General features: G+C 67.4%; 54 protein-coding genes, 1 other RNA gene and 1 pseudogene (2 of these 56 only partly in view). 26 read left to right on the top strand and 30 right to left on the bottom strand.

Going from position 1 to position 56,357, the window contains the following annotated elements; translation table 11 throughout:
• The 3 genes in view from ERC79_RS02450 to ERC79_RS02440 are tightly spaced (at most 29 nt apart) and all read right to left on the bottom strand, a layout consistent with a single transcriptional unit that may run on beyond the window.
• Nucleotides 1–920, bottom strand: partial view of an SURF1 family protein gene (locus ERC79_RS02450; RefSeq protein WP_131575428.1) — the 5' portion only. The gene continues 28 nt to the left of window position 1, outside the view; only the first 920 of its 948 coding nucleotides appear in the window; its start codon is at nt 918–920; its stop codon lies off the left edge, out of view.
• A gap of 29 nt (nt 921–949) precedes the next feature.
• Nucleotides 950–1,405 (bottom strand): low molecular weight protein-tyrosine-phosphatase, encoded by a 456-nt coding sequence (locus ERC79_RS02445; RefSeq protein WP_131580658.1) that lies wholly within the window; start codon nt 1,403–1,405, stop codon nt 950–952.
• Nucleotides 1,406–1,412: 7 nt separating this feature from the next.
• Entirely contained in the window at nt 1,413–2,057 is a 645-nt protein-coding gene (locus tag ERC79_RS02440; RefSeq protein WP_131580657.1) for an HAD hydrolase-like protein, read from the bottom strand.
• A 161-nt stretch (nt 2,058–2,218) separates the two neighbouring features.
• On the opposite strand from ERC79_RS02440, the gene cobC reads away from it, so the two are divergent.
• The 4 genes from cobC to ERC79_RS02420 all read left to right on the top strand — a co-directional run bounded on the left by cobC (nt 2,219) and on the right by ERC79_RS02420 (nt 6,435).
• Nucleotides 2,219–3,286 carry an Rv2231c family pyridoxal phosphate-dependent protein CobC gene (cobC, locus tag ERC79_RS02435; RefSeq protein WP_131575426.1) on the top strand — a complete coding sequence of 356 codons (1,068 nt, stop codon included), beginning with the start codon at nt 2,219–2,221 and terminating at the stop codon, nt 3,284–3,286.
• 8 nt (nt 3,287–3,294) lie between these two features.
• Nucleotides 3,295–4,428: a Nif3-like dinuclear metal center hexameric protein gene (locus ERC79_RS02430; protein ID WP_165497201.1), complete on the top strand. Its 1,134-nt coding sequence runs from the start codon at nt 3,295–3,297 to the stop codon at nt 4,426–4,428.
• Nucleotides 4,429–4,576: 148 nt separating this feature from the next.
• Nucleotides 4,577–5,314: a C4-type zinc ribbon domain-containing protein gene (locus tag ERC79_RS02425; protein WP_131575422.1), complete on the top strand. Its 738-nt coding sequence runs from the start codon at nt 4,577–4,579 to the stop codon at nt 5,312–5,314.
• A complete protein-coding gene (locus tag ERC79_RS02420) occupies nt 5,311–6,435 on the top strand; it encodes a bifunctional RNase H/acid phosphatase (RefSeq protein WP_131575420.1) in 1,125 nt (374 codons plus the stop codon). Before ERC79_RS02425 ends, ERC79_RS02420 begins: the two co-directional genes overlap by 4 nt.
• Here ERC79_RS02420 and ERC79_RS02415 read toward each other — a convergent pair.
• Entirely contained in the window at nt 6,413–6,868 is a 456-nt protein-coding gene (locus ERC79_RS02415) for a DUF4383 domain-containing protein (RefSeq protein WP_131575418.1), read from the bottom strand. The genes ERC79_RS02420 and ERC79_RS02415 overlap by 23 nt on opposite strands.
• A gap of 320 nt (nt 6,869–7,188) precedes the next feature.
• On the opposite strand from ERC79_RS02415, the gene ERC79_RS02410 reads away from it, so the two are divergent.
• Nucleotides 7,189–8,574: a dicarboxylate/amino acid:cation symporter gene (locus tag ERC79_RS02410; protein ID WP_131575416.1), complete on the top strand. Its 1,386-nt coding sequence runs from the start codon at nt 7,189–7,191 to the stop codon at nt 8,572–8,574.
• Between the two features lie 6 nt (nt 8,575–8,580).
• On the opposite strand, the gene ERC79_RS02405 is transcribed toward ERC79_RS02410, so the two are convergent.
• Complete coding sequence (locus tag ERC79_RS02405) at nt 8,581–9,108, bottom strand: DUF1697 domain-containing protein (protein ID WP_131575414.1); 528 nt, start codon at nt 9,106–9,108, stop codon at nt 8,581–8,583.
• A gap of 76 nt (nt 9,109–9,184) precedes the next feature.
• On the opposite strand from ERC79_RS02405, the gene rnpB reads away from it, so the two are divergent.
• Both rnpB and ERC79_RS02395 read left to right on the top strand, forming a co-directional pair.
• Nucleotides 9,185–9,628: RNase P RNA component class A (gene rnpB, locus ERC79_RS02400), an RNA gene on the top strand.
• 340 nt (nt 9,629–9,968) lie between these two features.
• Entirely contained in the window at nt 9,969–10,154 is a 186-nt protein-coding gene (locus ERC79_RS02395; RefSeq protein WP_131575412.1) for a hypothetical protein, read from the top strand.
• Nucleotides 10,155–10,187: 33 nt separating this feature from the next.
• Here the strand turns inward: ERC79_RS02395 and ERC79_RS02390 are convergent, their stop codons facing one another.
• The 4 genes from ERC79_RS02390 to panB all read right to left on the bottom strand — a co-directional run bounded on the left by ERC79_RS02390 (nt 10,188) and on the right by panB (nt 13,504).
• Complete coding sequence (locus ERC79_RS02390; protein ID WP_131575410.1) at nt 10,188–11,075, bottom strand: CHAD domain-containing protein; 888 nt, start codon at nt 11,073–11,075, stop codon at nt 10,188–10,190.
• A 48-nt stretch (nt 11,076–11,123) separates the two neighbouring features.
• Nucleotides 11,124–12,080: a prolyl aminopeptidase gene (gene pip / locus ERC79_RS02385; RefSeq protein ID WP_131575408.1), complete on the bottom strand. Its 957-nt coding sequence runs from the start codon at nt 12,078–12,080 to the stop codon at nt 11,124–11,126.
• 4 nt (nt 12,081–12,084) lie between these two features.
• Nucleotides 12,085–12,516, bottom strand: a complete 432-nt coding sequence (locus ERC79_RS02380) for a hypothetical protein (protein ID WP_131575406.1) — start codon at nt 12,514–12,516, stop codon at nt 12,085–12,087.
• A 139-nt stretch (nt 12,517–12,655) separates the two neighbouring features.
• Nucleotides 12,656–13,504: a 3-methyl-2-oxobutanoate hydroxymethyltransferase gene (gene panB / locus ERC79_RS02375; RefSeq protein WP_131575405.1), complete on the bottom strand. Its 849-nt coding sequence runs from the start codon at nt 13,502–13,504 to the stop codon at nt 12,656–12,658.
• Between the two features lie 203 nt (nt 13,505–13,707).
• On the opposite strand from panB, the gene ERC79_RS02370 reads away from it, so the two are divergent.
• The 4 genes from ERC79_RS02370 to ERC79_RS02355 all read left to right on the top strand — a co-directional run bounded on the left by ERC79_RS02370 (nt 13,708) and on the right by ERC79_RS02355 (nt 20,306).
• Nucleotides 13,708–15,273 carry an alpha/beta hydrolase gene (locus ERC79_RS02370; RefSeq protein ID WP_131575403.1) on the top strand — a complete coding sequence of 522 codons (1,566 nt, stop codon included), beginning with the start codon at nt 13,708–13,710 and terminating at the stop codon, nt 15,271–15,273.
• A gap of 68 nt (nt 15,274–15,341) precedes the next feature.
• Complete coding sequence (gene glnA, locus ERC79_RS02365) at nt 15,342–16,682, top strand: type I glutamate--ammonia ligase (protein ID WP_131575401.1); 1,341 nt, start codon at nt 15,342–15,344, stop codon at nt 16,680–16,682.
• A gap of 97 nt (nt 16,683–16,779) precedes the next feature.
• The gene (locus ERC79_RS02360; RefSeq protein WP_131575399.1) at nt 16,780–19,800 is read left to right on the top strand and encodes a bifunctional [glutamine synthetase] adenylyltransferase/[glutamine synthetase]-adenylyl-L-tyrosine phosphorylase; all 3,021 of its coding nucleotides are present in this window, start codon (nt 16,780–16,782) and stop codon (nt 19,798–19,800) included.
• 2 nt (nt 19,801–19,802) lie between these two features.
• Nucleotides 19,803–20,306: a hypothetical protein gene (locus ERC79_RS02355; RefSeq protein WP_131580656.1), complete on the top strand. Its 504-nt coding sequence runs from the start codon at nt 19,803–19,805 to the stop codon at nt 20,304–20,306.
• A 157-nt stretch (nt 20,307–20,463) separates the two neighbouring features.
• Here the strand turns inward: ERC79_RS02355 and ERC79_RS02350 are convergent, their stop codons facing one another.
• Complete coding sequence (locus ERC79_RS02350; RefSeq protein WP_131575397.1) at nt 20,464–21,765, bottom strand: HNH endonuclease signature motif containing protein; 1,302 nt, start codon at nt 21,763–21,765, stop codon at nt 20,464–20,466.
• Between the two features lie 112 nt (nt 21,766–21,877).
• On the opposite strand from ERC79_RS02350, the gene ERC79_RS02345 reads away from it, so the two are divergent.
• Together ERC79_RS02345 and ERC79_RS22905 are read left to right on the top strand one after the other, a co-directional pair.
• The gene (locus tag ERC79_RS02345) at nt 21,878–22,273 is read left to right on the top strand and encodes a hypothetical protein (protein ID WP_131575395.1); all 396 of its coding nucleotides are present in this window, start codon (nt 21,878–21,880) and stop codon (nt 22,271–22,273) included.
• Nucleotides 22,274–22,291: 18 nt separating this feature from the next.
• Nucleotides 22,292–22,528, top strand: a complete 237-nt coding sequence (locus ERC79_RS22905; RefSeq protein WP_165497033.1) for a hypothetical protein — start codon at nt 22,292–22,294, stop codon at nt 22,526–22,528.
• A 574-nt stretch (nt 22,529–23,102) separates the two neighbouring features.
• Here the strand turns inward: ERC79_RS22905 and ERC79_RS02335 are convergent.
• From ERC79_RS02335 to ERC79_RS02315, 5 genes are read right to left on the bottom strand one after another with little or no spacing between them, the layout of a single operon-like run.
• Nucleotides 23,103–23,783 (bottom strand): hypothetical protein, encoded by a 681-nt coding sequence (locus ERC79_RS02335; RefSeq protein WP_131575391.1) that lies wholly within the window; start codon nt 23,781–23,783, stop codon nt 23,103–23,105.
• Nucleotides 23,780–24,415 (bottom strand): hypothetical protein, encoded by a 636-nt coding sequence (locus tag ERC79_RS02330; RefSeq protein WP_131575389.1) that lies wholly within the window; start codon nt 24,413–24,415, stop codon nt 23,780–23,782. Before ERC79_RS02330 ends, ERC79_RS02335 begins: the two co-directional genes overlap by 4 nt.
• Nucleotides 24,412–25,197, bottom strand: coding sequence for an ABC transporter ATP-binding protein (locus tag ERC79_RS02325; protein ID WP_131575387.1), 786 nt, complete (start codon nt 25,195–25,197; stop codon nt 24,412–24,414). Before ERC79_RS02325 ends, ERC79_RS02330 begins: the two co-directional genes overlap by 4 nt.
• Nucleotides 25,190–26,251: an iron ABC transporter permease gene (locus ERC79_RS02320; RefSeq protein ID WP_131575385.1), complete on the bottom strand. Its 1,062-nt coding sequence runs from the start codon at nt 26,249–26,251 to the stop codon at nt 25,190–25,192. Before ERC79_RS02320 ends, ERC79_RS02325 begins: the two co-directional genes overlap by 8 nt.
• Nucleotides 26,232–27,389, bottom strand: coding sequence for an ABC transporter substrate-binding protein (locus tag ERC79_RS02315; protein WP_131575383.1), 1,158 nt, complete (start codon nt 27,387–27,389; stop codon nt 26,232–26,234). The genes ERC79_RS02320 and ERC79_RS02315 overlap by 20 nt, the downstream gene beginning before the upstream one ends.
• Before the next feature lie 454 nt (nt 27,390–27,843).
• Here ERC79_RS02315 and ERC79_RS02310 point away from each other — a divergent pair, with 454 nt between their 5' ends.
• A complete protein-coding gene (locus ERC79_RS02310) occupies nt 27,844–28,362 on the top strand; it encodes a C40 family peptidase (protein WP_165497032.1) in 519 nt (172 codons plus the stop codon).
• A gap of 127 nt (nt 28,363–28,489) precedes the next feature.
• Here ERC79_RS02310 and glnA (ERC79_RS02305) read toward each other — a convergent pair whose 3' ends face one another.
• Nucleotides 28,490–29,926 carry a type I glutamate--ammonia ligase gene (gene glnA, locus ERC79_RS02305; RefSeq protein WP_131575381.1) on the bottom strand — a complete coding sequence of 479 codons (1,437 nt, stop codon included), beginning with the start codon at nt 29,924–29,926 and terminating at the stop codon, nt 28,490–28,492.
• Between the two features lie 239 nt (nt 29,927–30,165).
• Here glnA (ERC79_RS02305) and ERC79_RS02300 point away from each other — a divergent pair, with 239 nt between their 5' ends.
• A complete protein-coding gene (locus tag ERC79_RS02300; protein WP_131575379.1) occupies nt 30,166–30,642 on the top strand; it encodes an RDD family protein in 477 nt (158 codons plus the stop codon).
• Nucleotides 30,643–30,743: 101 nt separating this feature from the next.
• On the opposite strand, the gene ERC79_RS02295 is transcribed toward ERC79_RS02300, so the two are convergent.
• The 5 genes from ERC79_RS02295 to sucB form a co-directional block, all read right to left on the bottom strand.
• The gene (locus ERC79_RS02295) at nt 30,744–31,499 is read right to left on the bottom strand and encodes a DUF4191 domain-containing protein (protein WP_131575377.1); all 756 of its coding nucleotides are present in this window, start codon (nt 31,497–31,499) and stop codon (nt 30,744–30,746) included.
• A 62-nt stretch (nt 31,500–31,561) separates the two neighbouring features.
• Nucleotides 31,562–32,575, bottom strand: coding sequence for a lipoyl synthase (lipA, locus tag ERC79_RS02290; RefSeq protein ID WP_131575375.1), 1,014 nt, complete (start codon nt 32,573–32,575; stop codon nt 31,562–31,564).
• A gap of 52 nt (nt 32,576–32,627) precedes the next feature.
• Nucleotides 32,628–33,392 (bottom strand): lipoyl(octanoyl) transferase LipB, encoded by a 765-nt coding sequence (lipB, locus tag ERC79_RS02285; protein WP_131575373.1) that lies wholly within the window; start codon nt 33,390–33,392, stop codon nt 32,628–32,630.
• Nucleotides 33,393–33,437: 45 nt separating this feature from the next.
• Nucleotides 33,438–34,328 carry a TIGR01777 family oxidoreductase gene (locus tag ERC79_RS02280; RefSeq protein ID WP_131575371.1) on the bottom strand — a complete coding sequence of 297 codons (891 nt, stop codon included), beginning with the start codon at nt 34,326–34,328 and terminating at the stop codon, nt 33,438–33,440.
• 105 nt (nt 34,329–34,433) lie between these two features.
• Nucleotides 34,434–36,191 carry a 2-oxoglutarate dehydrogenase, E2 component, dihydrolipoamide succinyltransferase gene (gene sucB, locus ERC79_RS02275; protein ID WP_131575369.1) on the bottom strand — a complete coding sequence of 586 codons (1,758 nt, stop codon included), beginning with the start codon at nt 36,189–36,191 and terminating at the stop codon, nt 34,434–34,436.
• 307 nt (nt 36,192–36,498) lie between these two features.
• On the opposite strand from sucB, the gene ERC79_RS02270 reads away from it, so the two are divergent.
• Nucleotides 36,499–36,861: an oxidoreductase gene (locus tag ERC79_RS02270; RefSeq protein ID WP_131575367.1), complete on the top strand. Its 363-nt coding sequence runs from the start codon at nt 36,499–36,501 to the stop codon at nt 36,859–36,861.
• A gap of 83 nt (nt 36,862–36,944) precedes the next feature.
• On the opposite strand, the gene ERC79_RS02265 is transcribed toward ERC79_RS02270, so the two are convergent.
• Nucleotides 36,945–38,468: a leucyl aminopeptidase gene (locus ERC79_RS02265; RefSeq protein ID WP_131575365.1), complete on the bottom strand. Its 1,524-nt coding sequence runs from the start codon at nt 38,466–38,468 to the stop codon at nt 36,945–36,947.
• Between the two features lie 86 nt (nt 38,469–38,554).
• Between ERC79_RS02265 and gcvT the strand changes: the two genes are divergently transcribed.
• Nucleotides 38,555–39,670, top strand: coding sequence for a glycine cleavage system aminomethyltransferase GcvT (gene gcvT, locus ERC79_RS02260; RefSeq protein WP_131575363.1), 1,116 nt, complete (start codon nt 38,555–38,557; stop codon nt 39,668–39,670).
• A 50-nt stretch (nt 39,671–39,720) separates the two neighbouring features.
• Nucleotides 39,721–40,824, top strand: a complete 1,104-nt coding sequence (locus ERC79_RS02255) for a branched-chain amino acid aminotransferase (protein ID WP_131575361.1) — start codon at nt 39,721–39,723, stop codon at nt 40,822–40,824.
• 66 nt (nt 40,825–40,890) lie between these two features.
• Here the strand turns inward: ERC79_RS02255 and ERC79_RS02250 are convergent, their stop codons facing one another.
• From ERC79_RS02250 to ERC79_RS02235, 4 genes are read right to left on the bottom strand one after another with little or no spacing between them, the layout of a single operon-like run.
• Nucleotides 40,891–41,640, bottom strand: coding sequence for an adenosylcobinamide-GDP ribazoletransferase (locus ERC79_RS02250; protein ID WP_131580654.1), 750 nt, complete (start codon nt 41,638–41,640; stop codon nt 40,891–40,893).
• A 14-nt stretch (nt 41,641–41,654) separates the two neighbouring features.
• Nucleotides 41,655–42,752: a nicotinate-nucleotide--dimethylbenzimidazole phosphoribosyltransferase gene (gene cobT, locus ERC79_RS02245; protein ID WP_131575359.1), complete on the bottom strand. Its 1,098-nt coding sequence runs from the start codon at nt 42,750–42,752 to the stop codon at nt 41,655–41,657.
• A 25-nt stretch (nt 42,753–42,777) separates the two neighbouring features.
• Nucleotides 42,778–43,368, bottom strand: coding sequence for a bifunctional adenosylcobinamide kinase/adenosylcobinamide-phosphate guanylyltransferase (locus ERC79_RS02240; RefSeq protein ID WP_131575357.1), 591 nt, complete (start codon nt 43,366–43,368; stop codon nt 42,778–42,780).
• Between the two features lie 48 nt (nt 43,369–43,416).
• A complete protein-coding gene (locus tag ERC79_RS02235) occupies nt 43,417–44,073 on the bottom strand; it encodes a DUF3043 domain-containing protein (RefSeq protein ID WP_131575355.1) in 657 nt (218 codons plus the stop codon).
• A gap of 108 nt (nt 44,074–44,181) precedes the next feature.
• Between ERC79_RS02235 and ERC79_RS02230 the strand changes: the two genes are divergently transcribed.
• The 3 genes from ERC79_RS02230 to ERC79_RS02220 all read left to right on the top strand — a co-directional run bounded on the left by ERC79_RS02230 (nt 44,182) and on the right by ERC79_RS02220 (nt 46,751).
• Nucleotides 44,182–45,255, top strand: coding sequence for a glycerate kinase (locus tag ERC79_RS02230; protein ID WP_131575353.1), 1,074 nt, complete (start codon nt 44,182–44,184; stop codon nt 45,253–45,255).
• 66 nt (nt 45,256–45,321) lie between these two features.
• Entirely contained in the window at nt 45,322–45,672 is a 351-nt protein-coding gene (locus ERC79_RS02225; RefSeq protein ID WP_131575351.1) for an iron-sulfur cluster assembly accessory protein, read from the top strand.
• A 104-nt stretch (nt 45,673–45,776) separates the two neighbouring features.
• Nucleotides 45,777–46,751 (top strand): carbohydrate kinase family protein, encoded by a 975-nt coding sequence (locus ERC79_RS02220; protein WP_131575350.1) that lies wholly within the window; start codon nt 45,777–45,779, stop codon nt 46,749–46,751.
• A 78-nt stretch (nt 46,752–46,829) separates the two neighbouring features.
• Here the strand turns inward: ERC79_RS02220 and asnB are convergent, their stop codons facing one another.
• Entirely contained in the window at nt 46,830–48,755 is a 1,926-nt protein-coding gene (gene asnB, locus ERC79_RS02215) for an asparagine synthase (glutamine-hydrolyzing) (RefSeq protein WP_131580653.1), read from the bottom strand.
• Between the two features lie 287 nt (nt 48,756–49,042).
• On the opposite strand from asnB, the gene ERC79_RS02210 reads away from it, so the two are divergent.
• From ERC79_RS02210 to ERC79_RS02195, 5 genes and pseudogenes are all read left to right on the top strand, one after another.
• On the top strand, nt 49,043–50,107 hold the full coding sequence (locus ERC79_RS02210) for a cytochrome c oxidase subunit II (protein ID WP_131575348.1): 1,065 nt from the start codon (nt 49,043–49,045) through the stop codon (nt 50,105–50,107).
• Between the two features lie 47 nt (nt 50,108–50,154).
• Entirely contained in the window at nt 50,155–50,571 is a 417-nt protein-coding gene (locus tag ERC79_RS02205; protein WP_131575346.1) for a cytochrome c oxidase subunit 4, read from the top strand.
• 115 nt (nt 50,572–50,686) lie between these two features.
• The gene (locus ERC79_RS23680) at nt 50,687–50,812 is read left to right on the top strand and encodes a hypothetical protein (RefSeq protein WP_278249719.1); all 126 of its coding nucleotides are present in this window, start codon (nt 50,687–50,689) and stop codon (nt 50,810–50,812) included.
• A 616-nt stretch (nt 50,813–51,428) separates the two neighbouring features.
• On the top strand, nt 51,429–52,094 hold the full coding sequence (locus tag ERC79_RS02200) for a maleylpyruvate isomerase family mycothiol-dependent enzyme (protein ID WP_131575344.1): 666 nt from the start codon (nt 51,429–51,431) through the stop codon (nt 52,092–52,094).
• Nucleotides 52,091–52,707 (top strand): annotated as a pseudogene (locus ERC79_RS02195) (HAD-IA family hydrolase). Before ERC79_RS02200 ends, ERC79_RS02195 begins: the two are co-directional and overlap by 4 nt.
• A gap of 75 nt (nt 52,708–52,782) precedes the next feature.
• Here the strand turns inward: ERC79_RS02195 and ERC79_RS02190 are convergent.
• The 3 genes in view from ERC79_RS02190 to ERC79_RS02180 are tightly spaced (each overlapping or abutting the next) and all read right to left on the bottom strand, a layout consistent with a single transcriptional unit that may run on beyond the window.
• Complete coding sequence (locus tag ERC79_RS02190) at nt 52,783–54,429, bottom strand: cytochrome bc complex cytochrome b subunit (protein WP_131575342.1); 1,647 nt, start codon at nt 54,427–54,429, stop codon at nt 52,783–52,785.
• Nucleotides 54,426–55,562 carry a ubiquinol-cytochrome c reductase iron-sulfur subunit gene (locus ERC79_RS02185; RefSeq protein WP_131575340.1) on the bottom strand — a complete coding sequence of 379 codons (1,137 nt, stop codon included), beginning with the start codon at nt 55,560–55,562 and terminating at the stop codon, nt 54,426–54,428. The genes ERC79_RS02190 and ERC79_RS02185 overlap by 4 nt, the downstream gene beginning before the upstream one ends.
• Nucleotides 55,559–56,357: the 3' portion of a c-type cytochrome gene (locus tag ERC79_RS02180; RefSeq protein WP_207390412.1), read on the bottom strand. 65 nt of this gene lie beyond the right edge of the window; 799 of the gene's 864 nt are visible here — the last part of the coding sequence; its start codon lies beyond the right edge, outside the window — the gene reads right to left on this strand; its stop codon occupies nt 55,559–55,561. Before ERC79_RS02180 ends, ERC79_RS02185 begins: the two co-directional genes overlap by 4 nt.

Below are 56,357 nucleotides of genomic sequence, written 5' to 3'. Positions count from 1 at the left end.
ATCTTGGCCTCCGACGCCGTCAGCGGCGCCGCGGGAGCAGGATCCTTCTTGCGCAGTCCGCGGCGGCGAGCCGGCAACTCGAACTCGTCGACGGGACTGTCGGTGGTGACCGTCGGCTCCGGCGCTACAGGGACAATCGTCGCGGTGGCCGGTTCCGGGGCGGGAAGTTCGGATGCGGACTGCTTCGCCTTGCGCCGCTCGCGCAGCTCTGCGCGGACGAAATACGCCAAGCCGAGCGGTGCCATGATGCCGAACGCCAGCCACTGCAGCCCGTAGGACAGATAGGGCCCGGCGTCGAGTTGCGGCAGCGGGATGGTGCCGAGGCCGCCCGGCTGGGCGTCGTCGAGCTGTAGGTAGCCGTTGATCAGGTCGGTGCCGATGAACTGCCCGATCTGGCCCGAGTCGATGAAGTAGACCTGTCTGGTTCCGGATTCGCTGATCGGCTCCTTGCCGGGAACCGTGACCTCCGACATCCGGATGCGGCCCTCCACCGTGACCTCTCCGGCTGGGGGCGCCGGAATCGGTGGTGGCCGGGTGCCCTCGAGCGGGCGCACGAAACCGCGATTGACGAGCAGGGTTTCGCCGCCGGTGAGGCGCATCGGCGTGAGCACCTCGTATGCCGGGGCCTCCTGTACCGACCGGAGCCTGACCAGCAGATCGCTGTCGGGTACGTAGGTGCCGGTCGCGAGGACCTTGCGCCACTCGTCGTCCTCGGCCGGACCGGTACCACCGATCAGTGTGTCGATCGACACCGCGTCGGCATTGATGGACTGCTCGAGCAGGCCGTTGCGCTCCTCGGTCTTGGTGTTCTTGCCGAGCTGCCACGGCGCCAGGACGGTGAAACACATGAAGGCGAAACCGGCCACCACGGCTGCCAATGCCAGCCAGCCGGGTCGCAGCAGAAACTTGAGCCTTCGCACGTCTCCCACGGTACTGGCTCGCGCAGCCGTCAGTTCTGCCGCACCCAGTCCAACAGCCCGGGTACGGCGGCCTCGATCTGGTCCCGGACCAGTTCGAAGTCGGCGATATCGCCGTAATAGGGGTCGGGGACCGAGTCGCCGTCCGCGTCGGGGTCGAAGCTGCGCAGCAGCCGGCGCCGGTCGGTCGGGACACCACGGTGTGCCAGGAGCCGGTCGTGCCCGCGATCCAGCGCGACGACGAGGTCGGCGGACAGATGGTCGTCGCCGACGTGCTGAGCTCGATGCCCGGTGGGGTAGCCGGCTGCTTCGAGGACCACGTCGGTGCGCCGATCGGCACCGTCACCGACGTGGTAGTCGTGGGTGCCCGCACTGCTGACCCGGACCCGGCCGTCCAATCCCGCGCGGCGCACGTGTTCGGCGAAGATCCGCTCCGCCATCGGCGAGCGACAGATGTTGCCGGTGCACACGAACGTGACGTGAATCATGGTCATCTCACGCACCCCCGACCAGGATCTGCTCGAGATGCGAGACGGTGGGCGCCGACCACTGCGCGCCCCGCGCCTCCTCGGGGGTGCCGTAGCCCCACTCGACGAACACGGTGGGGATTCCCCAGTGCGCGGCCCCGTGGACGTCGTGTTCCCGGTCGCCGATCATGACGACGCCGGACGTCCCGCCCGGCGCGGCGGGCAGGCCCAACCCGCCGAGGACATGCTCGATGACGTCGGCCTTCGCCCGTCGACGGCCGTCGCTGCTCGCGCCGCCGATCACCTCGAAGTACCCGGCGAGGCCGAAGTGCTCGAGGATCCGGACCGCGAACTTCTCGGTCTTCGAGGTCGCCACCGCCAGCCGTGCTCCGGTGCCACGGGCGGAAGTGAGCATCGACTCGATGCCCTCGTAGACCGCGTTCTCGGACCAGCCGATCGCGTCGTAGCGCTCGAAGTAGGCCGTCAGCGCGGCCGCGGTAGCCTCGTCGCCGAGTCCCATCCCGCGCATCGAATCCATCAGCGGCGGGCCGATCACCGTCGCCAGCATCTCCGGGGTGGGTTCGGGGCCGCGGACCGCAGCGAGGGCGTGTCGGAAACCGTTGTGAATGCCGGGTGCGGAGTCGGTGAGGGTGCCGTCGAGGTCGAACAGCATGACCGGCGCGACGGGGGCCGATGTGTGGCCGGGAGAGGAGAGTGTCACGGCACCATTGTGCTGTCACGGCCGTTGTGCTGTCACCGCGGACAGACGGTGCTGTCACCGCGGACAGACGCCCGGGCAGGTGCGCCATCTGACGCGCCGTAGGCTCGGCGGCTATGGAATTCGGTTCGGGATCGGCAGGGTCGTCGGAGGAGACCCTCGCTCGTCTGCGGCACCACGGCGACGCCGAGGCCGGTCCGGGACTGCTCGACTTCGCGGTCAACGTACAGGGTGACGGACCGCCGGAGTGGTTGCGGCGCAGGCTTGCCGGTGTGCTCGAACGTCTCGGCACCTATCCGGCCGTCGCCGCGGACGTGCGGGCACGCGAACAGGTTGCGGCCCGGCACGGGCGCGCACCCGAGGAGGTGCTGCCGCTGGCCGGTGGTGCCGAGGGATTTGCGATGCTCCCGCGTCTCGACATCCGAGAGGCCGCGCTGATCCACCCGTCGTTCACGGAGCCGGAACTGGCGTTGCGCGAGGCGGGTGTCCCGGTGAGGCACGTGATCCTCGATGAGCCGTACCGGCTGGATCCGGCGTCGGTGCCGGACTCCGCGGACCTCGTGGTGCTCGGCAATCCGACCAATCCCACCTCGGTGCTGCATCCGGCGTCGGACGTTCTCGCGCTGCGGCGTCCGGGCCGGATCCTGGTGGTCGACGAGGCGTTCATGGATGCGGTGCCGGGGGAGACGCAGTCGGTGGCCGCGCATTCTCTGCCGGATGTCCTGGTCCTGCGGAGCCTGACGAAGACGTGGGCACTGGCCGGGCTGCGGTGCGGCTACGTGCTCGGTCACCCCGACGTACTGGCGCGGTTGCAGCACGGGCGCGCACATTGGCCGGTCGGCAGCCTGCAGCTCGAGGCGATCACCGCGTGCAGTGAACCGGACGCGGTCGCCGAGGCCGGTGTGATCGCCGAGCGGATCGCCGCCGACCGGGCTGTCATGGCTGGATTGCTGTGCGACGCGGGCGTGGATGTCCACTTGCCCGCCTCCGCGCCGTTCCTGCTCTTGCGACTGTCCGACGGTGAGCGGATGCGCACTCACCTGAGGGCGCGGGGGATCGCGGTGCGACGCTGCGACACCTTCCCGGGCCTGGGTCCGGACTTTCTGCGTGTCGCGGTGCGCCCGCGCCCGCACACCGAACAGCTGATCGCCGCCATGAAGGACCTGATGAGGGAGATGCCGTGACGAGAATCCTGACGACGCCGACCCTGGCCGACGTGATCTCGGCCCTCGAGACCGCCTATCCGCCGGCCCTCGCAGAGTCGTGGGACTCGGTCGGACTCGTCGCCGGCGACCCGGCCGACGAGGTACGCAAGGTGGTCGTCGCGGTGGACGCAACGGCCGCGGTCGTCGACGATGCGCTGGCGTCGGGCGCGCAGTTGCTGCTGGTACACCATCCGCTGTTGCTGCGCGGCGTCGACACCGTCGGCGCCCACACCCCCAAGGGCGCATTGCTGCACCGGCTGATCCGTGGCGGCTGCGCGCTGTACAGCGCGCACACCAATGCCGACCGCGCCGATCCGGGTGTCTCCGACGCGCTTGCGGGTGCGCTGGGCCTTCTGGGCACACGTCCGCTGATTCCCATCCCCGACATGGTGACCGACAAGTGGGTCGTGATGGTGCCGACCACCGACACCGCGCGGGTGCGTGACGCGCTGTTCGCGGCAGGGGCAGGCGAGCTCGGCGACTACCGCGAGTGCAGTTGGACGGTGACCGGGGACGGCCAGTTCCGGCCAGTGCCCGGCGCGAATCCGACCCTGGGCACCGTCGGCGAGGTCGAGTCGGTTGCCGAGGACCGCGTCGAGATGATCGCACCGCGTAGGGCTCGCGCCGCAGTGCTGTCGGCGCTGCGGGTGGCACACCCGTACGAGGAGCCGGCATTCGACGTCTTCGAGACCGCGGACTTCCCGGGACGCCGGGGATTGGGTCGTATCGGCGAGCTGCCGCAGCCACAAACGCTGCGTGAGTTCACTGCACGGGTTGCGTCGGTGCTGCCCCGCACCGAGTGGGGCGTGCGAGCGGCCGGTGACCCGGACCGGGAGATCCGCACCGTCGCGGTGTGCGGAGGATCGGGCGATTCACTGCTGGACACCGTGTCCTCGCTCGGCGCCGATGCCTACGTGACCGCGGACCTGCGTCACCATCCTGCGGACGAGCATCTGCGCACGGGCGGTCCGGCGCTGGTCGATGTCGCGCACTGGGCCAGCGAGCAGCCGTGGTGCGCGCAGGCCAAGGACGTGCTCGACGCGCGGTTCTCCGATGTGGACGGCTGGGACGTGCGGGTGACCGAGCTGCGGACGGATCCGTGGACCGTCGCCTGTCACTGATGCGGGTCGCGTCGCCTGTCACTGAAGTGGGGGACCGATGTGGTCGGCGCACGGTGTTCTCGGAGGTACGGTTGACACCTGATCTCGGCCCGGCCGAGCATGAACTCGAAGTACGCCGCATACAAGAACACAGCAGGAGCTCCCACGCGTGAATGTCGATCCCTCAGTGCAGTCCAAGCTTCTCCAGCTCGCCGGCGTGGACACCGAGCTGGCCCGGCTAGCGCACCGTCGCTCGACACTGCCGGAACAGCGGGAGGTGGAGCGGCTCGAGGCTGAGCGTCTCGCCCGCAAAGATGCGGCCGTCTCCGTCGAAATCGTCCTCGACGACCTGGACCGAGACATCAAGAAGCTCGAGGGCGAGGTGGACGCCGTCCGCCAGCGTGAGGCCCGCGACCGGAAGCTGCTCGAGGGCGGCACGGTGGGGGCCAAGCAGCTCTCCGAGTTGCAGCACGAGCTGAGCAGCCTCGAACGCCGCCAGAGCGTACTCGAGGACGAGTTGCTCGAGGTGATGGAGCGCCGCGAGGCCTCACAGGCCGACCATGACCACGCCGGTGCGCAGCTGACCCAGATCGAAGACGAGTTGATCGACGCCGAGCGCCGCCGCGACGACGCCGTCGCCGACCTCGCGACCGCGCAGCAGCGTTGTGACGTCGATCGGTCCGCGCTCGTGGAGCAGCTCCCGGACGAGCTGCTCGCGATCTACGAGAAGCAGCGCGAACAGCGCGGTGTCGGTGCGGCGCTGTTGCAGTCCCGACGATGCGGTGCCTGCCGAATCGAAATCGACCGTGGCGAGATCGCCCGGATCGCCGCCACCGCGGCCGAGGTTGTCGTCCGCTGTCCCGAGTGTGGCGCAATCATGGTGCGTACCAAGGAGTCCGGTCTGTGAGTTCCGACCGGGTCGTCGTCGAGACTGACGGCGGATCGAGGGGCAACCCGGGCCCGGCTGGGTACGGCGCGGTGGTGTTCGACGCCGCCGGGCGCAGCGTGCTCGCCGAGCGACGTGAGTTCCTCGGTGTCACTACCAACAACGTCGCCGAGTACCGAGGTCTGATCGCCGGGCTGACCGCGGCCCGTGATCTCGGAGCCCGCGAGGTGGATGTCCGGATGGACTCCAAGCTGATCGTCGAGCAGATGTCGGGACGGTGGAAGGTCAAGCATCCCGACATGATTCCGCTCGCACGGCAGGCGCGGGAGCTGGCCGGAACATTCGCGCGGGTCACCTACTCCTGGATTCCACGGGCAGAGAACTCGCACGCCGACCGGCTGGCCAACGAGGCGATGGACGGCGAGGATCCGATCACCTCTGGCTTTGTCGCCGACGCGGGTATAGACGCGGGTGCAGCGGAGGCATCGGCACGGGCCACTGCCGAGGCGCCGGGGTGGACCGGCGCCCTTGGCGCCCCCTCCCGGATGCTGTTGTTGCGGCACGGGCAGACCGAACTGTCCGTCGAGCGGCGCTACTCCGGTCGTGGGAACCCACCGCTGACGGAGCATGGCCGCGCGCAAGCACGGGCTGCGGCCGAGCGGATTGCCGAGAAGGGCGCCGTCGCCGCCGTGGTGTCGTCGCCGCTCGGCCGCGCGCTGGAGACCGCGGACGTCGCGGCCCGAGCGCTGGGGCTGCCGGTCACCATCCACGAGGGACTCATCGAGACGGACTTCGGCAAGTGGGAGGGACTGACCTTCGGCGAGGCCGCCCAGCGGGATCCAGAGCTGCACGGACGGTGGCTGTCGGACACCTCGGCACGCCCCCCGGAAGGGGAGAGCTTCGATGAGGTCCGCACTCGAATCGAACGCGTCCGGGACGAGCTGACCACGTCGTACGCGGGATCGAACATACTCGTCGTCACCCACGTCACGCCGATCAAGACGCTGCTGCAACTGGCGCTCGATGCGGGACCGTCACTGCTCTACCGGCTGCACCTGGACCTCGCATCGCTGAGCATCGCCGAGTTCTACCCGGACGGCGGCTCCTCGGTGCGGCTGGTCAACGATACGTCGCATCTGTAGGGCCGTCGTCGTACCTGGGGAGTGCGACGCCGAGAAACACCAGCCCGACGCCGACGACGAGGTGCAGCCAGTTCCCGACCTCGTCGATCGGCATGAAGTTCGACGCCGTCTCGGCATCGATCACCAGGCCGTATACGCCGTGCAGCACACTCAGCAGGCCTGCGCTGATGAGGAACATCTCGGCGGCCGCGAGGGTCCTGGACATTGCGAGTCCGACTGCTCCGGCCACGATGTGCGCGATGTTGTGGAGGACGGACACCTCCGTCACACCGAGGATCCGGGCCTCCGTTCCGGGTCCGGCCCAGGTGATGTCGTCGAGGTTGGCCGTGACGCCCGGGACGAATCCGAGAATTCCGATCAGCAGGAAGCCCACGGCGACGACCGTCGTGGTGAGTTGGGTCGTGGTGCGGGCGAGGCCCTCGGAGTCCGTCATCGGTCGCTCCTCGATGGGCAGCGGTGGGGTGGGCGGCGTGTGTCCTACCGAGTACCCGCTCCTGCCGGAATCCACACGACCCCGCCCGGATGGATCCGGATGCGATGGGTGTGCGTATTCTCTTTCGTTGTGAACGCCTTGCTGACCTGTCGCCGATACGTCGACAACTGTCTGCAGGCGAGCGCGGTCTGTCACGCCTGATATCCCGGTAGACCCTTCGAGTCCCGGGCGGGCTTTCTCGAGTCCTCCGCGCGTCCTGTTCCGGTCGCGCGCGCAGTGTCGTGCGCCGCCGTTTCCACATTTCCACCCGAAAGGCCCTCATGTCGGCCCCCACCCTCGACGCGCCCCGGCGCGCACTGCCCAAGTGGGCAACCTCCTTCGGCCCGCAGATCGTTGCGGGTTTGATCATCGGTGTCGTTCTCGGACTGATTGCCCGGTCCATTCCGGACGCCGCCGACGGCAACGACAATTGGCTTGTCGGCACGGTCAGGACCATCGGTTCCAGCTACGTCGCGCTGCTGACCGTCGCGGTGATTCCGCTGATCTTCACCGCCATCGTCAGCTCGATCGCGAACCTGCGCAATGTGGCCAACGCCGCCCGACTGGCGGTCCAGACGTTGCTGTGGTTCGCGATCACCGCGCTGATCTCGGTGGTGATCGGCATCGTCGTCGGCCTGATCACCCAGCCCGGCGCCAACACCACCGTCGACGCGGATACGGCGTCCGCGCCGAAGTCGTCCGGCTCGTGGTGGGCGTTTCTCACCGGACTGGTGCCGCAGAACTTCCTCGGCCTCGGCGCGAGGACGACGATCTCCGGTGAGGCCGGCGGAAGTCTCTCCGCCACGACGTCGCTGAGCTTCAACGTGCTGCAGTTGCTCGTCGTCGCGATCGCGATCGGCATCGCCGCGCTCAAGGTGGGGGAGAAGGCCGAGCCGTTCCTGAACTTCAACGCCGCTCTGCTCGCGATCGTGCAGAAGGTGCTGTGGTGGATCATTCGTCTGGCCCCGATCGGTACCGCCGCGCTGATCGCGAAGGCGGTCGCCACCTACGGCTGGGACGCGATCGGTCAGCTGGGTGTGTTCACCCTCGCCGTGTACATCGGACTGGCGATCGTGTTCTTCGTCGTCTACCCGATTCTGATTCGCGTGCACGGGCTTTCGGTGAAGAGCTTTTTCACTGGTGTGTGGCCGGCCACCCAGCTCGGATTCGTTTCGCGCTCGTCGATTGGAACCTTGCCGCTCACCGAGCGCGTCACCGAACGCAACCTCGGTGTGCCACGGGAGTACGCGTCGTTCGCGGTGCCACTGGGCGCGACCACCAAGATGGACGGCTGCGCCGCGGTCTACCCGGCGATCGCTGCGATCTTCGTCGCTCAGTTCTACGGTATCGACCTCAGCCTGACCGACTACCTGCTCATCGTCGTGGTCTCGGTGATCGGTTCGGCCGCCACCGCGGGTACGACCGGCGCGACCGTGATGCTCACGCTGACGCTGTCCACGCTAGGACTTCCACTCGCGGGAGTGGGCCTGCTGCTGGCTGTCGAGCCGATTGTCGACATGGGGCGCACTGCGCTCAATGTGACAGGGCAGGCGCTCGTGCCCACCATCGTGGCCAAGCGTGAGGGCATCCTGAACGAGGACCTGTACAGCGCACCACGGCACGGAGATCCCTTTGCCGACGAGACGCGCGAGCCTGCGCGGGCCTGACGGGGGCTACTTCAACAGCTTCACCAGTGTCCTGAGGTTCCGGGTGGTCGCTACCGACTTGAGTTCAGGCTTCCCGGTGCTCTTGCCGAACGCGCTCTGGAGGGTCATACCCCGTTCGACCTCCCAGTACAGGACGCCGTCGCCGCCCGCGATCCGTTCGATCTCCGGGTCGAGATCGTCGCGGACCTCGAGGAGTCGCGCGAGCACGGCCGGGTCTGCGATGAACATCACGTATGGGTGCCAGCCCTCGCGTTCCGGCTCGAAGGGGTACTGCTCGACGATCTGCTCGAGCGTGGCCGGATCGAGAACGAACACCCATGCCTCATACCCGAACTCGGCACGCAGGGCCGCTTCGATCGTCGCTTTCAGCTTCGCGGCGTCCGAGGTGCCGGCCGAGAACAGCACATTTCCCGACGCCAGCACGGTCTTCACGTCAGTGAAACCGAGCCTGGTGAACACCCGTCGCAGATCCGCCATCTTGATGTTGACTCCGCCGACGTTGACACCGCGCAGGAGGGCTACGTATCTGCTCATGGTCGGACCCTAACCCCGGTGTGCGACACCGCTGGTTCGGACGTGGGGGCGGAACCCAGTAGTCTGATCGTGCGGACGAGTTGGCCGGGCGGCCGCGGCTACGGGAACCGACATCCTCGAGGTGTCAGGCCCGGCGCCGAGGAAAGTCCGGACTCCACAGAGCAGGGCGGTTGCTAACGGCAACCCGAGGTGACTCGCGGGACAGTGCCACAGAGAACAAACCGCCGATGGCTGTGTCCTTGTGACACGGACGTCGGTAAGGGTGAAAAGGTGCGGTAAGAGCGCACCAGCGCCTCAGGTGACTGGGGTGGCTCGGTAAACCCCGCCCGGAGCAAGGTTGAAGGCCGCACCGGTGCCCTTCGGGGTGCGGTGTGCGGCTGCGCAGGTGTTCGAGGGCTGCTCGCCCGAGCCTGCGGGTGAACCGCTCGAGGTACCCGGCGACGGTGTGCCCAGATGGATGGTCGCCACCCGGCGCGCAAGTGCCGGGGGACAGGATCCGGCTTACACGCCAACTCGTCCGCCCGGACTCGAAGACGACGAAGGCCCCCGGCGATGCCGGGGGCCTTCGTCGTAGCTGTGGGCGCTACACCCGGAAACCGGGGAGCGGGTTGATCATCAGGAGCGTGGCCCAGTATTCGGCTGCCGTGTGGCCGAGGATGGGCAGGAGGGCATCGAACAGGATGTAGGACATGCGGGCTCCGATCTGTGACGTGGCGCGTCGGTGGTTCGGTGACGCGTAGCGTCGACGAGAATGCGCGGTACGCGCAGAGGTTAGCAGTCGCGGCTTCATTCTCACAGACCTACGTCCCGTCGTCGTCGTTGCGATGGTGACGGCGGCCGGTCCGGGGCACACTGAGGCTATGAGTGACAAAGACACGCAGTGGTATTTCAATCTGTCCGACGGTTCGGTGAGCCAGGGCAAGGACAGTGACGTATTCGACCGGATGGGGCCGTATCCCGACCGGGAGAGTGCCGAACGCGCGCTGCAGACCGCAGCCGAACGAAACAAGGCTGCGGACGACGTCGACGCGGAGTGGAACGATTGAACGGCAGCCCGCGGTCGATCGGTATGACCCGGGTCACTGCGCGCGGTGGGCGCGGCGGACAGCCTTGATGCGCTGCTCGAGCTCCCGCTCGGCGACAGCGGCACGCTGCTCCTCCATCGCGTAGAGGAGCCCGTAGGTGAAGGTGTCCTCGTCGTCGTCGCGGGCCTGTGCGGCGCCGTCCAGGATCCAGTGGCGCGCGAGCACACTGTCCTGATGGTCGCCGAGCACCGTCTGCAGCGCCTTCGCCGCCTCACCCAGCCCAGCTGCAGACGGCTCGGCGCTGGCCACCGCTTCCGATGCGTACCGCAGTTTCTTGGCGCGCTTGCGGACTCGGTGCAGCGCGGGTCCGATGTCGCCGCCGTCCCGGCGTACTGCGCGCACCTTCCGCCCGGCCCTGCGTAGCTGACGGTATGCCGTATCGAGACCGTCATACAGCGTCGGCCGGGCTTCGGAGGTGGGGTTCGGTTCGGAGGTGGCGTCGTCGAGCAGCGCGCACAGTGCCGCATACCGAGGACCATCCAGGACGTCGACAGCGTCGGCATGTGCACCCCGGTACAGGTCTTCCTGCGTGCCGACGAGCCGCTGGTGAACGGATCCGATCACGAGGTCTCCGGGCTGAGCATCGAGCAGCGTGCGGAAACGGTCTGCGAGCACCTCCGCATCCCGCGCCCTACCCAGAATCGATCCGAGCCAGCGCAGTTCGTCGCGCGCGCTGGCGGTCGTCTCCGCCGGAAACAGGTCGTGGAACGTCCCGAGCAGGCTCCGCAGCCGCCGCGCGGCCACGCGCATTTGGTGTACCGAGTCGTCGGCCTCCGCCCGGACATCGGCGGCGAGGGCCGTCAGGCTCAGGTAGTGGTCGCGTGCCGCGGGCACGATCACCGCCACGGCCGACGGACCCTGCGTGCGCTTTCGTGCTGACATAGCTCAAGGTCTACCAGTGCGCACGCCGCGCGTCGAGGGCCGAAACCGTCACCCGCGGAAGCGGTCTGTCGCCTCCACGAGGTGGTGGGTGATGCCCGGCTCGTTCGCGGCGTGGCCGGCGTCGTCCACTACGTGCAGCGACGAACCCGGCCACGAGCGATGCAGCTCCCATGCGCTCTTCGCAGGGCAGACCACGTCGTACCGGCCCTGCACGATCACACCGGGGATCGACTCCAACGTGCCGGCGTCGCGGAGCAGCTGGCCGTCGTCCAGGAACCCGCCGTGGTGGAAGTAGTGGTTCTCGATCCGCGCGAACGCCAACGCGAACCGCGGCTCGGACGTCTCCGCCACGTGCTCGGGCCGCGGCAGGAGCGAACTCGTCGCCCCCTCCCAACTGGACCACGCGATCGCTGCCCGCAGTGCGATGTCGGGGTCGTCGGCGTGCAGCAGGCGGTGGTAGGCCGCCACCAGGTCGCCCGAGCGTTCCGCCTCCGGCACCGGTGCGAGGAATTGCTCCCACAGTTCCGGGAACAGGTGTCCCGCGCCGCCGTTGTAGTACCAGTCGATTTCGCTGCGACGCAGCAGGAAGATTCCCCGCAACACCAGTTCGGTGACTCGGTCCGGGAACCGCTGCGCGTACGTCAGAGCCAGCGTCGAACCCCAGGATCCGCCGAACACCTGCCAGCGGTTGATGCCGAGATGTCCACGGAGCGTTTCGATATCGGCGATGAGGTGGCCGGTGGTGTTGACCGACAGGTCGGCTCCGTCTGCGACGTGCGGCGTGGAGCGCCCGCAGCCGCGCTGATCGAACAGCACGATGCGGTAGGCGCCGGGGTCGAAGAACTGTCGGTGCGCGGGATGAGTGCCGCCGCCGGGGCCGCCGTGCAGGAACACCACCGGCTTGCCGTCGGGGTTACCGCTGACCTCCCAGTACACCCGCTGACCGTCGCCGACTTCGAGCAATCCGGTGTCGTAAGGGGCGATTTCGGGGTACAGGGTCCGCATCGGGTCAGAAGCCGATCAGCCCGGAGGCAAGATCCGGGATCTCTAGGGCGTCGAGTGCCCCCTGCCGCACCTGCGGGCACTGCAGGGTGGTGATGGTGTCGATCTGTCCGCGGTTACCGGCCAGCTCCAGCAGGTTCATCCCGTTGTCGGTGGCCCACGACCCGACGACGGTGTTGAGCCCGCCCTTGCCGAGCGTCGGGGTGTAGGTCCGCCAGTTCTGCAGCTGCGCCTCGATGTCCGTGCACAGCTGGGCTGCCTGAGCGTCGCTCACACCTGCAACGGGGCCGCTGTTCCCAGTGGGGGCCGTGGACCCCGCGGTGTGTGCACTTTGGCCCGGTGTCGGGGAATCGCCGGTGCCGCTGCTGCATCCGCTGATCAGAGCGACGGCGGTGGCGGTGGCGGCGGCCGTCGCGAGACGTCCTCGGCGTGGGGTCATGGTGCACCTGGGCTTTCTGCGGGGATGGGAATTGCTTCCGGCTGTCCCCGGAGCGCCGGGGATGTCGAGTGTGCCAAAGATCAGGGGCACCGGCCGCGCGTCGGTCGGCGCCCCTGTCTCGGAAGCGAACGAGGAGCCGTCAGAAGCTGTGTTCCTCGGCGGGGAATGTTCCGGCAGCGACCTCGGTGGCATATGCGGCCGCCGCGTCGCGCAGTGCGTCGCCGACCTCGCCGAAGCGCTTGACGAACTTGGCCGTCTTACCGCTGGTGAAGCCGGCCATGTCCTGCCACACCAGCACCTGTGCGTCGCATTCGTTGCCCGCGCCGATACCGACCGTCGGGATCGTGAGCTTGCGAGTCACCTGACCGGCGAGCTCGGCCGGCACCATCTCCATCACGACAGAGAACGCGCCGGCCTCCTGCACGGCGATGGCGTCGGCGATGAGCTGCTCGGCGCCGTCACCGCGGCCCTGCACGCGGAAGCCGCCGAGGGTGTTGACGGACTGCGGGGTGAAGCCGATGTGCGCCTGAACCGGGATCCCGGCGGCGGTCAGGGCCGCGATCTGCGGCGCCACGCGTTCGCCGCCCTCGAGCTTGACTGCGTGCGCAAAGCCTTCCTTCATGAAGCGGAAGGCGGTCTCGAGTGCCTGCTGGGGGGAGGCTTCGTACGTGCCGAACGGGAGGTCGGCAATGACGAGGGCATGGGGCGCGCCGCGCACCACGCCCCGCACGAGGGGGAGCATCTCCTCGATGGTGACCGGCACGGTCGTGTCGTAGCCGTAGACCACGTTCGCAGCCGAATCGCCCACGAGCAGCACTGGGATGCCCGCCTCCTCGAAGAGCCGGGCGCTGGAGTAGTCGTAGGCAGTGAGCTCCGCCCACCGGGTGCCCTCTGACTTCATCGTCTGAAGGTGATGGATGCGCGTCTTGCGCCTGGGCGCCGCGGAACCGGCAGAACCGGGAGAACCGTAGACAGCGTTATCGGACATCGTTGTCCCTTTCTGGCCTCGAGGCCCGCCTGTGCGGGTCCCCGGGTTGGGAGTGCTGACGATGCCAAGTCTGCCACCGCTCTGCGGGGCCGCGAAGAGGCCGATTCGGTGCTCTTCGTCACACCGTTGGCCGATCCTTCCCGGCCCGGAGGTTCACGAGCGCCCGGCCCGGAGGTTCACGAGCGCGTGGCACGATCGAAGTCATGCATTGCAGACGTCGAACGTTCCTTGTGGCCGCCTGCGCGGCTGTCATCGTCGTCGCGGCGGGTTGCAGCGCGGACCCTGCGCCGGGGGCTGTCGCAGGCTCTTCAGTTGCGGAACCGGCGGTCGCGGGGGCGGGACAGATTCCGGCCGGACTCGAGTCGTTCTACACGCAGCAGATCGCGTGGGAGTCGTGCGACAACTTCGACACCGGTGACGAGGAGCTGAGCCCGAGCCTCCAGTGCGCCCGAGTCACCGTGCCGCTCGACTACGACGCCCCGGACGGCGACACTGCCGAGATCGCGATTTCCCGGTCGCCCGCGACCGGGCAGAAGTTGGGTTCGCTGCTCGTCAACCCGGGTGGACCCGGTGCGTCGGGATTGAGTACCGCGTCCGTTGCGGAGGGAACCGAGGTGGCCGAGCGGTTCGATGTGATCGGCTTCGACCCGCGCGGCATCGGCGCCTCTACCCCGCAGGTTCGGTGCAGGACACCGCAGGAGACCGATGCTGAACGGCGTGAATCCGATCTCGACATGAGCCCGCAGGGCATCGCGCGTACCGAGGACAAGAACCGCACGTACGCGGCGCTGTGCGCAGAACGGTCGGGCGCGCCGTTGCTCGCGCATGTCGGAACCCGCGAGGTCGTGCGCGACATGGACGTCATCCGCTCGGTGCTCGGCGACGCGACGCTCAACTACCTCGGCTTCTCGTACGGCACCCGCATCGGGACTGTGTATGCGGAGACATTCCCGCAGAACGTGCGGGCCATGGTTCTCGACGGCGCACTCGATCCCGAGCAGAGCCCCGTCGAGGAGGTCGTGCTCCAGGGCGTCGGATTCCAGCGGGCGTTCGACGCGTTCGCCGCGGACTGCGCCACATCGGCGCAGTGCCCGCTCGGCACCGATCCGAGCAAGGCCGATGCCCGGTTCCGGGCACTTGTCGACCCGCTCGTCGATCGTCCGGCGGCCACCACCGATCCTCGGGGGCTGAGCTACTCCGATGCGCTCACGGGGGTGCAGCAGGCGCTGTACTCGCCGAGCCTGTGGGGTTCGCTGCGTGCTGGACTCGGTGCGCTGGCCGAGGGACGCGGAGACACGTTGCTCCTGCTTGCCGACCGATATGAGGGAAGGCAGGACGATGGCAGCTACTCCAACCTCGAGGACGCCTTCAACGCCGTCCGCTGTGTCGACGATCCGCCGATCACCGACCGGGCCGTCGCCGGTGAGGCCGACATGCGCTACCGGCAGGCCGCGCCGTTCCTCGACGATGGACGCGGCACAGGCCAGGCACCGTTGGATACGTGCGCGTTCTGGCCGGTTCCCCCCACCGGTGCGCCGCACAGTCTGGACGTGCGGGGCCTGCCGACGCTGGTGGTGATTTCCACGACCGAGGACCCGGCCACCCCCTACCAAGCCGGTGTCGACCTCGCCAAGCAACTCGGTGGCGCCCTCATCACCTACCGGGGGACGCAGCACACCGCGGCATTCGACGGGGTGTCGTGTATCGACGATCCCGTCACGGACTACTTCGTTGACCTCACGATTCCGGATCCCGATCTGATGTGCTGAGCTGGACCGGACGAGACCGATTTCACGATGTAACACAGATTTAACGCAGTTTGCCTAGTCTCGCGGGCATGGATCGCCAAAAGGAGTTCGTGCTTCGCACCCTCGAAGAGCGCGATATTCGGTTCGTTCGACTGTGGTTCACGGACGTGCTCGGGTACCTCAAATCGGTGGCGATTGCGCCCGCGGAACTCGAGGGAGCCTTCGAGGAGGGCATCGGGTTCGACGGCTCCGCGATCGAGGGCTTCTCCCGGGTCTCGGAGGCCGACACCGTTGCCAAGCCGGACGCGTCGACATTCCAGATCCTGCCTTGGGCGCACAAGGACGGCGCCCAGCACACGGCGCGCATGTTCTGCGACATCGCGATGCCCGACGGGACGCCGTCGTGGGCGGACCCGCGGCACGTGCTGCGCCGTCAGTTGAGCAAGGCCAGTGACCTCGGGTTCTCGTGCTACGTACACCCCGAGATCGAGTTCTTCCTGATCGAGAACGGACCGATCGACGGCACCCCGCCGGTGCCGGCCGACAACGGCGGCTATTTCGACCAGGCGGTGCACGATCGAGCCCCGAACTTTCGGCGCCACGCAATCGACGCGCTCGAGTCGATGGGCATTTCGGTGGAGTTCAGTCACCACGAGGCCGCACCGGGTCAGCAGGAGATCGACCTGCGCTACGCCGACGCACTCTCGATGGCGGACAACGTGATGACGTTCCGCTACGTCGTCAAGGAGGTCGCGATCGACGAGGGCGTGCGGGCGTCATTCATGCCCAAGCCGTTCGGCGGTCAGGCCGGCTCGGCGATGCACACGCACATGAGTCTGTTCGAAGGTGACACCAACGCCTTCCACAACCCTGACGATCCGATGCAGCTGTCGGCGACGGGTAAGGCGTTCATCGCCGGAATTCTCGAGCATGCTCACGAGATCAGCGCGGTGACCAACCAGTGGGTGAACTCCTACAAGCGTCTCGTGCACGGCGGCGAGGCGCCGACCGCGGCCACGTGGGGTCCGTCCAACCGGTCCGCACTGGTGCGGGTGCCGATGTACACGCCGAACAAGGCGTCGTCGAGGCGCGTCGAGATCCGCAGCCCTGATTCAGCCTGCAACCCCTACCTGACGTTCGCGGTACTGCTCGCTGCCGGTCTGCGCGGCATCGAGAAGGGCTACGAACTGCCGCCGGAGGCGGAGGACGACGTGTGGTCGCTCACCGCGGCCGAGCGCCGGGCGATGGGTTACCGCTCGCTGCCGGGCAGCCTCGTCGAGGCGTTGCGCGAGATGGAGAAGTCCGAACTGGTCGCGGAGGCTCTGGGCGAGCACGTCTTCGACTTCTTCCTGCGCAACAAGCGCCGGGAGTGGGAGGAGTACCGCAGTCACGTCACCCCGTACGAGCTCAAGGCCTACCTGGGTCTGTGACCGTCCGGCCCCGACCGCCAGCCGATTCCGAAGAGGTGAAAAGCGTGCCCTGTCCGGCCGTTCCGAGTGTGGCTCGTCATGACGCACAGGTCGGAGGATCACGTTGAAGCCGCCACCCAATCGGTCCACGGTGCCCGGTGCAGGCCGGTTGGGATTGGTCGAGCCGACCGCGCCGGCGGAGCTCGAGGCGCTCGGCTGGTCGAACGTCGACGGCATCGAACTGCTGTGGGCGCTGTCGCGCGCGGCCAACGCCGATCTGGCGTTGCGAACTCTGGTGCGGCTACGAGATGGGCTCGAGGGTTCCTGGGCCGTGCTCGACGCTGCCCTGCGGACAGACAAGGGGCTGCGCGGCCGACTGTTCGGCCTGCTCGGTGCCTCGAGCGCGTTCGGTGACCACCTCGTCGCCGATCCGGCGTCGTGGAAGCTGCTCGCCGGCGACGTTCAGCTGCCGACGCGTGAGGAGCTGACCCGGCGGTTGCTCGCGAGTGTCGGTGCCACCCCTGAGACCGGCCCCCATGCGTCGTCCATGCTGTATCGGGCCGCGCTCACTGGTCCGGAAGCCGTTGCGGCGCTGAGGAAGTGCTACCGGGATCAGATGATGATCCTCGCTGCGGCCGACTTGGCTGCCACTGTCGAGAACGAACCGGTGGTGCCGTACGAGATTGTGGGACAGCAGCTCTCGGACATGGCTGACGCGGCGTTGACTGCCGCGCTGGCGGTAGGTGTTGCGACGGTGTGCCCGGACGAGCCGTGTCCGACGCGGATCGCGGTCATCGCGATGGGCAAGTGCGGCGCGCGCGAACTGAACTACGTCAGTGACGTGGATGTCGTTTTCGTCGCGGAACCGTCGGACGCGGTCGCGAGCCGGATCGCCGGCGAAATGATGCGAATCGGGTCGTCCGCATTCTTCGAGGTGGACGCCGCACTGCGGCCCGAAGGCAAGCGCGGCGAACTGGTCCGCACGCTCGATTCGCACGTGGCGTACTACAAGCGCTGGGCGAAGACATGGGAGTTCCAGGCGCTGCTCAAGGCTCGGCCGATGACCGGCGATCTCGAGCTGGGGCGGCAGTACACCGATGCTCTGGGTCCGATGGTGTGGACGGCATCCGAGCGCGAGGACTTCGTTACCGAAGTGCAGGCCATGCGTCGACGGGTCGAAGAATCGGTGCCGCCGGAGCTGCGGGAGCGCGAACTCAAGCTCGGCCGCGGCAGCCTGCGTGATGTCGAGTTCGCGGTGCAGCTGCTGCAGCTGGTACACGGCCGCGTCGACCTGTCGCTACGGGTCAAGAGCACTGTCGATGCCCTTGCCGCATTGGCGGCCGAGGGGTACGTCGGACGCGATGACGCGGCGAATCTGACTGCGTCGTACGAGTTCCTGCGTCTGCTCGAGCACCGGTTGCAGTTGCAGAAGCTCAAGCGCACGCACACGCTGCCGCCGCCCGAGGACGAGGAGGCGCTACGCTGGCTCGCTCGCGCTGCCCACATGCGCCCGGACGGACGCAACGATGCGCTCGGGGTGCTCAATGCCGAGATCAAGCGCAATTCGCACCGGGTCCGGCGTCTGCACGCCAAGCTGTTCTATCGCCCGCTGCTCGAGTCGGTGGCGCGCATCGACAAGGAGGCGCTGCGGCTGAGCCCCGATGCCGCCGTTCGCCAGCTCGCCGCTCTCGGCTACACCGCACCGGAGAACGCGCTCGGCCATCTGGTAGCGCTCACCGGTGGGGCATCGCGGAAGGGGCGAATCCAGGCGCTGCTGCTGCCGACGCTGCTCGAATGGCTCGGCGACACACCGGATCCCGACGCGGGTCTGCTCGCCTATCGGCGGCTGTCGGAGGCCCTCACCGACGCTACGTGGTTCCTGCGTCTCCTCCGCGACGAGGCGTCGGTGGCGCAGCGACTCATGACGGTGCTCGGGTCGTCGGCTTACATTCCGGACCTGCTGATCAAAGCGCCGGATGTGATCCGGCTGTTCGCTGACGGCCCGTCCGGGCCGCGCCTGCTCGAGCCTCAGCCCGAGGACGTAGCCCGCGGAATCCTGTCGTCGTCGGCGCGGCACATGGATCCGGTGCGGGCGGTCGGAGCGGCGCGTTCGCTGCGCCGCTACGAGCTGGCCCGTATCGCGAGCGCGGACATCCTCGGGATGCTCGATGTTCCGCAGGTGTGCCGCGCATTGTCGTCGGTGTGGGCCGCAGTGCTCAACGCCGCATTGGCCGCGGTCATCCGGGCGAGTGAGGCGGAGACGGGTGAGCCCGCGCCCGCGGAGTTCGCAGTGATCGGCATGGGCCGACTCGGCGGCGGTGAACTCGGGTACGGCTCCGACGCAGACGTGCTGTTCGTGTGTGAACCCAGAGAGGGCGTTGACGAGACCCGAGCAGTCAAGTGGGCCAACAGTATCGGGGACAAGGTGCGGTCTCTGCTGGGTGCGCCCAGCATGGATCCGCCGCTCGAGGTCGATATCGGGCTGCGGCCCGAGGGGCGAAGCGGCCCGTTGGTGCGGACGCTCGCGTCGTACCAGGCGTACTACGCGCAGTGGGCGCAGTCGTGGGAGGTGCAGGCGCTGCTGCGGGCTCATGCGGTGGCAGGTGACGCGGATCTGGGACTACGGTTCCTGCACATGATCGATTCGACGCGCTACCCCGAGGGCGGCGTATCGGAGCAGGCGGTCCGCGAGATTCGGCGGATCAAGGCTCGCGTGGACTCCGAGCGATTGCCGCGGGGAGCGGACCCCGCCACCCACACCAAGCTCGGTCGCGGCGGACTCGCGGACGTCGAGTGGACCGTACAGCTGATCCAGCTGCGGTACGCACACGAGATTCCGGCGCTGCACAACACGTCGACGCTCGAGACTCTGGACGCGATCGGTGCTGCGGAGCTGTTGAGCGAGACCGACATCGAACTGCTACGCGATGCGTGGCTCACCGCGACGAAGGCCCGCAATGCGCTGGTGTTGGTGCGCGGTAAGCCCACCGACCAGCTGCCGGGCCCGGGCAAGGTGCTTGCGGCGGTCGCGCAGGTGGCGGGATGGCCAGGTGGGGACGCGAACGAGTTCCTCGACAACTACCTGCGGATCACCCGGCGGGCGAAAGCCGTGGTGCAGCGGGTGTTCGGGGGCGAGTGACGGTGCACACCGCGTTGTCGGTCGTCGAGGGCGGGACGCCGCTCGTCTACTCGTTCGACGAACTGTTGAAGTACCACGGCCCCAACGCGCCGGGCGGCGTCGCGCACGCGTTCCAGGTGCTGGGGCGCGCGCTGCCGCTGCTCGACGACGGTCGCCCGGTGGAGCGTCGGGAGATGAAGATCGCCACGGCGCACGGGGGACCGGGCGTGCGGGACGCGTTCGAGATGGTGACCCGCGCGGTCACCGGCGGCCGCTACGTGGTGGATCCCGCGCTGGCACGGCCGGACCGAGGAAACACCCTCGCCAACTACGTCTTCCGGCTCAGCTACCGAGGCCACACCGTGACGGTGCAAGTGCGCGAGGGCTTCGTGGCGGACGAGTTCATCGAACTGGTGAACACGAGCGGCCGCACCGAGGCCGACGAGGCACGCCTGGTTGTACTCAAGCAGGAGATGACCGACCGTTTGCTGGCGGTGCCGGCCACCGAGGTCTACGACGTCGACTGACGTTCCCCTCGATCGGCTGAAGGGACCCTTCAGCTCTAGGGCACCGCAGGACTCAGGTCCCGGGACGGGGCTAGCGTGTCACGCGCCTGCGGGATTTGGTGTCCGACCGGGACCACTCCGCGATGGCCGGCACCCGGTTCGGGTGCCGGCTGTCGCGTCATGCAGCTCGCGGTCCTGCCCGGTTGTGGGCGGGGATGGGCTTCTTGTAGGGATCTACCGTCGATGGCGGCGTGAACCACGGGTGTCGGTCGGTGCCGATCTTCATCTCCCAGTGGGAGTGGTGGAGCAGCCTGTGATGGTAGCCGCAGAGTAGGGCGAGGTTGTCGAGGTCGGTGGGTCCGCCGTCGGCCCAATGCATGACGTGGTGGCCCTCGCAGTGGGCGGGCGGTGCTCCGCAGCCAGGGAAAGCACAGCCGTGATCACGGGCGATCAACGCGCGCCGCTGCTTCTTCGACACGGTGCGGGTTGTTCTCCCCAGGTTCAGTGGCACTCCGTCGCTCATGACGATCGGGGTGAGGTGGCAGTCGCACGCCAACCTGCGGGCAGTCGCGATCGAGAGTGGGCCCATGTGGGGCATGCGTGCGATGTCTTTGTCGCCGAACAGGTCCGGATTACCGTCTGACCCAAGGCTCTCGTGGTCTGCCTCACTGCGGGCAAGATCGGAGGCATTCACGTGCAGGGACAGGTGGGGTCGTTCTCCGCCTTCGATCGGTGCGTCGCCGGAGTCGAGGTAGCGGCGCAGGATTTCCGCGAACGCATCGGCTCGCTGCCGTGCCGGCGTACGGGCACCGGCTGGGTCGTCGGCCGGGTTGCGTGGCTTCGTCAGTGCGGACAGCGCGGTCAGGAGCATCTCACCGGTCACGGCATCGAGATCACCCTTCACCGCGACGCGCCCGTTCAGTGTTTTCGAGGCGTGGAACTCGTTGCGCTCAGTGTCTTCGCTCGGCGGGAGTTCGTCGGATTCGAAGATCCGCTCGAGCTTGCTGATGCAGCTGCGGACCGTCGTGGTGGTGGCGGTGGGTCCGGTGGCGCTGTCCAGCAGCACTTTCCGGCACGCATCCAGTGCTTCGTTCGGCATGCCGCGCGGCGGGGTTTCGCAGAACTTTCCGATCAGCGCGGCATGCTCGGCGGAAATGTCACCCGCGTTGAAGGCGTCGGCGATCTCGGGTTGCCGGCCGAGCATCCGCCCCAACGCGAGGATCCGTCCCGCGGTCGACACTTCCAGCAGCGTGTTGGCGGCGAGCCACTGTTTGACGCTGCGGAATCCGAGGGTGTCGAACGAGACGGCACGCTCGTGGACCTCGGCGACCATCGCAACCCGCAACGCTTCGAGGCGTTCGATCTCGCGAGAGACGTCGACCGTCCCCTGCAGGAGTGAGATTTCGGGGAGTCGGCGCACGTCGTCGGGCTGCAGCGCAGTGGCTGCGATGCTCGAGTTCTTGAGTCCCCCCGGATTCATGAGGTCAGCTTAGTTCGAATGTGTGTTCGAGTCAATGGTTGTCTCGTGCTCAGACTTCCTGGCAGGCTCCGGGCGTTTACGATCCGGGGCACAGGCCGGAAGGGGTTGGCGTATGGCCCCTCCGGTTCCGGTGCCTTTCAGCCGTAAGTGGCGGGCGACGGACCATCCGGGCGGACGTCGATCCGAGGGAATCCCGGTCGCCGTCCGGCTGGAGTCGACATCCCCTTCGGCAGTGGTGAACATGCAGGGCATGTGGCAGACGCTGTGCCAGCGTGACGGGATGAGTGAGGAGCCTCAAAAGGATCCACTTGCCAGTATCGAGTGGCAGCCGCGTGACACCGGCTGGGTCGCGTGCGTGGCATTTCTCCCGATCCTTCTGCTTGTCGTCTCGGTACTGGCAGCAGGACTCGAGAGCAATCGCTGGCCGATGCTCGGAGACGTGCTGATCACTTGGGTTTTCGTGGGCGCTTTCGGTCTGGTGGTGTTCGTCCCCGCGACGATGGTGTGACTGTTCGGCGCGGCCGCTTTGAAACAGCAGTTCCGGTTCGGACGCTGGCTCGCCTCGATCGGCAGTGCCGCAGTCACGCTCATCGTCGCTGCTCTCGCCTACGGCATCGTCGCCGAAACGGTTGCGCCGGAGAAGCGCGACCCCGATAGTTGGGGACCGGCACTCTCACCCTTCACAGCCTCCTGTGTCCAGAGATTGACGACCCCGGTCGCGCCGGTCGTGACATTTCGCCAATGGACAGCGCACGCGCAGTAGAGCATCTCGGTACCGAGGAACAATGTCGTGCCCGGTGCTGCGGGATCGGTCCGGGCAGTGACTCGTTGAGCCACTGGCGGGCCCGGGAACCCTGTCGGGCCTGTCGCGAGACCGACCACGGGGACCGGGAGGACGGTGTCGGTTGGGGCCGCTCCAGCAGTCGACAGCCCGGCTGGAAACGACATGACGAACGCGACCGGGATTGCCGCGACGGTGGCTGCGCCACGGCGTCGGAGTGCGTTGCACGACATGGTCACCTCCAGACGAGGAATGCGCTGAGCGTGGACGAAGTCGGCTGTCAGTCCTTCTGCTCTGACACATACGCTGGCGTGCCCGCTATCGATTCATCCGGGGTGCGTGCCGGAAAGTTGACGCAAAGGCAGTTGTCTCGGGCATCAGGCGTGCCGACAGAGTCCCGGTGTTTGCGCTCAGGAAGCAGGGCGGACGTGGCGGGCGCAGGTTCCCTCGAGGCCCTTCCGAGTGTTCAGGAACAGACGCCCGCCACGTTCACCGATCGAGGGTGGTATCGGCTCGATCAACGCGCACTGAGCCGCCGCCGATGGCGAGACACGCTCTAGTTGCCGGTGTTGTCCAGCCAACGCAGCAGTGCGTAGAGGAAGCGCGTCGACCCCGGCATGAAGTTGTTGCCGTGGTGGTAGGTCGGGTCCAGCGTGGTGGCGATGATCCGGCCCGGCGTGGAGACGGTGTCCTCGAACAGCATCATCCCGGCGTCGCGCAGGTCGCCGTTCTCGTCGGGCTCCTCCGACACCAGCAGCGGCACGACGTCGGCGTCGGTGTGCAGCAGCCCGTGGTGGTGCCAGATCACCGACTTCGTCGAAAGGTATTCCCACGCCTCGTGTTCGGGGCTGCGGGTGCGGATCAGTGGATCCTCGCCCTCGAGCCACCACCAGAAGTTGGTGGGCCGCGCGGTCCACGTCACACCGGGCAGCCAGGTGTGCGCGGCGTTCTCGCCGAGGACGACGAGGGTCCCGCCGCGCTCGGCGACCGCGAGGATCTGCGCGGTGTGCCGGCGAAGCAGTTCGGGGTGCAGTCGGTCGGCGAGGATCACGGTGTCGAAGTCGTCGAGGACGCCGTCGGCGAGGTCCGCGAGGTACAGGAACTCGGGCTGGTGTGCGATCACCGCCGGGTCCTTCAGCGTCTGCAGGTGGAAGTGCGATCCACCGTGAACAAGAGCCAGTCGGCGCCTGGAGCGGGGTGCGCGGTCGGTGCGGGCGAAGGGTTCGACGGTGGTCATGCCTGTGCCTCCTGCTGGGCCAGCCACGTGAGCAGCTGCGGGAAGATGCGGGCGGAGGTGTTCGGATCCTCCTGGTAGACGGCCAGATCGATGCCGCCGTGCACCAGCACCTCGCCGGCACCGAGCGGATACACGTAGTCGACGGGCAGCGCGTGCCGTCCGATGCGGTTGGTCACGACGGCGCCGTCGGTCAGCTTCTGGCTGTAGCCGCGGCCGTAGAAACCGGACACCCCGCGCCGGAAACTGACGTCGGCGGGATCGACACCCTCCCACACCGGGTGGGGGTCGCCGGCGGTGATCGCCAGATCCTTGGGGCCCGAGTACTGCAGCTTGCGCCACTGGCCCAACCCCGGCAGGAAGTCGTTGAGCGGGTGACCCATGATCGCGATGCGCCCACCGGCGGTGACGAAGTCGGTGAGCAGGTCGCGTCGGCGTTCGAGGAAGATCTGATCGCAGTTGCCGTTGATCAGCAGGCCGCGGACGCCGTCCAGGTTCAGGGTGTCCAGGTCGTACAGGTCGACGGGCTGCACGCACCGGCCGGTGGATGTGCCGCCGGACATGCCGGAGTTGGTACCCATCACCAGGTGCAGGACCGGTGGAAGTGACTGCGGTGCAGTCGTGTCGAGAGTCATCGTGAAGCCTTCTGAAGGGTGGCCGCGGGTTCGGCGGCCGCGAGTGTGTCGTAACGGGTGTAGAGCAGGGTGCGAGGAGCGCCGCGGTCGTCGACGGTGGCACTCACCACCTCGATGCCGTATAGGTCGGTGAGCATTCCGTCGGTGACGAGATCGGCGACGGGGCCGAGCCGGATGTCCTCCGGCGCACGCATCACGATCGCGCGCCCGCCCAGATGTAGCGCGTGATCGGGGTGATGCGTGGTGAGCAGGATGCCCATGCCGTCCGCTGCCAGGTCGCGCAGCAGTTCCAACACCCTCGCCTGGTTGCGCAGGTCCAGGGCCGAGACCGGCTCGTCGAGGATCATGAACGTGGCGTCCGACGCCAGCGCCCGCGCGATGAGCACCAGTTGCCTCTGGCCGCCGGACAGTTCGGCAAAGCTGCGCCGAGCGAGATCGCCGATGCCGACCCGGTCCAGGACCTCGCGGGTACGGGCGACGTCGGCCCTACCGGGCACCGCGAAGGCCGAGACCTTCTTCGCCCGGCCCATCAGGACCATGTCGAACACCGAGTACGCAAAGCTCGACAGGGCGGCCTGTGGGACGTAGCCGATCGCGGTGTCCCGCTCCACCCGCCCCTCGCGCAACGGCGTGAGCCCCGCGATACACCGGAGCAGCGTCGTCTTGCCCTGGCCGTTGGGTCCCAGGATCGACGTGATACCGCCCTCGATCCGCAGGTTCGCGTGCCGGAACACCCAGTCCCGGCGCGGGTAGTGGAAACCGGCGTCCTGAATCTCAAGCATCGATGAAGGCCTGTCTACGCGAATTCCGGAGCAGCAGAACGAACACCGGGGCACCGATGATCGCGGTGAGGATGCCGAGCGGGATCTCACCGGAACTGACGGTGCGCGAGAGCGTGTCGATGATCGTCAGATATGCGGCGCCGAGCACGAACGTCGTCGGCATCGAGATCCGGTGATCGGGTCCGACCCACAGCCGGGCGATGTGCGGAACCACCAAGCCCACCCAGCCGATGACGCCCGACACGGCGACCGCGCCGGCAGTCATGAGTGCCACCATCGTCAGCAGCAGGGCCCGCAGCCGACCCGGGTCGACACCCAGCGAGGCGGCGTCGTCGTCGCCGAGCGAGAGGATGTTGATCCGCCAGCGCAGTCCGATGATGACGGCGGAGCCCGCGAGGATGGGTATCGCCGCGATCAGCACCTTCGCCATGTCCGCGGTGGCGAGGGAACCCATGAGCCAGAACACGATCGACGGGAGCGTGGTGTACGGGTCGGCGACGTAGGTGATGAACGACACCAGTGCCGAGAAGAACGCACTCGTGACGACACCGCCGAGCACGATCATCAGGAGCGCGCCGCCCGACCGGCTCCGGCCGATCAGCAGCACCATGCCGAGCGCGGCGAGGCCGAACAGGAACGCGCCGCCGACCAGGAACGTCGAGCCCAGCCCGAACATCAGGGCCAGCACACCGCCGAACGACGCACCCGAGGACACCCCCAGGATCTGCGGGCTCACCAGCGGATTGCGGAACGTGGCCTGCAGTGCGGCACCGCCCAGCGCCAGGCCACCGCCGACGAGCATCCCCAGCAGGACCCGTGGAAGCCGCACGCCGAGAACGACGTTGGATTCGGCCTCGGTCCACGTCTGGGGGAGTGAGATCACCTCGTTGATCAGGATGCGGGCCACCTCGTTGACCGGGACCGTGTAGCGGCCCACCGACAGCGAGATCAGTCCGACCGCGACGATCCCGACGGTGAGGACCACCGGCACGAGCAGGCGCGACGACCGCCGCGTCCGCTGCTCGGTTACGGTCTCAAGCACGGAAGGCGTCATAGCCCGCGCTGCCCGAGTTGGCTGGCATCTGGAGAATGCGGTCGACGTCCGCATCGGTGACGTCGTACGCGTACAGCATGCGGTACGTCGCTCGGATGCGCTGGCGCAGTTCGTGGTTCACGTCCGGGAAGAACACCGAGTTCACCCACAGCCACATCAGGTTCGACTCGTTGCACGGCGGGTCCCACGAGAAGCCGCCGATCGGGGCCTTGTAGACCCGCTTGTTCTTCGCCGCGGACAGCGACGCCCACTTGGGGTCGGCATAGACGTCGGCGGGGGTCGTCGGCTCGAAGTTGCCGAGGATCAACACCTCCGGGTCCCAGCCGAGCACCTGCTCTCGGGTGACGCCGAGGCTCGAGCCGCTACCCGCGCCGGACGCGACGTTGTTGCCGCCGGCGAGCTTGATCCAGAAGTCCATGTAACTGTTGTCGGCGCCGACCTTGATCTCCGGCGCGTTGTACAGGTACAGCACCTTCGGGGCGGTCGACGCGTGCGCCGCGGCGGTCTTCTCGACCAGCGCGCGGTCGTCGGCCATCTTCGCGAGCACTGCGTCGGCCTCGGCCTTCTTGCCCAGCAGTTCACCGAAGATCTGGATCCAGGCCTCGAGATCCTCCTGCGTGCCGTACTTGAGCAGGATCACCTTCAGGCCGGCGTTGCGCAGCGGCGCGACGATGTCGTCGCCCTTGTCGCCCCACTGGATCACGACGTCCGGGTTCAGGCTGAGGATGTGCTCGACGTTTGGCACGAAGTCGTTGCCGGCCACCACCGGGGTGTCGAGGAACTGCGGGAACATCGTGCCCAGCATGCCCTTCGAGGCCATCGAGATCGCGACCTGGTTGACGCCGACGTTGCGGGCGGTGGACTGGTCCGAACCGATGATCATCGACGGCACCGGGATGATGGCCGACGCTATCCGGCCGACCGGGGTGTCGAACGTGACGGTGTTCCGGTACTGGTCGACGATCGTGATCGGGCCGACTACGTCGCCGATATCGGCGGTCTCGGCGACTGTGTCGCGGCTCGAGCAGGCAGAGATGCCCAGGGCCCCGAGGGCGAGCGTTGCGACGCCCATCGAGCGCATGAGGTCTCGGCGGGTGAGAGCGGCGGTCGGGTTCGGGGAACGAGGTGGGGTCGACATGAGGCTCCGAGAAGACTTGACGCGGTTGCTGTTCAGTCGTGACAGCATGCACCCGGACCGGGTGGTTAGGTGAGCATAACAAAAGATAGGATGGCCTTAGTTTCTTGATTCTGACGTGTCCGAATTGAGCGGCTCGACCGGAGCGCACGTCCCGCCTCGTCCGGGCGGGAATGCCTGCAATCGGCATTCAACTGGCGCGTAACGGTCCTGTGATGACCCGTGTCACACTGCTGTCACGGTCCTCAGGGTGATCGGGAGCACACTTCGCGTCCATTGTTTGTGCAGGTCAGCGAGTTTCTGTGGGGAGGCGCGCATACGTGGATATCGAAACAGGTACCCATGGGGGTAGTTCTGCCGGTGTCTCGATTCGATAACGACGGAACTCTGGGTTGTGCCCGAAGACCGACGCCACACGAGGTGTCGGACCCGAAGCAAAAACCCGGAGGACCCTCGAATGGCTGACAAGAGCCTGCAGAAGAAGAACGACCGACTGACCCGTACCACTCGCGGTCTGCTGATCGGAGCAGTCGCTGTCGGTGCCCTCGCGATCCCCGTCGCTCCCGCCATGGCGCAGCCCTTCACGGCTCCCAGCGGGGGTGGTTCCTCGATTCAGGCGACTCCGGTCGCCAGCTCCACCGGCCAGGCTGCGGCCAACGCCGCACAGTCCAAGGTCGGCTCCCCGTACGTGTGGGGCGCGACCGGTCCGAACTCCTTCGATTGCTCCGGACTGGTGCAGTGGGCCTACAAGCAGGCCGGCAAGTCCGTACCGCGGACCAGCTACGACCAGGCGGCGAGCGGAACCCCCGTCGCGAAGTCCAACCTGCAGCCCGGTGACGTGGTTGCCTTCTACGGTGCCGACCACGTCGGTATCTACATCGGCAACGGCAGCGTCGTCCACGCGCCGACCGAGGGCGAGAATGTCAAGGTCTCCCCGGTGGACGCGATGCCGTTCTCGGGTGCCAGCCGGTACTGATTTCGAATCGCACCGGTCTACGGCCGCGAGCCCGTCACCCTGTGTTGCAGGGTGACGGGCTCGCCGCTTTCGTCGGGGGATCTCAGTTCATCTGACGACGTAAGTGCAGGTCAGATTGGTCAGCGACTTACACGTCGTAGTACAGCTGGAACTCGTAGGGGTGCGGCCGCAGGTTGACCGGAGCGATTTCCTGCTCCCGCTTGATCGAGATCCAGGTCTCGATGAGGTCGGTGGTGAAGACTCCACCCTCGGTGAGGTAGTCGTGGTCCGCCTCGAGGCGGTTGATGACGGTCTCGAGGTTGGTGGGGGCCTGCGGGATGTTGCGGGCCTCCTCCGGCGGGAGCTCGTAGAGATCCTTGTCTACCGGAGCCATCGGCTCGATCTTGTTCTTGATGCCGTCCAGGCCGGCCATCATCTGAGCCGCGAAGTTCAGGTACGGGTTGCCCGAGGAGTCCGGTGCGCGGAACTCGAGGCGCTTGGCCTTCGGGTTGTTGCCGGTGATCGGGATACGCACGGCCGCGGAGCGGTTGCGCTGGCTGTACACCAGGTTGATGGGGGCCTCGTAGCCCGGCACCAGACGGTGGTACGAGTTGATCGTCGGGTTGGTGAAGGCCAGCAGCGACGGCGCGTGGTGCAGGATGCCGCCGATGTAGTGACGTGCCATATCCGACAGGCCCGCGTAACCGGCCTCGTCGTGGAACAGCGGCTTGCCGTCCTTCCACAGGGACTGGTGCACGTGCATGCCCGAGCCGTTGTCACCGAACAGCGGCTTCGGCATGAAAGTAGCGGACTTTCCGTGCTGCCAGCAGGTGTTCTTGACGATGTACTTGAACAGCTGCAGGTCATCGGCAGCGGCGAGCAGGGTGTTGAACTTGTAGTTGATCTCCTGCTGGCCGCCGGTACCCACCTCGTGGTGGCCGCGCTCGAGCTCGAGGCCCGCGTTGGTCAGGTTGGTGGAGATCTCGTCGCGCAGGTCGACGTAGTGGTCGTACGGCGCGACGGGGAAGTAGCCACCCTTGGCGCGGACCTTGTATCCGAGGTTCGGGCTGCCGTCGGCGTTGACCTCGTTGCCGGTATTCCACGCGCCCGAGATCGAGTCCAGCTCGTAGAACGCACCGTTCATGCCGGAGTCGTAGCGGACCGAGTCGAAGATGTAGAACTCGGCCTCGGCCCCGAAGAACGCGGTGTCGGCGATGCCGGTGCTGACCAGGTACTCCTCAGCCTTACGGGCGACGTTACGCGGGTCGCGGCTGTAGGCCTCGCGGGTGAACGGATCGTGGACGAAGAAGTTGATGTTCAGCGTGCGGGCCGCCCGGAACGGGTCGATCCGTGCTGTCGCGACATCGGGCAGCAGCATCATGTCCGACTCGTGGATGGACTGGAAGCCGCGCACCGAGGAACCGTCGAACGCGAGGCCGTCTTCGAACACGTCCTGGTTGAACGCCGAGGCCGGGATCGAGAAGTGCTGCTGGACGCCAGGCAGGTCGCTGAAACGGATGTCCACATACTCGACTTTTTCGTCGGCGATGTACTTGATGACCTCTTCGGCCGTGGTGAAAGCCACGTTTGTGCTCCTTCAGTCGGTGACCTGCCGGATTGGTTGCGGCGGTTTCGTCGAGGCAGAACGGTAGAGAGCCGGTGTTGCCCGTTAATCAAGCCTATGTTTCGCGGGTGTTACACGTCGAAGTTCACTGGGTGTACGGCCGGTGAATGTGACGAGAGACACGAAAAACGGGTGTGACCTGGTCCACTGTCGGGCTCCGTCGCGTCGGTACCGACACGTCGACGCCTATCCTGGACAGCATGGCACGAATGATCGGTTCCTGGCTTTCCGGACCGTCCGCGGCATTGCCCAAGGACCAGATCAAGGAGCAGGCGTATCGCGGTGAACTCCTGGGCCTGCCGGCCGACGGACCCGGCGCTCTGGCCACGACCGGACGTCGTATCGCGGCACTGGCGATCGACTGGTTCACCTCGGCCGGTGTCGTGATGCTGTTGATCGGCGAGGCGCCTCTCGAGAACTCACTGATCGGGACCTACACGCTGATGCTGTGGTTCGCCGTCGGCGTCGTGAGCATCACGCTGTTCTCGTTCACCCCGGGCCAGTACATGATGGGTCTACAGGTGGCCCGCGTAGACGGTCCGGTGCGCGTCGGATTCCTGCGCGCCCTCGCGCGCCAGACGCTGATGGTCTTCATTGCCCCCGCCGTGATCACCGACGTCGACGGCCGCGGCATGCACGATCGCGCGACCGGCACCGCGCTCGTCCGCACCCGCTGAGCGGTACTTCGCGGCTCAACGCCCTCTCAACGCCGAATGTCACACACGTTCAGTCCAACTGAGAACATGTGTGACATTCGGTCGTGCGGGGGAAGGGTGCGTCAGCGGCGGCGGATAGTGCGCTGCATGCCCTTCATCTTCGCGCCGGGCGGCAGCGGGCCCTTGGGCATAGCAGTTCCGCTCCGGCTTCCGAGCGCGGCCAGGCGGGACTCGATCGTGTCCATCCGCTTGGTGTCGATGTTGCGCGGCAGCTTGCCGAGGTGCTTGGTCAGCTGCGAGAGCGGGATCTGACCCTCGTCGTTGCCGACGACGAAGTCGTAAATGGGTGTGTCGCCGACCAGGCGTGCAGTCTTCTTCTTCTCCTGTGCGAGGAGGCCCTTGACCCGTTGCGGCGAACCCTCGGCGACCAGGATCACGCCGGGTCGTCCGATGACCCTGTGCACCGCGTCCAGCTGGGTCGTCCCAGTGACTGCATTGGTCACGCGCCACGTGCCCTGCATGTTCTCGAGAGCCCATGCGGCCGCACCGGCCTGACCCTCGGCTTTGCCGTACACAGTCTTCTGCACGCGGCGGCCGAAGAGGATGAACGCCAGCAATACGCCGACGAGGATGCCGATCGGCAGCAGGAACCACTGGATGCCGAAGAACAGGCCGATCCCGAAGAACACGACTGCGCTCAGGACCAGCACGCCGATCATCAGCGGCAGCAGCAGCTTGTCTTCCTTGCGCTGCATCTGGAACGCCTGCCAGATCTGCGTCCGGCGCTCCTTGGACGCCTGCTTGCGGGCCGCTTTCGCCGCCGCCTTCGCTTCCTTGCTTGGTTTGCCCGCTTTACCGGACCTACTGCCGTTCGCCATACCTCACAGGATACGTCTCGTACCGCGCGCGATTACGCGCGCGGTGAACGGGGACGACGATGTCAGGTTCGGGCGAGCCGGGAGAGGACCGAGCTGGCCTCCTGAGAGGCGCTACCCTCCTCCGCCAGGTGGGCCTGACCCTCCGGCAGGGTGCGCCCGTGATGGGCCATGGCCTGGGCGTACAGGCGTCCGGCGCGGTACGAGGAACGGACCAGCGGGCCGGCCATGACGCCGGCGAACCCGATCTCCTCGGCCGCCTTGGAGTGCTCGACGAACTCCTCCGGCTTGACCCAGCGCTCGACGGGGTGGTGCCGCGGCGACGGGCGCAGGTACTGAGTGATGGTGATGATGTCGCAGCCCGCCTCGTGCAGGTCCACCATCGCCTGGTGGACCTCCTCCGGGGTCTCACCCATGCCGAGGATGAGGTTGGACTTGGTGACCAGACCGAACTCGCGAGCTGCGGTGATCACTCCGAGGGAGCGCTCGTAGCGGAAGGCTGGACGGATTCGTTTGAAGATGCGCGGCACGGTCTCGAGGTTGTGAGCGAGTACCTCGGGACGGGACTCGAACACCTCGGCCAGTAGTTCGGGCTTGCCGTTGAAGTCCGGGATCAGATTCTCGACGCCGGTGCCCGGGTTGAGGGCGTGGATCTGGCGCACCGTCTCCGCGTACAGCCACGATCCGCCGTCTGGCAGGTCGTCTCGGGCGACGCCGGTGATGGTCGAGTACCGCAGGCCCATCGCCTGAACGCTCTCGGCGACCCGGCGCGGTTCGTCGCGATCCAGCGCGGTGGGCTTACCAGTGTCGATCTGGCAGAAATCACAACGGCGCGTGCACTGTTCGCCACCAATGAGGAACGTGGCCTCACGGTCTTCCCAGCATTCGTAGATGTTGGGGCAGCCGGCTTCCTCGCAGACCGTGTGCAGGCCTTCGCTTTTCACCAGGCTCTTGAGCTCGGTGTACTCCGGTCCCATTTTTGCGCGGGTCCGGATCCAATTGGGCTTGCGCTCTATCGGCGTCTCCGCGTTTCGGATCTCGATACGGAGCAGCTTGCGTCCTTCTGGGGCGACAGTCACGTCCCCGATGTTACGCCTGACCGATCCGCGATCCGGGGCTGGGCAGCGCGCCTCAACCGAACCGGAGGGTGGTGAACTCGGGTACGTCGACGGGGGTGTCGAAGGTCACTCGCTCGATGTCGTGGACGGTCACCGGGAGCGTCCCGTCGAGCGCCGCGGTGACCGCTGTCGTGACCGCCGGCGTGATCTCGTCGATCGTGACGTCACGGCCGAGCTCGTGCGACAGCGTCGTGACGCCGGCGTCCTTGATGCCGCACGGGACGATGTTGTCGAACCCTTCCAGGCTCGCGTTGCAGTTGAGCGAGAAGCCGTGCATCGTCACCCCGCGCTGCACGCGCACGCCGATCGCCGAGACCTTGCGTTCGGGTCGCCATCGGCCGTCGACGGACCACCCGGCGGGCAGCCACACTCCGGATCGGCCTTCGACCCGGCCGCAGGCGATCCCGAGGTCGGTGCACACCGTGATGAGCGCTTGTTCGATCCGGCGAACGTAGCTCACGACGTCGACGGGTTCCGCGAGCTTGACTATCGGATAGCCGACCAGCTGGCCGGGACCGTGCCACGTGATCTTGCCGCCGCGGTCGACGTCGATCACCGGGGTGCCGTCGGAGGGTCGGTCTTCGGGGGCGGTACGTCGGCCGGCGGTGTAGACCGCAGGATGCTCGAGCAGCAGCAGGGTGTCAGAGCCTTGGTCGTCGGCGCGGTTGGTCGCGAGGACGCGCTGACGGTCCCACGCCGCGATGTAGTCGATGAGTCCGAGGTGTTCGACGACCAAGGGCTGGGAACTGAATCGGGCCGATGTGGTGGCACTACTCATGGCGTAGACGTTACGCTCGCCGCCGACACGGTTGGGGACGGGTCGTCATTGCCCGAGGGCATACGCGAGCGCGTCCTCGATAGTGCTGTGGCGGAACGTGAATCCGGCATTCTCGAGTGCCACCGGGACTGCACGCTGTCCGCTGAGCACTGCCTCGAGCGCGAACTCGCCGACCAGCGCGGAGACGGCGAATCCCGGCACGATCCACGGCGCTGGTCGGTGCACTGCACGCCCCATCGCCTCGTTGAATCTAGCGTTCGTCACCGGCTCGGGCGCGCTGAGGTTGACCGGACCGTGCAGCTTGTCGTGCGTCAGCGCGAACGTGATGGCCGCGATCTCGTCGGCGAGCGAGATCCACGACAGGTATTGCCGGCCGCTGCCGAGTCGGCCACCGAGCCCCAGTTTGTAGAGCGGACGCAGTTTTCCGAGCATGCCGCCGCCGGGGGACAGCACGGTCGCGGTCCGCAGCCGGACGGTCCGGACCCCGGCGTCGGCTGCCGGTGCGGTCGCGCGCTCCCAGTCCCGGCACACCTCGGCGAGAAACCCGGTACCTGCTGGCGACCATTCATCGACGACCCGGTCACCCGTGTCGCCGTAGTAGCCCACAGCGCTCGCATTGACCAGGGCCGGAACTTCCGCCTCCGCGACAGCCTGCGCGAGCAGGCTGGTGGCTTCGAGCCGGCTGCCGCGGATCTGCTGCTTGTACGCGCCGGACCACCGCTTGTCGCCGATCCCGACGCCGCACAGATTGATCACGGCATCCGCTCCGTTCAGCACGGTGCGGTCGAGAGTGCCCCGCCGCGGATCCCACTCGGATTCGTTCGCGGACGACGGCCGCCGCCGGACCAGGCGGACGACATCGTGGCCGTCCGCGCCCAGCGCGCCGACCAGCGTCGTCCCGATCAGGCCGGACGATCCCGCAACGATCACTCTCATGAGGTTCCTCCTCGTGTTGTAGACCGATACGCCGAGGGGCACCACTCCTCGCGGAGATGGTGCCCCTCGGCCACGACTGGTGTCGCCGTCCGGACTGATACGGCCCTACAGGCCCAGATCGGCCTCGAACGACGCATCCTCGAGGCGCTGCTTGATGGTGGTCAGGAAGCGACCGGCATCCGCACCGTCGACCAGGCGGTGATCGTAGGTGAGCGGCAGGTAGCACATCGAGCGGACGCCGATGGACTCGTTACCGTTCTCATCCTGCACCACGACCGGACGCTTGACGATCGCGCCCGTGCCCAGCATCGCCGCCTGCGGCGGAACCAGGATCGGGGTGTCGAACAGGGCGCCCTGGCTGCCGATGTTGGTGATGGTGAAGGTGCCACCGGACAGCTCGTCCGGCTTGAGGCCACCGGTGCGGGCACGCTTGGCGATGTCCGCGATGGCGCGAGCCAGGCCTGCCAGAGACAGGTCGCCGGCGTTGTGAATCACCGGCGAGAGCAGGCCCTGCTCGGTGTCGACTGCGATACCGAGGTGCTCGGCAGCGTGGTAGGTGATCTCCTTGGCGCCCTCGTCGTAGCTTGCGTTCACGTTCGGGTGAACCTTGAGCGCCTCGACGACGGCCTTCGCGAAGAACGGCAGGAACGTCAGGTTGACACCCTCGCGCTCGGCGAATTCGGCCTTGGCCTGCGAACGCAGCGCCGCGATCCTGGTGACGTCGACCTCGAAGGTCTGCGTGAGCTGCGCAGTGGTCTGCAGCGATTCGCGGGTCTTGACGGCCGTGATCTGACGGATCCGGTTGACCTTCTGCGTGGTGCCCCGCAGGTGGGCGAGCTCCGGACGCACGCCGGCGGTGGCGGCGAGCGACGACGGAGCGGCGGCCGCTGGAGCCGCGGTGGCGGCAGGAGCGGCAGCTGGCGCCTTCGCGGCCTCAGCGGCGGCGAGGACGTCCTGCTTACGAATGCGTCCACCGACACCGGTGCCGGTGACGGACGCCAGGTCGACGTTGTTGTCGGCGGCGAGCTTGCGTACCAGCGGGGTCACGTACGGCCCACCGTTGGTCGAGGGTGCTGCTGCGGGGGTGGCAGCCGCCGGAGTCGGTGCTGCGGGTGCCGGTGCCGCCGCTGGCGCGGGGGCCGGTGCCGCAGGTGCCGGTGCCGCCGCTGGCGCGGGGGCCGGTGCCGCCGCTGGCGCGGGGGCCGGTGCCGCCGCTGGCGCGGGGGCCGGCGCTGTGGGTGCTGGAGCAGCGGCTGCAGGCGCGCCGGTGCCGATGACGGCGAGCTGGCCACCGACGTCGACGGTGTCGTCCTCCTGCGCGCTGATTTCGAGCAGGATGCCGGCGACGGGCGACGGAATCTCGGTGTCGACCTTGTCGGTGGAAACCTCGAGGAGGGGTTCGTCCACCGCGACCTCGTCGCCGACGGCCTTGAGCCAGCGGGTGACGGTGCCCTCGGTGACGGACTCGCCCAGTTCCGGCATGGTGACCGGGGTGCCGGACGTGTCGCCGGCGGCGGGTGCCGGTGCAGCCTCGGGTGCCGGTGCCGGTGCCGGTGCCGGTGCAGCCGCGGGCGCGGGTGCCGCCTCGGCCGCGGGAGCGGCCGGTGCAGCCGCGGGAGCGTCTCCGGCGTCACCGATCACGGCGAGCTCTCCACCGATCTCGACGGTGTCGTCCTCCTGAGCCACGATCTTGGTCAGGACGCCGGCCACGGGGGAAGGGATCTCGGTGTCGACTTTGTCGGTGGAGACTTCGAGCAACGGCTCGTCAACCTCGACCGTGTCTCCTTCCTGCTTGAGCCACCGCGTGACAGTCCCCTCGGTGACGGACTCACCAAGGGCTGGCATCTGGACGGAGAAGGCCATTTCTTTTGACTCCTCGACAGTTGTGTTCGGGTTTGTTGAGTTTTGTCGACTTGTGGTCGAAAACAATTGTGCTCGAGATGCACGGTTCCTGCGGCGCCTTACTACGTTCCCGTGGCCCCTCGCACCGCCGGTGCGAGACGTCTCGGACCCGTGATGCTGCGGGCTGCGCCCATCCTTTCATTGATCGCTCGGGCGTGTCTTCTGAGGGGCGCGTCACGTGTGTTCCTCGCCGTGGAAGCCCGGCAGCTGGCAAAATTGGACGAATCGTCGCGGAGTAGTTCGGCGGCGTACTGGGAGGAGTGCTCACGTGGGGTTGTTCGACCGTTTCACGCGCGGTAGTACCACGAGGACGTCGTCTGCGGCGGAGTCCGATGCGCGCCATCTGGCGGACTGGGCTCGCGCGCACCACGGAGTCGAGGCGTACATCGAACCGCAGACCACCGTGACCGAACTGACCGTGGTCCTCGTCGCCGCCGACGGCGAATGGACCCGCCGGAGGGTCGGCGGAGAACGCGGCGCCCGCCGGTTGGGCCAGGACCTGCAGATCCCCGTCTACGACGTCCGTAAGACGGGATACCCGCAGCGGATGCGTGACTTCGACGCCCGCCGCCGGATCGAGCGCAAGCGGGAACGCGAGCGTGAACTGCTCGAGCGGGACCGCGAGCTGTAGGTGCGGGACGGGGCCGTCGGGTCTGCCGAACATTCGGCAGACCCGACGGCCCCGTGACTGCGTGATGGGCCAGCCTTGATGAGCTAGCCGTTGGCGGCGATGTCCTCGAGGACCGACACCATCGTCCGGACCGGTACGCCGGTACCGCCCTTGCCGGTGTAGCCGAACGGGCCGCCGGTGTTGAACGCCGGGCCCGCGACGTCGATGTGCGCCCACTGGACACCGTCGGCGACGAATTCCTTGAGGTAGATGCCCGCGACGAGCATGCCGCCCCAGCGGTGGTTGGCGACGTTCACCAGGTCTGCGACGCGCGAGTTGAGGTCGGCGCGCAACTCGGCGGGCATCGGCATCGCCCAGCCGTTTTCGCCGACCTGCTGCGAGATCGTGGCGACTCGGTCGCGGAACTCGTCGGTGCCCATGACGCCGGGAGTGCGATTGCCCAGCGCCACCATCTGCGCGCCGGTCAGTGTTGCGGTGTCGATGAGGTAGTCCGGGTTGTCCTCGCATGCCCGTGCCATCGCGTCGGCCAGGATCAGCCGGCCCTCGGCGTCGGTATTGATGACCTCGACGGTGATGCCGCCGTATTGGGTAAGCACGTCGCCGGGACGCTGCGCGGTGGAGGACGGCATGTTCTCGGCCATCGGCACCCACGCGGTGACGTCGAGCGGTAGCCCGAGCTTGGCGGCGAGCACGACGGTCGCGATGACCGCAGCAGCACCGCCCATATCGGAGGTCATGTTCTCCATGCCGGCGCCGGGCTTGAGGGAGATGCCGCCGGTGTCGAAGGTGACGCCCTTGCCGACGAGGGCGACTTTCTTCGCGCCCCGGCGCTTGGCGCCGGAGTACGTCATCTGCACCAGACGCGGCTGGCGTGACGAGCCCTTGCCGACGCCGAGGATGCCGCCGTACCCGCCCCGCGCGAGCGCCTTCTCGTCGAGGACCTTCACAGTCAGGCCCGCGGCGACGCCGAGGGCTCTCGCGCGGTCGGCGAACTCGGCCGGGTACAGGTGGCTCGGCGGCATGTTGACGAACTCGCGCGCGGTCGCGACGGCCTGCGCGATCGCGGCGGCGCGGGCCAGTGTGGCCTTGGGTTCCTTGGTGCGCGGCGACTCCACGAGCAGTTCGACGCGGGCGAGGGGCTGTGCATCGGCGGAGGGCGCGGACAGGCTGGACTTGAACTCGGTGAACGAGTATGCGCCGAGGAAGAAGCCCTCGGCTGCGGCACCGAGATCGACCGAGGACAGCGTCGTCGCGGCGGTGCCGACACCGGCGAGCGAGCGGGCCGCGGCACCGGCGGATTTGCGGACCTGCTCGGCATCGATCCTGTCTGCGGCGCCGAGCCCGACGGCCAGGACACTGCCGACGGGCAGCTCGGCGGGGGCGGGGATTCGGGTGAGCTCCTCCGCCTTTCCGGTGGCGCCGACGGCTTGCAGATCGTCGAGCAGCCCCGCGAGCACGTCCTCGTCGACGCCGAATCCGAGCACCGCCTCGGGGCCGTCGGATCCAGTCGTGAGACCGATCACGAGGACATCGACGCGCTTGCCGAGTGAACCGGTCAGGGCGAGGTCGGGTCCGAGGGGGCGGATCGGGGAAGGGGTTGTGCTCAAGGCATCTCCTGAATTTGAGCAGGGGGGAAGCTGCTGGCCGAATTCCGATGTTAGTTCGCTCAGGGCGTCGGCTAACGTTGTCCCTCATGAGCGACGCGCAGCTGCTGCAAGGCCCCATCCATTCCGTACACGTCGACCTGGGTGCGACATTCGCGCCCTTCGGTGGTTGGGAGATGCCGGTGGCGTACGCGGGCACGGTCGCCGAGCACAATGCGGTGCGCGAGTCGGTCGGTCTGTTCGACGTCAGCCATCTCGGCAAGGCGCTCGTGAAGGGCCCGGGCGCGGCCGACTTCGTCAACGCGACGCTCACCAACGATCTCGCGAAGGTCGGCCCCGGACAAGCCCAGTACACGTTGTGCTGCACCGAAACGGGCGGCGTCGTCGACGATCTCATCGCGTACTACGTCGCTGCTGACGAGGTGTTCCTGGTGCCGAACGCAGCCAACACCGCAGACGTCGTCGCGCGTCTCGCGGCAGCGGCGCCCGAGGGGGTCGAGGTCACCGATCAGCACCGTGAGTACGCGGTGTTCGCGGTACAGGGCCCGAGGTCCGCGGAGGTGCTCGCAGCCCTGGGCCTGCGCGGCGACACCGGAATCTCGGACATCGGCTACATGGGCTTCGTCGATACCGACTGGAACGGCATGCCGGTCCGGGTGTGTCGCAGTGGGTACACCGGTGAGCTCGGTTACGAGCTGCTGCCACGGTGGGAGGACAGTGAGGCGTTGTTCCGGGCGCTGGTCGAGGCGGTGCGTGCCGAGGGTGGCCAGGTTGCCGGGCTCGGTGCCCGTGACACACTGCGCACCGAGGCCGGCTACCCGCTGCACGGGCATGAACTGTCCCTGGACATCTCGCCGGTGCAGGCGCGCTGTGGTTGGGCGATCGGTTGGTCGAAGCCGCAGTTCTGGGGTCGTGACGCGTTGGTGGCGGAGAAGGCCTCGGGCCCGGCCCGTCGGCTGTGGGGCCTGAGGGCACTCGATCGCGGCGTGCTGCGACAGGGCCTGGTGGTCGCCCGGGACGGTGTTGCGGTGGGGGAGACCACATCGGGCACGTTCTCGCCGACCCTCAAGGTCGGCATTGCGCTCGCCATGCTCGATTCGGCGGCCGGGTTGTCGGCGGGCGATGAGGTGACTGTCGACGTCCGTGGGCGTGCGCTGCGTTGCCAGGTCGTCTCGCCGCCGTTCGTCGCGGTGCGCACCAAGTAACCCTCGACACCGGGCAACCCGGGCAAACGTGTTCGATAGGATCACCGCTTATGACTGACGGCCTCGAGTTCGCGCGCATCCAGCATCCTTCCCCCGTGTCCGACGAGACGCGGCGTGAGATTCTGGAAGCGCCCGGGTTCGGTCGGTACTTCACCGATCACATGGTGTCGATCATGTACACCGAGGGCCGCGGCTGGCACGACGCCGAGGTACTGCCGTACGGTCCGATCGAGCTCGATCCGGCCGGGATGGTGCTGCACTACGGCCAGGCGATCTTCGAGGGGCTCAAGGCCTACCGCCAGCCAGACGGCGGTATCGCGTCGTTCCGCCTCACCGCGAACGCCGAGCGCCTGCGCCAGTCGGCGCGCCGCCTGGCGATGCCGGAGCTGTCGGACGAGCTTTTCGTCGCCTCGATCGAAGCCCTGCTCGACGTCGACAGCGACTGGGTTCCCGCTGCGGGCGGCGAGGATTCGCTGTATCTGCGTCCCTTCTTGTTCTCCACCGAGGCCGGTTTGGGTGTCCGCCCCGCGAAGGAATACCGCTATCTGCTGATCGCTTCGCCGGCCGGCGCGTACTTCCCGCGCGGGGTCAAGCCTGTGAGCGTGTGGCTCTCGCGCGAGTACGTCCGCGCCGCACCGGGCGGGACGGGTGCCGCCAAGTTCGCCGGCAATTACGCGGCCTCCCTCCTCGCGCAGGCACAGGCATCCGACGAGGGCTGCGACCAGGTGGTCTGGCTCGACGCGATCGAACGTAAGTACGTCGAAGAGATGGGCGGGATGAACCTGTTCTTCGTCTTCGGCTCCGGCCCCGACGCCCGCCTGGTGACGCCGTCGCTGTCGGGTTCGCTCCTTCCCGGAATCACCCGTAACTCGCTGCTCACTCTCGCTACCGACGCCGGATTCGCGGTCGAGGAGCGCCGGATCAGTACCGACGAATGGCGTGAGAAGACGGTTTCCGGTGAGATCACCGAGGTGTTCGCGTGCGGCACCGCTGCCGTCATCACCCCCGTCGGCCGCGTCAAGTCCGCGGAGGGCGAGTTCACGATCGCCGATGGTGAGCCCGGCAAGGTCACGATGGCCCTGCGTGACACCCTCACCGGTATCCAGCGCGGCACCTTCGCCGACACCCATGGCTGGATGACGAAGCTGCGCTGACGTTCCCCGGACCCTGCGACCGGCGTGCCACCGTAGTCGTGCTCGCCGGCGTCGCTCTGCTCGCGGTCAGCTGCCGAGGAGCAGGCCGACTGCTACCGCAGCGACCGTGAATTCCAGTGCGGCGCCGAGTACGTCGCCGTTGATGCCGTCGAACCGGCGCGCACAGTGCCGGACCAGGTAGGCAGCGACGGCGAGAACGACCATGATCACCAGCGGTCCCTGCCACCACCGGTCGGGGACCGCCCACGCTGCAGCGGCAGTGAGGGCGACCGTCCACAGTGCCGCCACCCACCACGGCTGGCTGTCGGCGACCAGCGCCCCGAACCCCTTCGTGCTCGACGCGGGAACGCCGCGGCGGCATGCGATCACGACCGACACCCGGCCCGCGGCGAGAGCGACGACTACGCCCGCCCACTGGTGGGCGGCGCCCAGCGCGCCGAGGGAGAGCGCCTGCACGCCGATCGTCACGACCAGCGCCGCGACACCGAACGGTCCGGCGCTGCCGGTGCGCATCACCTCGCGGGCGCGCTCGGGCGGTCCGTAGCAGCCGAGGCCGTCCGCCGTGTCCGCCAGGCCGTCGACGTGCATGCCTCGGGTGAGCAGCGCGAGCGCACCGACACCGAGCAGTCCGGCGAGCGTCGGATCGAGGCCGGCTTTCGTCAGCACCCACAGGATCCCGGCGACTGCGGCACCGAGCAGGGTGCCGACGAGCGGCGCCGCGGTGATTGCGCGACGGCCCTCGGGTCGGCCGATCTCCTGGGGGCCGCGGACGGGTAGGACCGTCAGCCACGACAACGCCAGCGCCGGTCCGATCAGCGCACGACGCACGGTCAGTCCGACTCGGCTGGTTCGGATTTCGGTTCGGTGTTGTTGCTGACACCGGCCTGGCCGAACGTCGCCATCCGGGCCAGCGTCGCGACCGCGCCCTGTAGCACCGGCAGGGCGGCCACTGCGCCCGATCCCTCGCCGAGGCGCATGTCGAGTCCGAGGATCGGGTCCAGACCCAGGCGGCGCAGCGCGATGGTGTGGGCCGGTTCGGTGGACCGATGCCCGGCCACCCACCATTCCCGCGCGCCCGGGGCCAGCTCCTCCGCGACGAGGGCCGACGCCGTGACCACCAGGCCGTCGATGATCACCGGGGTCCGGCGGACCGTGGCCTGGGCGAGGAACCCGGCCATGGCGGCCAGATCCGCGCCGGACACGGTGCGCAGCAAGCCGACCGCATCACGCACGTGCGGGCGTGCCCGGCGCAGCGCGTCGCGGATCGCGGCCGTCTTGCGTATCCAGCCGGCGTCGTCGATGCCGGTGCCTCGGCCCACGGCCGCGACGGGCTCGGTATCGGTGAGGGCGGCGATGAGCACGGTTGCGGGCGTGGTGTTCCCGATGCCCATCTCGCCCGCGATCAGCAGGTCGGCGCCCGCGTCGACCTCCTCGTCCGCGATTGCCCGGCCGGCCGCGATCGCGCGTAGCGTCTCCTCGTGCGTCAGTGCGTCCTCACGGTCGATCGAACCGGACGACCGGCGGATCTTGTGTGCGGACACCGACGGATCGGTGTCCGCATCGACCGCGAGATCGACCACGCGGACTCCTGCACCAGCGAGCGAGGCCAGCACGTTGACAGCAGCCCCGCCGTCGCGGAAGTTGGCGACCATCTGCGCCGTCACCTCCGGCGGATAGGCGGAAACACCGCTGCGCGCGATGCCGTGGTCGCCCGCGAAGACGACGACGCGGGGTCTAGCGAACACATGCGGCGGACACTCGCCCTGGCATGCCGCCGCCCACACGGACAGCTCCTCGAGTCGTCCGAGGGACCCGGCCGGCTTCGTCAGCAGCAGCTGCCGGGCCTGCGCCTGCTCTCGGGCCTCGCCGTCCGGCGGGATGAGGGGGTCGAAGTGGGCTGCGGACGGACTCACGGATTCGCTAGTCACGCTTGGCCTTTCATTTCTGCGCTGATCATCTGAGCGTCATGGCGATGCCGGCGACCACGAGGATCACGTCGTCGCATACGTCGGCGAGGCGGGCGTTGAGAGCGCCGATCTCGTCGCGGAACAGTCTTCCCGAACGGGTCTCCGGGATCACGCCGAGGCCGACCTCCGGGGTGACCAGCGCCAGTCGCCCGCGATACGAACCGACGGCGGTGACCAGGGCATCGCTACGGACAGAGATGGTGCCGCGCGGCAGGTCCCACGCACCGGCATCGTCGAGTTCGCCCGTCAGCCACGTGCCCAGATCGTCTACGAGCGTCGGGGGGTGCGGCCCAGGCGCGTTGAGGAGATCGACCAGGCTGCCATCATGGCCGGTCTCGACGGTCGTCCAGGCGATCGGCCGTCGATGCCTGTGCTGCTCGATTCGAGACTCCCAGTCGTGGTCGTCAGGGTAGCGGCGCGCTGTTGCGACATACCGCACCGCGACGTTGTCCGCGAGGCTGTCGAACAGTTTCTCCGCGTGGGCCGACTTTCCGGACCGGGCGCCGCCGAGGACGAGAGTGCGCCGGGTGTGGATCGGTTCGGAGGAGGGCACGGAGTTAGACGCTACCAATCGCATCGGGCCGGTCCTCGCACTGCGAGGACCGGCCCGATACGGGAGTTTCCGTCAGACCGCGTCGCCGGGCCCGACACGCGGTTTGGGGGCGCGCATCTTGCGGATCTGTGACGCGCGGACGAAGGCGTACCACCCCAGCTTGAAGCCACCGTCGGTGCTGTCCGGGAAGCGTTCGCGGACGCGGTTGTTGATCATGCGGCCGAGGAAGTAGCCCTCGCCGGCCATGAAGAGCATCATCACCAGCATCGCGAGTGTGACGTAATTCTGGATGACCGGGTTCAGGAACATCGCCATGATGAGCACCAGCGCGAGCGGCATGAACAGGCCGACCAGATTGCGACGGCTGTCGACGATGTCACGCACATAGGCGCGGACCGGTCCCTTGTCTCGCGGCAGCAGGTACTTGTCCTCACCGGCGAGCATCCGGGCTCGCCGTTCGGCCGACTCGGCGCGCCGTTCGGCGGCAGCGGCCTTGCGGTCCTCCTTGGACCCGCGGGTCGCCTTGCGGCGGGCGCGAGCTTCCTTGGCGGTGAGTGGCGCAGGTGCCACCGGACCGCGCCGCTTGGCCTCGGCCTCGCGGCGCTTCGGGGTCGGGCGGCCCTTGCCCGGCGTCGCACCGGCGGCCTCGGCCGACTCAGTGGTGGACTCGGTGACCTCGACATCGCGCTTGTCGGAACTGTCGGAGTCGCCTCGGCGTAGCAGCTTCACACGTCCAGGCTATGGGATAACCACGCCGGAGGCGAAACTGGATGCCCGTAGGCGATGCCCGGTATGGCTCGAAATGCCGAGGTCGGAGGAGGGCCATACACTCCGCTGATGCACGTGCTGATCGCACCCGACTCGTTCGGCCAGACACTCACTGCGGTAGAGGCGGCTGCGGCGATGGCCGCAGGTTGGTCGGCCGCTCGGCCTGGCGACACCGTGGTGGTGGCGCCCCAGTCCGACGGCGGTCCCGGATTCGCCGATGTGATCGCGGCATCCCTCGGCGGGCTCCGATCGACCACCGTGGAAGGGCCGCTGGGCAGGGCCGCCGCTGCGCAGTGGGTGCTTGCGGATGGCGTCGCATACCTCGAATCGGCGCAGGCAGTGGGGCTCGCGCTCCTCGACGGCCGACCGACGCCGGAGAGTGCGCTGCAGGCGCACAGCCGCGGGGTGGGCCAGCTGATCGCGTCGGCTCTGGACGCGGGTGCCGGGCGGATCGTGGTCGGTCTCGGCGGCAGTTGCTGTACGGACGGAGGCCGGGGAATGATCGACGCCCTCGGTGGGCTGGCTACCGCACGCCTCCGGCTCGCGGGAGTCGAATTGGTCGCCGCCACGGATGTCGAGCACCCGCTGCTCGGCGAGCACGGCGCCGCCAGGGTGTTCGGACCGCAGAAGGGGGCGGATGCGGACACCGTCGAACTGCTCGAACGGCGCAACGAGGACTGGGCGTCGAGGCTGCACGACGCGACCGGACGTGCAGTCGAGGCTCTGCCCGGGGCGGGCGCAGCCGGGGGGCTCGGTGCCGCACTGCTGGCTCTCGGTGCGGTCCGGGAGTCCGGGGCGTCGGTCGTGGCGGAGTGCACGGGGCAGGAGGGCCAGCTGGCCGCGGCCGATCTGGTGCTCACCGGCGAGGGACGGTTCGATCACCAGTCGCTGCGCGGGAAGCTGGTCACGTCCCTCGCGGTGAAGGCGGGCCGGGCCGGGGTCCCGATCGTCGTGATCGCCGGTCAGGTCGCTCTCGATGAGGCGACGGTGCGGGCCGCCGGAATCGCCCAGGCCGTATCGGTCGCGGAGTTCGCCGGATCGGTGGAGCGGGCCATGCAGGAGGCCGCCACCCAGCTCCGCAGTCTGACCTCCGCGGTCTCCGTGCATTGGGGGCGGAGCGATGCGAGCAGGGGTGATACATGAGGAATAGCGTGGTACGGAGTACCGTTGAAGCGATCACGGGTTTGGCACGAGCGACAGGGAGAGCCCATGACTGTGCAGAACGAGACCGCCACTCACGGCGTCACGATGACCGAGGCCGCGTCCTCCAAGGCGAAGGCACTGCTCGATCAGGAGGGGCGCGACGACCTCGCGCTGCGTATCGCCGTGCAGCCGGGTGGCTGTGCGGGACTGCGCTACCAGCTGTTCTTCGATGATCGGAACCTCGACGGCGACCTGATCGTCGAGTTCGGTGGAGTCGGCCTAGCGGTCGACCGGATGAGCGCGCCGTACGTCGAGGGCGCCTCGATCGACTTCGTCGATACCATCGAAAAGCAGGGCTTCACGATCGACAATCCCAATGCCACAGGGTCCTGTGCCTGCGGCGACTCCTTCAACTGAGTCCCGAACGACACCTTCTTGACGCTCTATGACGCGGAGTCTGCCAACCGGCGGGCTCCGCGTCATAGTGCCTTGAGCCCATCCGAGCTGAAAGGCGCCCGCACGTGACTATTGCGGTTACCGGTTCCATCGCCACCGACCACCTCATGCGGTTCCCCGGGCGTTTCGCCGAGCAGTTGCTCGCCGACCAGCTCGCGCACATCTCGCTGAGCTTCCTCGTCGACGATCTGGTGATCCGGCGCGGTGGCGTCGGCGGCAACATCGCCTATGCGATGGGCGTGCTCGGTGGCTCGCCCCTGCTGGTCGGTGCGGCGGGTGCAGACTTCGCTGAGTACCGCGAGTGGCTCGAGTCCAACGGCGTCGACTGCAGCGCGGTGCGCGTGTCCGACACCGCGTACACGGCTCGATTCGTCTGTACCACCGACGAGGACATGGCGCAGATCGCGTCCTTCTACCCCGGCGCGATGAGCGAGGCGCGCGGAATCGAGCTGGCCGCGGTCGCGAAGTCCGCCGGCGAACTGGACCTGGTACTGGTCGGGGCCAACGATCCCGAGGCCATGGTCCGCCACACCGACGAGTGCCGCCTGCTCGGCATACCGTTCGCGGCCGACCCGTCGCAGCAGCTCGCCCGCCTGTCCGGCGACGAGGCGAAGAAGCTCATCGCAGGCGCCAAGTACCTCTTCACCAACGAGTACGAGTGGGGCCTGCTGCAGCAGAAGACCGGACTGTCCGAGGAGGAGATCCGCGCCCAGGTCGGGCTGCGCGTCACCACGCTCGGCGCGAAGGGCGTCGAGATCGTCGACGCCGAGGGCAACTGGGTCCGCGTCGGCGTCGTGCCCGAGCGGGGCAAGGTCGATCCCACCGGTGTCGGCGACGCGTTCCGTGCGGGCTTCCTGCTCGCCCACAACGCCGGCCTGAGCCTCGAGCGCTCCGCGCAGCTCGGCTCGCTGGTCGCCGTGTATGTCCTCGAGACGGTCGGCACCCAGGAATGGACGTTCCAGCGCGACGACGCCATCAAGCGCCTTACCGAGGCGTACGGCAAGGCAGCTGCGGACGAGATCGCGGCGCTGCTGCCGTAAGAAGAAGATGGCGGCTGCGCCGCCTGTGCGCCTTTCCGGTTGCTCCAGCTACCGGAAAGGCGCACAGGCGCGAAGCGCCTACAGGCTGACCGGGTACACCGGCTCCTGGATCTGCGGCACGATGCGCTTCTCGACGAAGATGCCGTGCCACACCATGAAGCACAGCACCGTCCACAGTCGGCGGCTGTGGTCGGACGTGCCCGCGCGGTGCTCGTTCAGCATCCGAGTGACCGCGGCCTTGTCGAAGATGTGGTCGGTGCCCGATTCGGCGATCTGTTGGTGTGCCCAATCGAACAGTTCGGTGCCGGCCAGCCAGTGCCGCAGCGGGACCGGGAAGCCGAGCTTCGCGCGGTGCAGCACGTGCGGCGGCACGATGCCCTCGAGAGCCTGACGCAATGCGTACTTCGTCGTCGTCTTCGTGATCTTCTGGTCCAGCGGGACGCGCGACGCGACGTCGAACACCTCAGGGTCGAGGAACGGCACCCGCAGCTCGAGCGAGTTCGCCATCGTCATCTTGTCGGCCTTGACCAGGATGTCGCCGCGCAACCACGTGAACAGGTCGAGGTGCTGCATGCGCGCCACCGGATCCCAGTCGCGGGACTGTGCGTAGATCGGCGCAGTGACGTCCTGGTGCGTCCACTCGGGGCGGAAGTCGCGCAGGACCGACCGCAACTGTGCGTCGCTGAAGCTGCGCGCATTGCCGTAGTACCGCTCCTCGAGCGTCATCGAGCCACGGTTGAGCAGGCTCTTGCCCCTCGTGCCGTCCGGGATGCGCTCGGACAGCTTGCCCGCCGCGCGCCGTAGCGCCGCAGGAAGGTAGTCGAACGGCTTGAGCGACAGCGGCTCCCGATAGATGGTGTAGCCGCCGAACAGCTCGTCCGCGCCTTCGCCGGACAGGACGACCTTGACGTGCTTGCGGGCCTCCTTCGCGATGAACCACAGCGGCACCAGCGCCGGGTCGGCCACCGGGTCGTCGAGGTACCAGATGATCTCGGGGATCGCGTCGGCGAACTCGGCGGGGGAGACGACCTTGGTCACGTGGCGGGCGCCGATTGCGGCGGCCGACTCGGCGGCCACGTCGATCTCCGAGTAGCCCTCCCGCTCGAAGCCTGTCGTGAACGTGATCAGGTTCGGGTTGTGCCGCATCGCAAGCGCCGCGATGGCGGTGGAGTCGATGCCGCCGGACAGGAACGAACCGACGGTGACATCGGCGCGCATGTGCTTGGCCACCGAATCCTCGAGGGCCTCCGCGATCTCCCGGTAGCGGGCAGCCTCGCTGCCCGGTGTGAACGGCAGCGCCGGGAACTTCGGGGTGAAGTACCGCGTGACCTCGGGCGTCTTTCCCGGCGACAGGCGTGCGTAGCAGCCGGATTCGAGCCTGCGGATCCGAACGTGCAGCGTCTCGGGCTCGGGCACGTACTGCAGGACGGTGTAGTGCTCGACGGCTCTCGGGTCGAGTTCGGTGTCGATGCCGACCACGTCGGCCAGCTCGAGCAGGCTCTTCTTCTCGCTGCCGAACGCGGTGCCGTTCGTACCAGTGGCGATGAAGAGCGGCTTGATGCCGAACGGGTCGCGGGCGACGAACAGCTCGCGCGCCTCGGTGTCCCACACCGCGAACGCGAACATGCCCCGCAGTCGGCGGACCGCGTCGGCGCCCCAGTAGTGGAACGCGGCGACTATCGCTTCGCTGTCGCCCTCGGTGCGGAACTGGGCGTCGTGATCCTTGGCGAGCTCGGCGCGGATCTCGAGATAGTTGTAGATCTCGCCGTTGAAGGTGAGGGCGTACCGCTCTGGATTCTCGGGCGGACCCCAGCGCAACGGCTGGTGGGAGTGCTCGATGTCGATGATCGACAAGCGGTTGAACCCGAAGATCAGGTCGTCGTCATGCCAGGTGCCGTGCTCGTCAGGTCCACGGTGCCGCAGACAGCGCATGGCCGAGTCGACCCGGGCGACGGCGTCGTCGCTGGTGCCGTCGGTGGTCAGAAGTCCGAGCAGTCCGCACACGGCGTCCAGCACCTCGATTCAGAGTCGTTGGTCGGTCGCGAGTCGGCACTCCCGAGAGGTCCGATCCCCTCCGGAAGTATGCCGCAGTTTCTGTCCGCCGACCGTCACGGGGCATGACGATCTCAGCTGAATCCCAGGTCGCGCGCGTACTGTGGAAGGCCATTGGTCCCGACTGCAACACGGGCGCAGCCCCGACGGTGGAGGATCGACGCCTTTGGTCTACGCTGCGTAGTAATTGGGCCTGCCCTTCGGGTGTGCCCTAGTGGAATTGCGGCGATCAGGAAGGCGTGAACGTGGCGCAAGGTCGGATCCTTCGGCGAGCCGGGCTGGCAGCATCTTTGGGCATAGCTGCCATGCTGTTGTCGGGATGTTCAATCGACAACTCGGTGCTTCGCTTCGGGTGGCCCTCGGGAGTTACCCCGCAGGCAGAACGTATGCGCGAACTGTGGACGTGGTCGGTTGTCGCCGCCCTCGTCATGGGCGTCATCGTGTGGGGCCTCACCTTCTGGGTGGTCATCTTCCACCGTAAGAAGAAGAACTCGCCCGAGTTCCCCCGCCAGACGGCGTACAACGTGCCGTTGGAGCTGTTCTACACGGCAGTTCCGTTCGTGATCATCGCCGTCCTCTTCTACTTCACTGTCGTGGTGCAGAACTACGTCACGGAGAAGAAGGACAATCCGAACGTCGTGGTGGATGTCACGGCATACCAGTGGAACTGGAAGTTCGGCTACCGCACGATCGATCTCGGCAACGGCACCGCCAAGTACGACGGCACCGACGAGGAAGCGATGGCGGCCGCGCTCGCTGCGTCGAAGCCTGAGGGCACCGACGAGCGCGGCGAGGAGAAGATCGGTCCTATCCACGGTAAGAACGTGCAGGATCTGTCCTACCTGCACTACGACAAGATCGAGACGATCGGCTCGAGCAACGAGGTTCCGATCCTCGTGCTGCCGACCGGTAAGCGCGTCGAGTTCGTGCTCGCGTCGTCGGACGTCATCCACTCCTTCTGGGTGCCGGAGTTCCTGTTCAAGCGTGACGTGAACCCGAACCCCAAGGAGAACAATTCCGACAACGTCTTCCAGATCAGTGAGATCGAGAAGGAAGGCGCATTCGTGGGCCGCTGTGCCGAAATGTGTGGCACCTTCCACGCGATGATGAACTTCGAGGTTCGTGCTGTCTCCCCGGAGAAGTTCGAGGAGTACATCGAAGCCCGTAAGGCAGTCGAGGACGGTGGCAAGGGGCTGACGACAGCGGAGGCGCTGGCGTCGATCGGCGAACCGTCGAACGCGACCTCCACCGCGCCGTTCAAGACCGACCGCACCGTGCGCGAGGCATCGACCAGCGGCAACTGACACCGCCCGCGAATCCCGAGAATCTCTGACCAAGGACAAGAACTGATATGAAGATCGAAGCGAAGCTCTTCGAGATCCTGACGGTGTTCTTCATTCTCGTCGCGATCGTCTACGGTGTCTTCACCGCGATGTCGCGCACCGGAATCGAGTGGGCCGGCCTTACTGCCATCGTTCTCTCGGCGGGCCTGAGCCTCATCGTCGGCACGTACTTCCGGTTCGTGGCTCGTCGTCTCGATACCCGCCCGGAGGACTACGAGGAGGCGGAGATCTCCGACGGTTCGGGCGACCTGGGCTTCTTCAGCCCCGGCAGTTACTGGCCCATTCTGCTGGCCGGTGCCGCCGGTGTCGCCGCTCTGTCGCTGGCCTTTTTCCAGGCCTGGATGATTGTCGTCGCAGTGGTGCTGGTTCTCGCGGCCGCCGCCGGACTGGTCTTCGAGTACCACGTCGGACCCGAGAAGCACTAGCTCTCGACAACAGCCGCACGAAGGCGCCGAACCCAGTGGGTTCGGCGCCTTCGTCGTCTGTGGGCGGTGTGGCTGACTACAGCGCGTACTCGGTGTAGGTGCCGACGGTCCGGAAGTGAGCCGTGTGTCCAAGTATCGGCTGGCGCATGCGCTGTCCAGGATCGCCGACGCGGCCCGGTCGAGGAACTCGAGGACAGTCCCGGACGGCGGATCCCAGTTGGCCGCCAGCAACCAGGCGTAGTCGCGAAGCTGTTGCTGGGTTACGACGGTAGCCACCGAAAGTGCTTGGTGCACTGGGGAAGTCGGCACGTCGGCGAGAGCCGCAACCATGGCCAGCTCGGATTCCGACTCGATCAGTCCATGCGCACTCAGTAGACCGCCGAGATCGGTGGGCGACGACGTCGGGCCTACCCACCACGAGAACGGGCGGCCCGTCGCGCGGAGTTGATCGGCGACGCGGGCACCGGCGTCGTCCTCTGCGATCCGGGCACGACAGACGATGTTGAAGGTGTCGTCGCGGAGCCCGCTGTCGGTGACGACGAGATCGCCGTCGTCCCATACACGCGCTCCGGCAACCGCGTGATGGAGATGACCGGCGTGCGACGCCAGGTTGCGATCCATCGAGTCCAGAGTCGGCCAGCCCATTTCGTCACTCTATGACGCGGGTCCGACTACGAGCGCTCGGGCGCAAGCAACCCACGGCTCGCTCAGGGTGGGGAATACTGCGGCCTATGGTTACCAGAACTGGCAGATCCGGGGTACGTCGGTGAACGAGCCGCGGCCGCAGTCCCATGGGTGCGGTGGCCGCGCAAGGTCCGGCGAGCTACTCGAGGACGGTCACAGGGTCGGGAGCTGCGATGCGTGACGTGGCGGCGCTTGCCCACGCCGAGCGGGCCCAGCTCGCGGCTTTCCTGCATTCACTGACCCCACAGCAATGGCAGGTGCCGTCGCTGTGCGCGGGCTGGACCGTCCGCGACGTCGTTGCTCACATGCTCAGTTACGAAGAGCTGGGCCCGGGCGGGGTTGCCCGCCGGTTCGCTCGGGGCTGGTTACGGTTCGACCGTGCCAATGCGATCGGGCTGGACGACTTTGCCGGGTACAGCCCGCACCAACTGCTCGACTTGCTCGAACGCAGCATGCAACCACGAGGACTCACGACCGCGTTCGGGAGCCGGATCGCTCTCGTCGACGGAATGATCCATCAGCAGGATATTCGGCGTCCGCTCGGCGTTGCTCGCGAGATTCCCGCCGAGCGGCTGGTGCCGGCTCTGGACTTCGTGCGGATAGCGCCCCCCATCGGAGCGCGCCGCCGGATCCTCGGCCTTCGGTTGGTTGCTACGGATCTGAACTGGACCGCGGGAAGCGGACCTGACGTCTGTGGACCAGGCGAAGCGCTGCTCATGTCCATCGCCGGCCGTCACGGTGTCGCGGACGAGCTCGAGGGTCCCGGCCTGGCGACCCTGCGCAGCCGGATCGGCGGCTCGTCCGGCCGTCCACCGGCAGGCAGGGTGGATCGACGATGACTGATGTCCAGGCAGCCCTGGTGTTCGATGTGCAGGGCACGGCGGTGGACTTCTTCGCGACGGTGTCAGCGGCACTGCGGCGGATCGACGCCGGCCGCAATCCTGGGCATCTCTGGGAGCCGATGGTCGAACGGTGGCGGGCCGGATACTTCGCCGCGTTGGATGGGGCCGCCGTCGGCAGGGGCGGGGAGTGGGTGACTGTGCAATCCTCGAGCCATGGCCGGACACCGTGACTGGGCTGACTCGGCTCAAGAGGCGGTTCACGATCGCGACGCTGTCCAACGCCGATGTCAGCGCTGTGGTGACGATGTCGAAACACGGCGGGCTACCTTGGGATGCGGTGTTCACCGCCGAGATGGCGGGTGTGTTCAAGCCCGATCCGGCGAGCTACCGGATGGCGGCACGCTATCTCGGGCTCCCGCACGAGCGGATCACGATGGTCGCGTGTCATAAGTACGATCTGCGGGCGGCAGCAGCGCTCGGCTTCCGTACAGCTTTTGTCGCACGACCGCTCGAGTTCGGGCCCGGGGGAGTGGTGGACACGACGTTCGACGACAGCTTCGACATCAACGCCGCCGACTTCCTGGACCTCGCGGATCAATTGGGCTGCTGATCGGGCATCGCGACCGAAATCAGAAAGGCCCCGAACCGGAGTCGGTTCGGGGCCCTTCTGATTGGTCTCGGCGAGCTAGTGAACTTCGCCGTCGCCGGAGCCGTTTCCACGAATACGGTCCTGGTACTCCGTGAGCATCTTCAGCTGCTCGTGCTCGCCGGAATGCTCGGCGGCCTCGAGAGCCTTGCTCTGCTCGACCGGGTCCGCGGAGACCCAGCTGCCCGAGCCGGGCTTACCGGCCGAACCGAGCTTGTTCATCTTCTTCGGGATCGCAGCACCCTGGTACTCGAGCGGGATCGGGTGACCGTGGTCGTCGACCGGTCCGAGCGGCTGGTGGATCTCGACGTACTCACCGTGCGGCAGGCGCTTGATGATGCCCGTCTCGATGCCGTGCTCGAGCACCGCGCGGTCGCTGCGCTGCAGACCCAGGCAGAACCGATAGGTGACGTAGTAGGCGACCGGAGGCAGGATCACCATGCCGATGCGCCCGATCCAGGTCATCGCGTTCAGTGAAATGTCCAGGTGGTACGCGATGATGTCGTTGATGCAGGACAGCGTCAGGACAATGTAGAACGAGATCGCCATCGCGCCGATACCGGTGCGGACCGGGACGTCACGCGGACGCTGCAGCAGGTTGTGGTGTGCGTCGTCCTTGGTGAAACGCTTCTCGATCCACGGGTAGGCGATCAGCAGTGCGAACACCAGGCCCATGATGACCGCGACAGCGAACACCGCGGGAATCGTGTACCGGTTGAACAGGTAGATCTCCCACGCGGGCCACAGACGGGCCAGGCCGTCGGTCCACATCATGTAGAAGTCGGGCTGCGAGCCCGCCGATACCTGGGACGGGTTGTACGGACCGATGTTCCAGATCGGGTTGATCTGTAGCAGACCACCCATCAGGGCGAGCACACCGAAGGTGAAGGCGAAGAACGCGCCACCCTTGAGAGCGAACACTGGGAGGATACGAACGCCGACGACGTTCTGCTCGGTGCGGCCGGGGCCGGGGAACTGCGTGTGCTTCTGGTACCACACCAGCGCGAGGTGAGCCGCGATGAGGGCCAGGATGATGCCGGGCAGCAGCAGCACGTGGGCGACGTACAGGCGCGGGATGATCAGGGTGCCCGGGAAATCGCCACCGAAGATCAGCCAGTGCAGCCAGGTTCCGGCGATCGGAACACTGAGGGTGATGCCGGACAGGGCGGCACGCAGGCCGGTACCCGACAGCAGATCGTCGGGCAGCGAGTAGCCGAAGAAGCCCTCGAACATCGCCAGGATCAACAGCAGCGAGCCGATGACCCAGTTCGCCTCACGCGGGCGGCGGAACGCGCCGGTGAAGAAGATGCGCATCAGGTGCACGATGATCGACGCAGCGAACATCAGTGCGGCCCAGTGGTGGATCTGACGGACGAACAGGCCGCCGCGAACCTCGAACGAGATGTCGAGGGTGGTCGCGTAGGCGCGGGACATCTCGACGCCGCGGAGCGGCTCGTAGGCGCCGTTGTAGGTGACCTCTGCCAGCGAAGGATCGAAGAAGAGCGTCAGGTAGACACCCGAGATCAGCAGGATCAGGAAGCTGTAGAGCGCGATCTCGCCGAGCATGAAGGACCAGTGGGTCGGGAAGACCTTGTTGATCTGTCGCTTCATCCCCGCCGCGATGTGATAGCGGGAGTCCACGCCCTCCGCTTGTGCGGCAACTCTGGACTGAGTAGTAGTGGTCACGGTCGACGCTCCCAAAATGCCGGGCCGAGGGCTTCTATGAAGTCACCGTTGGCGACGAGGTAGCCCTCTTCGTTCACTGTAATAGGCAGCTGCGGAAGCGCGCGCGCAGCGGGACCGAAAATCGGCTTGCCGTACTGCAGCGCATCGAACTGCGACTGGTGGCAGGGGCACAGGATTCGATTGGTCTGCTGCTCGTACAACGAGGTGGGGCAGCCGAGGTGGGTGCAGATCTTCGAGTACGCGAAGTAGTCGCCGTAGTTGAAGCTCTCCTGACCCTTACGCTTGACAACCTTCTCGGTGTCCGCGGTGCGCAGACGAATGAGCATCACCGAGTTGCGGATACCGCGCAGGGCCTTGAACAGCTCCTCGTCGTTGCCACGCTCGGACTCGCGGAACGGGAACACCGTCTCCATGGAGCCGGCGTCGAGGTCCTCCGGACGCACCAACACGATGTCGTGCGGACGGCCGGTGTCGCGACGCAGATAGATGGTCTCGCCCTGGTAGCGGGGGGTCCAGCCGGACACCCAGAGCGGGGAGTTGTCGCCCTTGGCCCACGGGTTCTTGATCATGCCGCCGAGTGGCATGACGGACATGATGCCGATCGCGCCGCCACCGAAGATCAGGCTGCGCTTGATCATCTTGCGGCGACCGATGGTCGACGTGTCCAGCGTGTCGCCCAGCTGCGCGACGAGGGTGCGCTTGTCGACCTCGGCGGAGCCGCCGTCGTGGCGGTCCTGGATCGAAACCTCTTCCGGGACGAACTTCTTGGTGAACTTCACCGCGCCGACGCCCAGCCCCAGGATCGCCAGACCCATCGTGAGGCCGATCAGCGGGGTGTAGAGGTTGTATGCCCAGTAGGTGTCCTCACCCGGACCCGCGTATTCCCATGGCCAGAACAGGAAGATTCCGATGAAGGCAACCGCGGAGATACCTGCGAGGATGAACCAGAAGGCAACCGAACGCTCGGCGCGCTTCTCGGCCTTGGTACCGGAGACCGCCCAGCGGTCCCTGCGGAACGCGACATCGACGCCGTCGAGATTCGTACCGAGCTTGACGAGTTCGTCCCGGCTCATCCGGTCGAGTTCGTCGTCCGTGTACTTCTTCGGCGTATCGCCGCTGCCGGCGTCGCTCATGACCTTGCTCCGATCCACAGTGCTGCACCGACGACAGCGATGATTCCGACGACCCACATGGTGAGTCCTTCGGATGCCGGGCCGAGACCACCCAGGCCGTAGCCACCGGGGGCAGCAACCTCACTCGACTGCTTGACGTAGGCGATGATGTCCTTCTTCTCGTCGAGCGTGAGCTGACGGTCGGAGAACTTGGGCATGTTCTGGGGGCCCGTGACCATGGCGGCGTAGATCTGCTGCTCGCTGGCCGGATCCAGAACGGGGGCGTACTTTCCGGAGGACAGCGCTCCGCCGCGTCCGGTGAAGTTGTGGCACGAGGCGCAGTTGAGGCGGAACAGCTCGCTACCGCGGGCAACGTCGCCGCCGCGCAACGAAGACTGTGCGATCTCACCGTTCGCGTCACGCACGAGGGTCGGGCCGCCACCCTGCGACTGGATGTATGCGCCGATGGCGTCGGTCTGACGCGCATCGAACTTGGCGGGCTTGCGACTGGCCTGGGCCTCGTTGCGCGCCGCCGGCATACGGCCGGAGGAGACCTGGAAGTAGACGGCGGCCTCGCCGACACCGATCAGGCTGGGGCCGCGATCCTGGACGCCCTGCAGGTTCACGCCGTGGCATGTGATGCAGGAGGTGTCGTAGAGCTGCTTGCCTTCGCGGATCAGTGCGGCGGAATCGTCGTTCGCCGTCGCCACCTGAGGTGCGGGTGTCAACGCGGAAGCGAGGAATCCGGCGCTCACGAGACCCATCATCAGGATCAACGCGCCGGTGACGCGCCGGCGGAACTTACGCTGGCGGCGC

This window comes from Rhodococcus sp. ABRD24 (genome assembly GCF_004328705.1).
In the GTDB taxonomy this organism is placed as follows: Bacteria; Actinomycetota; Actinomycetes; order Mycobacteriales; family Mycobacteriaceae; genus Prescottella.
This window is presented reverse-complemented; position numbering and strand designations above follow the sequence as displayed.

Bases quoted from the DNA above. Each gene is read 5' to 3' on its own strand.
- ERC79_RS02280 (WP_131575371.1), bottom strand. From the start codon at position 34,328: ATGAGAGTGATCGTTGCGGGATCGTCCGGCCTGATCGGGACGACGCTG.
- cobC (WP_131575426.1), top strand. From the start codon at position 2,219: ATGGAATTCGGTTCGGGATCGGCAGGGTCGTCGGAGGAGACCCTCGCT.
- ERC79_RS02345 (WP_131575395.1), top strand. From the start codon at position 21,878: ATGGCCCCTCCGGTTCCGGTGCCTTTCAGCCGTAAGTGGCGGGCGACG.
- ERC79_RS02405 (WP_131575414.1), bottom strand. From the start codon at position 9,108: ATGAGCAGATACGTAGCCCTCCTGCGCGGTGTCAACGTCGGCGGAGTC.
- ERC79_RS02390 (WP_131575410.1), bottom strand. From the start codon at position 11,075: ATGTCAGCACGAAAGCGCACGCAGGGTCCGTCGGCCGTGGCGGTGATC.
- ERC79_RS02350 (WP_131575397.1), bottom strand. From the start codon at position 21,765: ATGAATCCGGGGGGACTCAAGAACTCGAGCATCGCAGCCACTGCGCTG.
- panB (WP_131575405.1), bottom strand. From the start codon at position 13,504: ATGTCCGATAACGCTGTCTACGGTTCTCCCGGTTCTGCCGGTTCCGCG.
- ERC79_RS02240 (WP_131575357.1), bottom strand. From the start codon at position 43,368: ATGCGATTGGTAGCGTCTAACTCCGTGCCCTCCTCCGAACCGATCCAC.
- ERC79_RS02320 (WP_131575385.1), bottom strand. From the start codon at position 26,251: ATGACGCCTTCCGTGCTTGAGACCGTAACCGAGCAGCGGACGCGGCGG.
- ERC79_RS02225 (WP_131575351.1), top strand. From the start codon at position 45,322: ATGACTGTGCAGAACGAGACCGCCACTCACGGCGTCACGATGACCGAG.
- lipB (WP_131575373.1), bottom strand. From the start codon at position 33,392: ATGAGTAGTGCCACCACATCGGCCCGATTCAGTTCCCAGCCCTTGGTC.
- ERC79_RS02230 (WP_131575353.1), top strand. From the start codon at position 44,182: ATGCACGTGCTGATCGCACCCGACTCGTTCGGCCAGACACTCACTGCG.
- ERC79_RS02295 (WP_131575377.1), bottom strand. From the start codon at position 31,499: ATGGCGAACGGCAGTAGGTCCGGTAAAGCGGGCAAACCAAGCAAGGAA.
- ERC79_RS02440 (WP_131580657.1), bottom strand. From the start codon at position 2,057: ATGCTGTTCGACCTCGACGGCACCCTCACCGACTCCGCACCCGGCATT.
- ERC79_RS02370 (WP_131575403.1), top strand. From the start codon at position 13,708: ATGCATTGCAGACGTCGAACGTTCCTTGTGGCCGCCTGCGCGGCTGTC.
- pip (WP_131575408.1), bottom strand. From the start codon at position 12,080: ATGCGGACCCTGTACCCCGAAATCGCCCCTTACGACACCGGATTGCTC.
- gcvT (WP_131575363.1), top strand. From the start codon at position 38,555: ATGAGCGACGCGCAGCTGCTGCAAGGCCCCATCCATTCCGTACACGTC.
- ERC79_RS02255 (WP_131575361.1), top strand. From the start codon at position 39,721: ATGACTGACGGCCTCGAGTTCGCGCGCATCCAGCATCCTTCCCCCGTG.
- glnA (WP_131575401.1), top strand. From the start codon at position 15,342: ATGGATCGCCAAAAGGAGTTCGTGCTTCGCACCCTCGAAGAGCGCGAT.
- ERC79_RS02185 (WP_131575340.1), bottom strand. From the start codon at position 55,562: ATGAGCGACGCCGGCAGCGGCGATACGCCGAAGAAGTACACGGACGAC.
- ERC79_RS02300 (WP_131575379.1), top strand. From the start codon at position 30,166: ATGGCACGAATGATCGGTTCCTGGCTTTCCGGACCGTCCGCGGCATTG.
- ERC79_RS02335 (WP_131575391.1), bottom strand. From the start codon at position 23,783: ATGACCACCGTCGAACCCTTCGCCCGCACCGACCGCGCACCCCGCTCC.
- ERC79_RS02415 (WP_131575418.1), bottom strand. From the start codon at position 6,868: ATGACGGACTCCGAGGGCCTCGCCCGCACCACGACCCAACTCACCACG.
- sucB (WP_131575369.1), bottom strand. From the start codon at position 36,191: ATGGCCTTCTCCGTCCAGATGCCAGCCCTTGGTGAGTCCGTCACCGAG.
- ERC79_RS02380 (WP_131575406.1), bottom strand. From the start codon at position 12,516: ATGACCCCACGCCGAGGACGTCTCGCGACGGCCGCCGCCACCGCCACC.
- ERC79_RS02330 (WP_131575389.1), bottom strand. From the start codon at position 24,415: ATGACTCTCGACACGACTGCACCGCAGTCACTTCCACCGGTCCTGCAC.
- ERC79_RS02410 (WP_131575416.1), top strand. From the start codon at position 7,189: ATGTCGGCCCCCACCCTCGACGCGCCCCGGCGCGCACTGCCCAAGTGG.
- ERC79_RS02205 (WP_131575346.1), top strand. From the start codon at position 50,155: ATGAAGATCGAAGCGAAGCTCTTCGAGATCCTGACGGTGTTCTTCATT.
- ERC79_RS02200 (WP_131575344.1), top strand. From the start codon at position 51,429: ATGCGTGACGTGGCGGCGCTTGCCCACGCCGAGCGGGCCCAGCTCGCG.
- ERC79_RS02395 (WP_131575412.1), top strand. From the start codon at position 9,969: ATGAGTGACAAAGACACGCAGTGGTATTTCAATCTGTCCGACGGTTCG.
- ERC79_RS02325 (WP_131575387.1), bottom strand. From the start codon at position 25,197: ATGCTTGAGATTCAGGACGCCGGTTTCCACTACCCGCGCCGGGACTGG.
- ERC79_RS02310 (WP_165497032.1), top strand. From the start codon at position 27,844: ATGGCTGACAAGAGCCTGCAGAAGAAGAACGACCGACTGACCCGTACC.
- ERC79_RS02315 (WP_131575383.1), bottom strand. From the start codon at position 27,389: ATGTCGACCCCACCTCGTTCCCCGAACCCGACCGCCGCTCTCACCCGC.
- ERC79_RS02445 (WP_131580658.1), bottom strand. From the start codon at position 1,405: ATGATTCACGTCACGTTCGTGTGCACCGGCAACATCTGTCGCTCGCCG.